Raw genomic sequence first — 57448 nt, 5'->3', positions numbered from 1 at the left:
GATCCATTACACTAATTAAAGATACAATTTTTTGCTCTTTATATGGAGGATCTATTAATATAAGATCGAATGACATTTCACGTTTTATTAACGCCTTTACTGCACGTTCAGCATCATTTCGATATACTTCAGCTTGTTCCTGTACTCTACAACTTTCTAAATTTTGATGAATTACTTTTATTGCTTTACTATCCCGATCAACAAAAATTACTTTATCGATCCCTCTGCTCAAAGCCTCAATTCCAAGACCACCACTACCACCAAATAAATCAAGGGCGATACCACCATCAAAATAAGGACCTATCATATTAAAAATAGATTCTTTTACTTTATCTGTCGTTGGACGTGTTGTATTACCAGGAACCGCTTTAAGTGGGTGTCCTTTACATTTTCCTGAAACTACTCTCATCTGTTGTCACTACCTTTATTTCAATCTATCGAGCGATTATAGAAAGCCATTCCCACTTCGGTAACAGTTAACAAACCACATTCACCTAACTATAGAAAAACTCGGCCTCAAATAACCTCTCGTTATTTTTATGTATTCATCTCATCATTCACTAATATGAACCCAATATGTATATTAGTTCCACTTTATCTTTTTTATCCTATCACAAAATAAAAAAAAGAAAAATAAAAAGCCCAACATAAAATTTAATTTCATTATGTATATCTTCATTTAGATTGGACATAAATAATTATAACAACATCACCTTCGATGTTGTTGCCAACCGCGGAGAAGACTTACGTTTCCCCATAAGTTCTTCCTCCGGTTTCTCCTCTCCCTTTGCCTTCTTACTAGTACATGCTAGTATAAGAAGGGCCCTGCTATGCAGGGTTTTTTTTTCTTTGTGTGCTTTTCATTTAAAAAGTGAAATGGTACAGTAAAAGAAAGAGGAGGAAAAGATATGATTCAACGCTTTATAGAACTTGGAGAAGGCTACTCTGATTTATATGAATTACTTGAAATTGCCAAAACAAATCAAGAACGTATAGCACATATGTTACAATTTGAAACGATAAAAAACGATAAAAAAGTGTGTTCGCTTGTTGTAATATTAAAACCAACTACTACTGGTGATTTCCAACCATTATACATATGTCGTGAAGGCATTCCTGTATTTGAAAATAAAAAAAGTAAACGTGTCATTTTATTTGAAGAAACGGCAGAACAACTCGGGAAAAAAGTGGCTACCTTTACTGTAAAACCATCTACAACTTTCCCAGAAAAAGAACTATTTTTTAATCATTTAATTGGTATTTTACGAATGAACAATTTCATTCCTCCGATGAAATAACACGTTATTTCAAGTGAAAAATCCCCGGCTAAATTTAGCAGGGGATTTTTTCTATTAGCTATAATCGTATTCTTTTGCTCGATCAGGACGGGAATTTTCAAATTCCGTTTTTAAATACGGGCGATACGACTGTTCTATCTTTTTCACAAAAGGAAGTTTGTTCAACTTATGCATCATATGCTCAATTTGTTCCATATCACAATATACTACAGCATATTTTAATCGTTTTGATATGTAATGTATGTTACCATATTTCCTTAAAATCTTGGCATGTTTCAATGAATGTAAATAAACAATCATACTTTGTCGTTGCCCGAACATAATCTTCTCCATCTTCTCCTTTTAAAAACATATATTTTATATTCTATGAAAACCAATCAGAAATTTATAACATTACAGGACAAACTCTGTATACGTTTTCTTCCAACTTCTAAAAAACGGGGCACATCACCCCGTTTTTTTACAACCACAACCTCCGCCAGTACCACAACCTCCACCACAGCCACCAGCATCAAAGAACGGATTTCCTGTTGGCACTTTAATGGAAGAAGACACTTCCGAACCGATTGCTACACTAACTTCGTCTAATAACTTCTGCAAAGCAGTTTCTGCTCTTTTAAAAGCTGCAACCTTATCATGTAAGTCCACAGAACGCTTTAATTCTCTCATTTTCATCGACACGGTAGTATAGTCAGGATGGTATTTTCCAAAACGCTGTACTTCCTCATACCTTTCTTTCATCGCTGTAAATTGCTGAATTAGCGTCTGAAGTTCCATATCTTCATGTAATTCTCTATAATACTTACGATAATCTTCTGCTATATCTGAACAGATAATCGCTTTTGCAAGCTGCTCTGCCTTATCTAATATTAATACGCTTTCTAGCGTCGCTACAATCATGAGAGACACCTCCGAGTATCCATCATACCACATTTAGATTAGAACTACTAATTGAAGTGACTTACTCAAAAGAAAGATATAACGTAACTATTTTTACACTATATCCGTACACACTTATACATTAATATGTTCCGCTATATTATATTTAAGAACATCCCATTTTCCACTATTTTGTTTCACATAACTAATACACGCATTTTTTAATGGTGTCTTAAATGTAATTTCATCTGGTTCAATGGCATGTAAAATCGCTTTTATCGCGTGTGAGTGAGCAACAATAATAATACGTTTGCCAAAATGAGTTGTCGCAACATCTTCTAAAGCAGCAAAGCAACGAGCTACAATCTCTTCATCTCGCTCCATACCTTCTACTTTTCCCTCAGCAATCAACTCTCTAACAGCCGCAACCGGCTTCCCTGAAGCTTCTCCAAAATTCCGTTCAACAAATCGCTCATCTAATAAAATCGATTGTAATCCAACTGCCGTTGCGATTTCATTAGCCGTTTCTTGCGCTCTAATTAACGGGCTACTTATAATGATATCCCACGTTTCTTCTTGTAAAGCAGCTGCACTTTGACTCGCTTGCTTCTTACCAACTTCATTAAGCGGAATATCTTCTCGCCCCTGAATAATTTCTTGAAAATTCCAATCAGTTTGTCCATGTCGTACTAAACAAATTTCCGTCATGCTGCAACTCCTTTTTAAATAATCAACTTCTATTGTAACAAAAGTTCTGCATGACGGACATATTTTTCACTTCCAATTAGGTTGCATTTTGTTGCTTCATATACTGAAACATATCAATCATGATCGAAGCAACGGCCAATTGATTTTGAAACTTTTCCACTTTATCTGGTATCGTTTTTTTGAAATGTTGCATCGCCGCTAACTCAAAAGCCTCTTTTTCTTCAGGATTTCGTGTTAATTTTCTATACCAGTACGGTTGCTCTCTAATATAGCGAGATAAATCCTCATCAGCCTTTATAAACTCCATAATTTCTGCTCTCATCATCTTTCCCCCTAATCCTTTTGAAAGAAAAACGGGTTATTTTCTGAAGTACTTTGCTCTTGCTGCGTACGGTTACCTTGAAATTGCTGAATAACTTGTTGCACGCTCCCAATTGCACTCGTCACATTGGCTAAATGGTTCTGCATTTGTTCCACGTCCAACTTTTTAAAAAAAGAAAGCATTTGCCCCATCACATCAGCAGTTTTTTCCTCTTCAGTTCGATTATCTTTTTCTTTTTTATTTTCTTTTACCGAAGAAAACGCAGGCGCTCCATCCGGTCTATAAGTTGCCCATATTGGATCTTCTTCACCGAGTAAGTACCATTCTTCATAAAATTGTTGCCATGTTTTATGACCACTTCTAACCTCATGAACCATTTTAGGGTGATGGTTTACAAATTCTTTAAACTGTTGAACCGATGGATGTAACGGTCCTTTTGTTGTTGGCATAATCCTCACCTCTCCATGTATATCTACTATATAGTAAGAAAAAAAAGGCGCATGGTTCGCCTATTTTTAGACGATTCATGCACCTTTTTTTCTGCTATTTGCATACGGTCAGATTCCCACCTACAATTCAGTGAATACGAAGTAACTAATTTGGTAATGTAACACCCCACCGCTTACAGTTTCGCTTTATTTTCGAATAAAGTTTTGTGTATAAAATTTATCGTATACACCAACACCTAATCCTGTAAATTGTTCATTTAATAAATTCTTTCTATGCCCCTCACTATTTAACCAACCTTGCACTGCCGCAATTCCATCACTATGTTGCGCCGCTATGTTCTCGCCAGCAAGTTGAAATCCTACTTTCCCGCGCTGCAAACGATCTCCTAGCGTACCTAATGTAGGTGAGTCATGAGAAAAATAATTATTGTCTTTCATATCTTTACTGTGACCAACAGCAACATCTGCTGTTTCCTGATCCCATGTTAATAACGGTAATTTATGACGACTTCGAATGATATTTGTTAAATCAAAAATTTGTTGCATATTCCCATTTTCTACTTGTTTTATTTTTTCTGGAGTCAATGGTTGTTCTGCTATTAATTCACCTGAATAAACGAGCTGATACGGTCTTTGGCGTAATAAAGTTTCATCATCCATATAACGAACACCAACAAGCTCATGTGTAAATTGATCAAAATACAATTGCGCCCATCCATCTTCTACAGGTATTAACGGTTGTTCCATGACTTCGGTATCAGATAGCTCAAATTGATAACTATTTTTCCCTCTTTTTAATGAAATTTCATGCGAAAGTGGACTTTTTTTATATACTTCTTCATATTTTTCATTTATATAATAAGGTGGAACCTTAACTTGTTCACCAGCTGCGTATGCTGTTACAACTTTACGTTCAGAAACTCCAAATTGAACATACTGAGTTAAATCCTGGTTGTATACCCACCATTCATATCCGTATGCAGATGGCTCTATTCGAGAGGGTTCTCCCCACTTCGCTAATAGGTTTTCAGAGTCTTCACCAATCATATTTAAAACAGTGTCTGAGGAGTCTTCCTTAATTTGCTTTTTCTTTTTCACAATTTTATTTTCTTGCTTTGATTGAGATGGGGTTAATATATATTGTGAAACGAGTAATTTCCCGTATAAATCAACAGCTAAAATTAAAAATGTAATCATTACGATACGCAATAATTTCTTCAAACGATATACCTCCTGAACAAAACATAAAATTGAGATATACACAAATCCTTTTCTTTCTTTTTGTGTGTACCGTACTCTTTTCACTATATCATATTTTTGTGAAAAAAGTCTGGATTATCCCTTTTCTCTCAATATGAATTGCACTTTCTTATTATTCATACTATTATAAAAATAATGATGTAACATTAAAAAAGGAGGTATTATATGCAATTTACAAATACGAAATTTAATGGAGCCGTCGTTGAATTAACTCTTTTAACTGAAATCATGGAAAACAACCACTTCGTACTTGCCGGACAGTGGGATTATGAACGAGTTACATACGATTATAAATTTGAAATATTAAAGGATGTTTATTATTTACGAGTGCAAGGAGTTGCTGTTGAAGGTGACATTGGCAGTAGACACGCTGAAGTAAAACTACTCCCCCCCTTATTAGGAAAACATTATTATCCTCACGGCGTTGAATATGGTGATGATGAGACTTTCCCAACGAATGTACTTCAAAAAAGCGAACAACTCCTACAAAATGTCGAAAAAGAGTTAAAAGAATTTCAAATTATTGATTAACAAAAACAAGCGCATCAATATGATGCGCTTGTTTTATTTCCCTTCCCTAAGAATGAATCGTTTTTTTTACTGGATATCCATAAATAGATCCATCTTTTACTTTAATCTCATCTTCCCAAGGAACCTTATATTTACCTTCAGCTAAATCTTTTACAAACGTATATGGATTTTCTTTCACCCCACCAGGAGTTGCTACATATCCTCTTGAACCTAGATTATATATATTATTTTCCAATCCCCATCCTAATCTAGCCTGATCTGCTAGTTCTGGATATACTTCAGCAGTAACAATCTCCCACGGATTTCGATGACCCTGTACTAAAGTAGTCCCATCAAAGTTACATACTTGTCCTTCACCAAAGTAATAAAATACACCATCATAACCCGCTAAGTTTACCGATAATGTATACATTAAATTTTGCCATGCATTTGAACGATTGGTTAGCATCCATTGTTCACTAACTTGTGTACTATATCCAGAAATACGAATTAAGACATTTGCACCTTTATAGGCTGCTTCACGAGCTACTTCAGGGAACATGCCATCATGACAAATACAAACAGCTAATTTACTTCCTCCAGGTCCATCACAAACAGGTAAGCCTAAATCTCCAGCTTTCCAAGGCTCGACTGGCACCCAAGGATTTAGCTTACGATACTTCAAAATCATTTCACCTTGTGGATCAATAATAACTGCTGTATTATATGGCTCTCCACCATCAGGATTTTTCTCCATTATTGAAAAAACACCATATACTTTAGATTCTTTACATGCCTCAGCAAATAAGTCTGTTTCTGGCCCAGGCACTGTGCATAAAAATTCTTCTGTAGTCCATTTTTTTGTATTGAGCCCTTGTGTACTATATTCAGGAAATACTATCAATTCTAAACCAGGGTAACCTGATTTGGTCGAATGAATTGTTTTTATGATTTGTTGAATTTGTTTATCAATGTCTGCACGCGATTCTACTACTGGTACTGGATATTGAATTAGTGCTGTCAAAAAACCACTAATCGGCTTTACCATACTTCCACTACTACCCATTTAAACTCCCCCTTAAAATAGTTCGTGTTTATTAAAGATAACAATATATATTTGCAACTCTCTAAAAAACTTGCACTACATATGGAATTATTACGCATGAAAGCTAGTAGTAAATTTCATCTCCACTTTTAGTACACGCCTACACTAACTTAACATAAAAAGTTAGAAAATTCAATCTTTTTAAGGTAACTAAGACTAAAAAGAAAAAGCGCATGGAATCCCATACACTTTTTTACTTAGTCTGTAAATACGGCGGCAATTGTTGCAACTGCTCCTTATCCTTTTCACGTTCTCTACGTGCCCATCTAAAGAATACATAGCCTATAATTGTACCGTACACTATTTCCTGGACAATTTTCATTATGATACCACCAGTTTGCTGGTCTTGTACGACTGGCATCCAGTGCAAAAATTCTGGTCCCGTTATATTTAAATCCGATAAAGTGCCCGCTGGTACACATAGTTCCATCGCTTTCATCCAAGCAGCCGGATCCGTATACGTTGCAAATAACGGCGCTGTCGCAAAAATGATTAACGCACAAGCAGGCGTTAATAATATACCGTTAGCAAACATATATCCAAGTTTCTTTATATCACTTAACGTTTGATATTCTGGTAATGGATTTAACATCGGCCACCACATCATGATTGCTGTAAAAAACAATATAGCGAGACAAATAGGATGAGCTATTTGACTTTGTTTTACTGTATCAAAAACAACTGGTAAATGATAAAAAGAAAACAGGCCGTTAAATACAAACAACGCAATAAGTGGTTTAGCAAATGCATTTAATATAATTTGAACGAACTTAAAAGAAGTAATGTAACGATATAACCAAATTGGTATACCAAGCAACAGTAACGGCGGAACTGCAATATACATGACTGCCATTTCAAACATATGAGCACTAAATATAATATGGCCAATTAAATCAATAGGCCCTCCCTTTACAAAATACAAAAGAACAATACCAGTCGTAAAATAAAAAATTTGCTTCTTACTTACCTTCGTCGCATTTTCAAATCGCATTCTATATGGCCCAATAATTAAGAAGTACCCAATAAGAATCGAAAGCATAAATAATAAAAAGATTGGACTCCATAAAGCCTGAAAACCAAATATCCACAAGTTACTCATTTTCACACCTGCCTTCGTAAGATTATCTCATAATATGAAGAGGGAGCTGTGACAACACAAGCTCCCTTATTTTTCACTTTTCAAATCCACACGATTGTCATAAAAGCTAAAATTGTAATTAACCCTATTAGCAGACCAGAGTAAAGAAAGAAACTTGCTGCTTCATGTCCTTTATGACTCATATGCATAAAATAATACAATTGAAAAATTACTTGTACCACTGCTAATAGTAAAATAAACGGTACAGAGAAAATCGGACTAAAAGTTTTTGGATACGCCACTGCTACAAATGCAACTAATGTTAAAAAAATCATTAATGCAAACGTAATAACTTGATGCCTCATTTCCTCCGCACTTTTTCTCTTCCGATAAACAAGATCAACTTTAGGATTATTCGTTTGCTTTATCGCCATTGTTTATCCCACCATTCCCATTAAATATACTACAGTGAAAATAAACACCCAAACTACGTCAATAAAGTGCCAATAAATCGATGCAACATAAAACTTCGGTGCATTGTATAAATTTAGACCTCTCTTCGCATTTCTAAAGATTAATGTTAAAATCCAACATAACCCAAACAATACGTGGAGTCCATGTGTACCAACAAGAGCATAAAACGCAGAGCCAAAGGCACTACTTCTCATAGTATGCTTAAATTCATGTGTATAATGATAAAACTCATATATCTCAAATCCTAAAAACCCTAAACCTAGCAATACTGTTACTAGTAACCAAAGCTGCATTTTCTTAAAGTTAAAGTTTTTCATGTGATACATCGCATATACACTCGTTAAGCTACTCGTTAATAAAAGCATCGTCATAATGAAAACGAGTGGCATTTGGAACATCTCTTGAGATGTTGGTCCACCATTTGTAGAATTCTTTAACGCTAAATATGTTCCGAATAAGGAAGCGAACAACACTGTTTCGCCTCCAAGAAATAACCAAAAACCGACAAACTTATTTTTCCCTTCAAGGGTTGCTTTTTCAGGCTCTGCTGGAAATGTTTCATTCGTTAATTTTTCATCTACATGCATTATGCCTTGCCCCCCTTATCCTCTAAATCTTCTTTATGAATATGATACCCATGATCATCAATTACTGAACGTAGGAACATTGTGCCAAATGTAATGATTAAACCAATAATTGCTACTAATAACCAGAACTTATCTTTTCCGCCCTGCATATACATCGCACCAAATGCCGCTATAAACAATCCGAAAGAAATGACAAATGGTGAAAACGAAGGATTTGGCATATGAATATCACCAACTGGTTCCGCTGCTGTCATTTCTTTATTACCTTCACGTTTTTCAATCCAAAACGGATCTAATCCGCGAACAAATGGTAATTGTTTAAAGTTATATTCTGGTGTCGGTGCTGGCATTGTCCATTCTAATGTACGTGCATCCCACGGATCACGACCAGCTTTTTCTTTTGATACTGTTGTTTTAATTACATTGAATAGAAGAACAATCGTTCCAAGAGCCATAAACACCGCTCCGATGGAACTAATCATATTCCCCATTTCCAACCCTTGCCCTTCAAGATATGTGTAGTAACGGCGTGGCATACCAATCAAGCCAAGGAAATGCTGAATAAAGAAAGTTAAATGGAAGCCGATAAAGAATAGCCAAAACGTTATCTTTCCTAATGTTTCATTTAATACTTTATTAAACATCAGTGGCCAATAATAATGAGCTCCTGCAAGTAAACCAAATACAACACCGCCAACGATTACATAATGAAAATGTGCTACTACGAAATAGTTATCATGAAATTGATAATCAGCTGGTGCAGATGCTAGCATAACCCCTGTAACTCCACCCATTACGAATGATGGAATGAAAGCTACTGCCCACATCATTGGTGTAGTAAAACGAATACTTCCGCCCCACATTGTAAAGAGCCAGTTGAATATTTTGATACCAGTCGGAACCGCAATCGCCATTGTTGCAACTGAGAAAATAGCATTAGCAACTGGACCAAGTCCAACAGTAAACATATGGTGCGCCCATACCATAAATCCTAAAAATCCAATTAATACAGTCGCAAACACCATCGATGAATAACCAAACAATCGTTTTTTCGAAAATGTTGCGAAGATTTCTGAGAATATTCCGAAAGCTGGGAGTATAAGAATGTATACTTCTGGATGACCGAAAATCCAGAATAAATGCTCCCATATAATTGTATTCCCGCCCAATGCCGGATTAAAGAAACTTGTTCCAAATAAACGATCTAACATTAAAAGTCCTAATCCTACAGTTAACGGCGGAAAAGCGAATAATATAAGCGAAGATGTTACAAATGTTGTCCATGTAAACATCGGCATACGCATATACGTCATTCCTGGAGCGCGCATATTAATAATGGTTACAAGGAAGTTAATTCCTCCAATTAATGTACCAATACCTGAGATTTGCAAGCCGAGTACATAGAAATCAACACCATGACCTTTAGAGGCTAAAGCTAAAGATGCATAAGATGTCCATCCTGCATCAGGTGCTCCACCTAAAAACCAACTTAAATTTAAAAATACTCCACCAAAGAAAAATAACCAAAATCCGAGTGAATTCAAAAACGGGAACGCTACATCACGTGCACCAATTTGAAGTGGTACAGCGGCGTTCATAAATGCAAACACGAGTGGCATAGCTGCGAGGAAAATCATTGTTGTACCGTGCATCGTTAATACTTGATTATAAGCATCCCCAACAAGAAAAGCGTTGTTAGGAATCGCTAATTGAAGGCGAATAAATAGAGCTTCTATTCCGCCTATTACAAAAAACAATCCACCTGCAATTAAATAGAGAATGGCAATCTTTTTATGGTCTACTGTCGTTAAATAATCCCATATGACAGCACCCATCCCCTGTTTTTTTGCTACAGAACTCACGTTTTCAACCTCCCCTTCGCGAATAGTCCCTCTTTACTTTTCAACTTTTAACGTTTGTAAGTATGCATTTAATGCATCAATTTGATCATCCGTTAAGTTGCCATATTTGCCAGTCATTTTGTTTCCTGGCTTCATATTTTCAGGATCTTTCAGCCATTTTTTTAAGTTTTCTTCATTGTTTTCGGCAATACCGGCAACCATATCGCGATCCGCAAAGTTTGCTAAGTTTGGTGCAATACGAGCGGAAGGTGGTCTACTATCATTAGATCCAACTGCGTGACAACCAATACAGCTTTTATTAAATATTTCTTGGCCCTCTTGCGCCTTTGTTGAAGCTACTTCTTTCTTCCCATCAATCTTCTTCATATCAGCAAGCCATTTTTTGTACTCGCTTTCATCTAAAGCTTTCACTTTAAATTGCATTAAAGAATGTGATGGGCCGCAAAATTCTGTACAAAAACCATTATAAGTGCCCGACTTATCTGCCTTTAACCACATTTTGTTCACATTGTCTGTATTTGTATCCATTTTCCCTGCTAAAGATGGAACCCAAAATGAGTGTTTAATATCGGCACCCTTCAAATTTAAATACACTTTCTTACCTGTGGGGATGACCAAATCTTGCGAAGTTACTATCTTTTCTGATTTATAAGAAAATTCCCACCAATAAAGATTCGCTGTTACATCAACAACGATAGTATCTTTATCAATATTCTTTTTCTCCATCGCACTTACATCAGCAAGTTTGAATGTATATGTAACTGTTGGAACAGCTAAGATTAGTAAAAGAATAATCGGAATAACTGTCCATATAATTTCTAGCTTGTGATTCCCTTCAACTTGCTCTGGAATATAATCTTCCTGACCTCTCTTTTGTCGGAAACGCACAATTACATATAAGAAAATAATAGTAACTACTAGTACTACTCCTACCATGATTGCACTTGCCAGTAGAAGTAAATCATATTGCATTTTTGCTACTTCTCCTTGCGGAATTAAAGTAGATTGAAAGGCTTTACCGCATCCCCCTAACAGTAAAGCCAGCAGTGAAACGAACGAAAGCAGTCGCCACTGTTTCTTCATACAAACAACCCCCACTTTCCTTGTGAATTAGATTGTACTTTATAGTTAAGTAAAGTAAATCTCAACGTAAAGAAATCCAATTATGTCGTTGTCTTAGAAGAATGTAACTACAATCATTGATACAAATAAGATTGTTAAATAATTTAGGGAATAAACAAACATTTGCACGGACCATTTGATGTCATCTTTCTTACGGAAGCCATAAAATCCTAAAACGATCCATCCGATGTTAAGCAGTGTTGCAATTACCATAAATGTTATCCCTAGTCCACTCATATAAAATGGTAGTGGTAATAAACATACTGTCCAAATCATAATTTGGCGTTTCGTAATTTCAAATCCATGAACTACAGGAAGCATTGGAATTCCTGCATTTCGATATTCATCAACACGTTTCATTGCTAATGCAAGGAAATGTGGGATTTGCCAAATAAACATAATTAAAAATAACATCCAAGCAATTGGATGGCCTAAAGATGGATCGATTGCTGCCCATCCAATTAAAGGAGGAACTGCACCAGATATACTCCCTACAACAGTATTTAGTGTATACTTTCTCTTTGTCCATAAACTATATAGAACAACATATGTGAAAGCACCAATAAATCCCATTAAGACTGCCATTGGTGTTGTTAATAATAAAAATACAAAACCAAGAAGTAATATGACTAGTCCAAATGTAAGTGCAAATCCTGGTTTATACTTTCCAGTAACCGTTGGACGGGTCTTTGTTCTTTCCATTAATGGATCGATGTCTCGATCAATGTAGTTGTTTAAACAACATACCCCTGCCATAACTAATCCAGAACCAACGATTGTAAAGAATAACTTATCCAGATTGTCCATTACACTTAATCCATTAAAGTGTAATGCCAACCAAAATCCTGTAAATACAGTAAGTGTATTTGAGTTTACAATCCCCATTTTAACGAGTGCTTTTAAATCTTGTAACCGAGTTGTTTCCGGTACACTTGTAACAGCGGACTCATCATGCAGCTCACTTGTTGCATGGTTCATCACTCTAACCCCCTCTTAAAACTTTCATCTTTCTTTTTGCGCATATTTCAAATGAAATAATTCGCTTCTATATAGCAATATTATTACAGTAGAAACATTGTTAACCCATTCTACTACTAATCTACGCCCATACTCCAATATATTAAATCATATTTCCCGAACATTTTGTGAAGAAAACATGAACTTTTTGTGTCGAATATAAAAAACTTCATTCTGACTTGTCCTTATCATAACATGATGTTACCTTCTATAATAAACTATTTTGTCCTATTTAACACGTATTCTCCCCATTTCTTTTCAAAATAGCCTATTTTTCACCCAAAATTTTCCTTGCGAACCCTGTTTTTACACCTATTTTCTCTCCCTTTCCTTCCCCCTCCATTTCTTTGCTATTTTATTATTTTTTATATATCATAGGAACTAGCGCGTTTTATTCTATACATAATGGAATGAAAATATTTCGCAATAACTTCATAGCAGAAAGATGGTGAAAGAGATTGCAACGCTTTATTAAATGGTTAGCAGTCATTACAAGCCTTGATTTATTAATAGTTTTATTAGGAGGCGCTTTAGTTACAAAAACAGGTTCTGGTCAAGGTTGTGGTAAATCATGGCCACTTTGTAACGGTGAATTTGTTCCATCTAATTTATCAATGGAAACTATTATTGAACTTAGCCACCGATTAACATCAGGATCAGCTGGAATTCTTGTCACTCTACTTTGTATTTTGTCCTGGAAATATTATAAACATGTGCGTGAAACAAAAACGTTAGCAATTTTATCCTTCGTATTTTTAGTTGCACAAGCATTAATGGGAGCAGCAGCAGTTGTTTGGGGACAAATGCCAGCTGTACTTGCTATCCATTTCGGTATTTCCTTAATTTCATTTGCTTCTGTCATCTTATTAACGTGTCTTATCTTTGAAATTGACCAAAAATTTGATGCACGTTCACTTATTATGGACAAAAAAATGAAATTTCATATTTATGGTGTAACAATTTACAGTTATATCGTCGTCTACACAGGTGCTTTAGTACGTCACGAACGAGCTAGCTTAGCCTGTCCAGACTTTCCTTTATGTAGCAAAAACAGACCTATGCCAACTCAACTACATGAATGGGTTCAAATGGGCCATAGAGTTGCAGCGATGTTAATTTTCGCCTGGATACTATACGCGATGATTCTCGCTATTCGCCATTACAAGCAGCAACCTGTAGTATATTGGGGATGGATTATTTCATTTATCCTTGTTACACTTCAAGCTGTAGTAGGAGTTTTAGTTGTATTTACAAACGCTAGTTTAGCGATGGCATTGTTACATTCTCTATTCATTTCTTGCTTGTTTGCCGTACTATGCTATTTAGTTATGCTAGGAACAAGAAGTAAAGTGAATGCAAAAGAAGCCAAATCAACTTCTAAACAAACAAAATAATTTAAAACTAAAATCCCTTGCCAATTCGGCAAGGGATTTTTTGCAATAAAAAAGAGCTGTATTTACACAGCTCTTTTTTATTTTAGTGATCTAATTCAATAAGTAAATCACCCGTTTGAATTGCATCACCATCGTTAACATATACTTTCTTCACTTTACCATTGAACGGCGCTTGAACTGTCGTTTCCATTTTCATCGCTTCTGTAATTGCCATAGAATCGCCTTTTTTCACTTCGTCGCCTTCTTTTACAACTACTTTAATTACCGTTCCTGGCATCGTTGCACTAATATGATTTGGATTCTCACGGTTTCCTTTCACACGTTGTGCAACTGTTGCTTTTACACTCTCGTCTTTCACGATAATTTCACGTGGTTGACCGTTAAATTCCAAGTAAAGAACACGGTTTCCATCCGGCTGAGGTTCTCCAATTGATACTAGTTTAACCATCAATGTTTTACCCTGTTCAATTTCTACATCAATTTCTTCACCTAGTCTCATACCATAGAAGAACGTCGGTGTATCAAGTACAGATACATTTCCATAAAGCTCAGCAACTTTTTCATAATCCATAAATACTTTTGGATATAAAGCATATGCTACTACATCAAAAATCGTTACTTCGCGTCCAAGTTTATGGAATAATTCTTCTTTTAACGCTTCGAAATCTACTGGCTCTAGTAATTCACCTGGTCTTACTGTTAATGGCTCTTTCCCTTTTAAAATAATCTTTTGTAATTCTTTCGGGAAACCACCGTACGGTTGACCTAAATCACCAGAGAACATTTCAACAACAGACCCTGGGAAGTCCATCGCATGTCCACGCTCTAAAACATCTTGTTCTGTCAGATGGTTTTGAACCATAAATAATGCCATATCACCAACAACTTTTGATGATGGTGTTACTTTTACAATATCTCCAAACATGTCATTCACACGGCGGTACATTACTTTCACTTCATCGAAGCGATCTCCTAAACCAACCGCCTTCGCTTGTTGCTGAAGATTACTATACTGCCCACCCGGCATTTCATGCATATATACCTCTGTATGAGGGGCATTCATACCACTTTCAAACGGTGCATAGTATTTGCGTACATCTTCCCAATAGTGAGATAGTTTTTCTAAAGAATCTATATTAACATCTGGTTGTCTTTCGTTTCCGCCTAACGCATAGTATAGCGTGTTCGCACTTGGTTGTGACGTTTGACCAGCCATAGAACTCACTGCTACATCGACGATATCAACACCTGCTTCAATTGCCTTCGTATACGTTAATATACCATTTCCACTCGTATCGTGCGTGTGCAGATGAATTGGAATCGACACTGTCTCTTTTAATGCAGAAACTAAATCATATGCTGCATTTGGTTTTAGTAAGCCCGCCATATCTTTAATACCTAAAATGTGAGCTCCTGATGCTTCTAACTCTTTTGCTAAATTTTTATAATAATTTAAATCATATTTACTACGCAGTGGATCATGAATATCCCCTGTGTAGCACATTGTTGCTTCTGCAATTTTACCAGTGTCTCGTACAGCGTCAATTGCAACTCTCATGCCTTCCACCCAGTTTAAACTATCAAAAATACGGAATACATCAATGCCTGCTTGAGCAGAACATTCCACAAATTTTTGAATTAAATTATCTGGATAGTTTTTGTATCCAACTGCGTTTGAAGAACGAAGTAACATTTGGAATAACACGTTCGGCATTTTTTCACGAAGATCTAGTAATCGTTCCCATGGATCTTCTTTTAAGAAACGATACGCAACGTCAAACGTTGCACCGCCCCACATTTCCGCTGAGAATAGGTTCGGTAACATTCTCGCTGTTGGCTCCGCAATTTGATGTAAATCTTTTGTACGAATACGAGTTGCAAGTAATGACTGGTGTGCATCACGGAATGTTGTATCCGTTAAAAGTACACGTTTTTGATCCTGTACCCATTTTACTAATCCGTCCGCTCCACGCTCGTCCAAAATTTGTTTCGTTCCATTTTGGATTGGCTCTGAATGTTTTAAACATGGAATACGAGCATCTGGGAATATTGGTTTTTCTTTTTTCCCTACTCCTGGGAAACCATTTACTGTTACTGTACCAATGTAATTTAACATTTTCGTTCCACGGTCTTTACGTTTCGGGAACAAGAACAATTCAGGTGACGCATCGATAAATGAAGTATCATATTCTCCTGATAAGAAGTTTTTATGCTTTACTACATTCTCTAGGAATGGAATATTTGTTTTAATACCACGAATACGGAATTCTTTTAAGTTACGTTCCATTTTTGCAGCAGCTTGCTCAAAAGTAAGTGCCCAAGTTGTAACTTTTACAAGTAAAGAATCGTAGTACGGTGTAATAACTGCACCTTGGAAGCTATTCCCTGTATCAAGACGCACACCAAAACCACCACCTGATCGATACGCCATAATTTTTCCTGTATCCGGCATAAAATTATTTAGCGGATCTTCAGTTGTTACACGAGATTGAATTGCAAATCCATGTACAACTACTTCCTCTTGCTTCGGAACACCTACCATTTTGCTATGTAATGAATGTCCATCCGCTATTAAAATTTGTGATTGAACAATATCTACTCCCGTAATCATTTCTGTAATCGTATGTTCTACTTGAACACGTGGATTTACTTCAATAAAGTAAAACTCATCATCTTTTACAAGGAATTCTACTGTTCCTGCATTTAAATAGTTTACATTTTTCGTTAACTTCACAGCAGCATCACAAATACGCTGACGCAGATCATCTGAAAGTGATACACTCGGTGCAATTTCTACAACTTTTTGATGACGACGTTGTACAGAACAGTCACGCTCGTATAAATGAACAACATTGCCTTCTTCATCTGCTAAAATTTGTACTTCTATATGTTTAGGTTTTTCAACGAATTTTTCGACGTAAACTTCATCATTACCAAAAGCTGCTTTCGCTTCTGATTTCGCTCGATTATATGATTCTCCTAATTCCTCACTAGTACGCACAATACGCATACCACGACCGCCACCCCCAAGGGATGCTTTAATAATAATCGGGTAATCATACTTTTCAGCAAATTTTTCGACTTCTTCTAATGAATTTACTGGACCATCACTACCAGGTATAACTGGAATTTGTGCTAGCTGCGCTTGTGTTCTTGCTTTCACTTTATCTCCAAACATATCTAAATGCTTACTTTTCGGACCGATAAAGATAATTCCTTCTTCTTCACAACGTTTAGCGAATTGAATATTTTCTGATAAGAAACCATATCCAGGGTGGATTGCATCTACATGATTACTTTTTGCAATCTCAATAATGCCTTCAATATCTAGATAAGCATCAATTGGTTTTTTTCCTTCCCCAACTAAATAGGACTCATCGGCTTTATAGCGATGATAAGAACCACTATCCTCTTTAGAATAGATTGCAACTGTTTTTAATCCAAGTTCCGAACAAGCTCGAAACACACGAATTGCAATCTCTCCACGGTTAGCTACCAATACTTTTTGAATACGTTGCAGCTTTGTCATGATTTTCCCCCTCTACTTTCCTACCACTCTAGAGATAAAATATATACACACCTTAAAAAGCGTGAAGTTCTTCACTTTCCACATTATATTATACTTAGAAAGCTTCACTTTATTTTTATCCATCATACCTTATTTTCTAACAAATGATAAGTTTTCTGTGCAATTTGTTTCACAAAAATAGTATAGCATACCTCTTCCTTTTCTAACAACTTAATTGTATATCACATTTAACTTAATGTGATATATCTTTTAACTGAAAGAGAAATTAGTACATCATATTTAAAACTACTTAAAAATAAAAAACACATCATGCTCTAAAGCACAATGTGTTTTTATTTTACAACTACAAGATGTGGTCCATTTTGTTCTCTTTCTTTCATTACACCATTCTGTTGTTTCTCTTGTCGTTTCACGTGACTAGCAATATTAAGTAGTATTCCCATTGCAAGTAGATTAGCTATTAAGGAACTTCCACCATAACTAATAAACGGTAAAGGCACTCCAGTAAGCGGTATTAATCCAGACATACCACCAACATTAACAAAAGTTTGTACTCCTATTAAACTTGCAATTCCGATTGCAATTAAACTTCCAAAAGGATCGTTACATTTTTGAGCAATCCTGAATGAACGAATAATAATAAGTAGCAAGCAAATTAAAATAATAGCTACACCAATAAAACCTAATTCTTCAGATATAATAGCCATAATAAAATCTGTTTGAGGTTCTGGTAAATAACCATATTTTTGCACACTATTTCCTAATCCTCGACCATTTAGCCCTCCTGAAGCAATTCCAATAAAAGAATTTACTAATTGGAATCCATCATTCTGAGGATCATTGAATGGATCAAGAAAAACTGAAAAACGTGCCTTTTGATATCCACTTAATTTATAATTAGCCAAAAAATATAGAGCTGGAATCCATACTATAGAAGTTAAAACAATTCGTTTAATCCATAAATTAATCCTTACTCCTGAACAAAGAAACATAATCCCTACTGTTCCTGCAATTAACAAATCGGTACCTAAATCATTTTGCTTTAAAATTAAAAACATTGCCATTCCAACAAAACCAAGTGTAAGTCCCGACCCTTTAAAAACAGGTGTATTTGTTTCTTGTCTCCTTGCAAAAAAGCGAGCTAATATAATAATAATCGATAATTTAACAAATTCAGCGGGCTGTATACCTAATATCCAACCTTTTGCACCATTTATTTCCTTACCAAAAATCAAGGCTGCTGCTAGTAAAGCAATACTCCCTAGCCCCATCGCCGATAAAATTATTCGTTTTCTCCAAAACTTATAAGGTAACGAAGCTACAATTACTAACAATACCGTTCCAATAGCTAAAGTTATTAATTGTTTTTTAAAAAAGTAATTTGCCGGCCAGTTATGCCTCGAAATCGCAACAATGGAACTAGAACTATATACCATTATTACTCCCAGCACACATAAGATAACAAGAGGAAGTAATAATGAATAATCCATTGATTTCCATACTTTTTTCATTTCATTTCCTCTTTCTGTTTCAATTTAATTATTGTTGTATTCCATATGTACATTGATTCTTCCTGCTTTATTATACAAATAAAAAGCTCAAACTAATTTAGTTTGAGCCCCCTTATTTGAACCCGTTATTGTTGTTTGTTTGTAAATGCTTCATGAAGTGCAGATAACTCACGTTCGAGCTCACCTAACATTGCTTTCCCTTGTTCTTCTGCAATAAGACCAAGGCGAACCGCAAAATCGACCTCGCGGGATAGTCCAAACATTTGTGTGTCTAACACTTCTTCATATAATGGACATTGCGGCATTGTAAGATGGTCCATTTGCACCTTAATAAGTCTTAAAATCTTCTCTGCATCCGCTTGTAGAAGGGCTAGTGCCTTTTCCTGATGATTTGCTACTGTCTCAGACGCCAAATTGATTCCCTCCGTTTCCGTCCTACTCTCCTCTATCCTATCTATTAATATTAGCGATAGTTTTAATAAATTGCAATAGAAACATTTTTTGTGACAACAGTGTCTAATACTATTATACTGAAAAGTGGGAGTATAACACAAATGGGGGAACAACAATGAGCGAAATTTTATTTATTAACGGAAAAGTACGTTTTCCAATCACTATTGATCCAACTGTTTGGATCTTTGATGATCGAAAAGTAGATTTGACAACTTACTTTGATGAAACTAGAGAAAACACGTCTGAACTAGAAACTTATTTAAAAAACACTTCAGAACATTGGGATCGCGAAATCCGTGATGGTGCCGCTTTTCCTCCAATACAACAAAGTGTGAAGAAATATAAAAAAGAACAGCTGATTACTGGAACATTTGGTATACCATTTCATCCATTTCTTGCTAACGCTGAAATTTTAGAGGACGCTACGCAAGTTGAAATTGAAACGGTAGATCATACAATGACACTTCCATTAGAAACTGTCAAAAATGCTATACTAGGCTTTTCAAAAGAAGGAAAACCATTAAAAGAAGACGGACCTGTTCATCTCTATTTCAATGATGGATCTAATCAACAAAATCCAATCCGTAACATCCGTAAATTTACAATTATTTAAAGAAAAGGAGTGAGCTTAAGCTCACTCCTTTTTACAATAAATCTGCTGCTAGTTGAGCTAAATTAGATCGCTCACCTTTAACAAACTTCACATGACCACTAATACGCTGTTCTTTAAACTTCTCTACAACATATGTTAAGCCATTATTATATTCATCTAAATATGGGTGATCAATTTGCTGAGGATCTCCCATCAATACAATCTTACTCTTTTCCCCTACCCTAGTTAATATCGTTTTCACTTCATGCTTTGTTAAATTTTGTGCTTCGTCAATGATAATGAACTGATCTGGAATACTTCTCCCGCGTATATAAGTAAGGGCTTCTACTTCAATCGAACCCATTCCAGCTAAAATAGCATCTAACTCTCCTGGCTTTTTCGTATTAAATAAATACTCTAGGTTATCAAAAATTGGCTGCATCCATGGTCTTAACTTTTCTTCTTTTTCTCCTGGTAAATAACCGATATCTTTTCCGACTGGAACAATTGGTCTTGCCACAAGTAATTTTTTATATAACCCTAAGTCTTCTGTTTGCATAAGTCCCGAAGCTAACGCAAGTAACGTTTTTCCTGTGCCGGCTTTCCCCGTTAACGTTACAAGCGGAATATCTTCACGAAGCAACAATTCTAATCCCATAATTTGCTGCACATTTCGTGGTCGTATCCCCCATACTTGTTCATTGTGAAAAATAAGTTTCTTTACCTTCTTACCTAAGTGATCCACAATGCCAAGAGCAGAACTAGAGCCCCCTAATGCATCTTTCATCACTACAAACTGATTTGGGTAAAAAGGATGATTCGCAATTTCAGATAGAGGCAATTCACCTTTCTCATAAAAATAATCCAATTGTTCTTTTGATATATATCCTTCTAAAAAACCAGAATATATATTTTCTACTTCAATTACGCGATCACTTAAATAATCTTCAGCCTTCAAACCAATTGCATCAGCTTTTACCCTTACGAGTACATCTTTACTTACTAAAATAACAGACTTCCCGTCCTCTTTTTCCTGTTCTTCTAAAGATAGATTTTTTGCTACAGCTAAAATTCGATTATCATTTGTTTTTTCTACAAAAATATCTTGTAGTTGAACAAATGAACGATGGTTCAATTCAATACGAAATGTTCCGCCGTTTTCTAGCGGGATACTTTCATGCAGCTTTCCTATTTCACGAAATTTATCTATTAACTTAGATACATAACGAGCGTTTCGTCCTACTTCATCCATATAACGTTTTTTCGAATCAACCTCTTCTAATACAACTGCTGGAATCACTACTTCATTGGTTTCAAATGAAAAAATAGATAAAGGATCCTGCAAAAGTACATTCGTATCTAACACATAAATTTTATCCAACCTGTTACCCCCTGACTCCACTTTTAAATTTGTAGAACAAGGGTTTCATCCATACAATATGGACGAACCATTGTTATAATTATATGTACCGTGTAAACGAGGTAGAATCGAAAATCATAGTCATTAAACCTTTTATTTATTCTTTATTCATTTCTATTCAATATATTACTTTTTATTATAATTATTAACGTTAAATCACAATAACCGATTACAAAAGTGAATAAACGAATTTCCTATTTAGCATCTTTATAATTCTCTTATCCCTACTAACACTTCATTATCCAGCTTTTTCGCTGCCCGAAGATCATATGTTTTTTCATATGTTGGTTCAATTGCAAGTTTCGCTCCATAAAACATAACATCACGCACTTCTTGCACATTTACTTCTATTACAGTTAATTTTAGAGAAATACCTTCCATTCTATCTGTCAAAATTTCACCTGCACCACTTATAGAAAATACGGATTCATTCGCCATTATAGTCAATACCACACCTGTATTATGCCGTATATTTTCCACAATACGTGAACGTTGATCTACTGCAAATCGAATACTAGTTTTACTCACTGCATACACCCAAGAAATAGCACTTACGTTAGGAACTTGCTTTTCGAAATCTGTCGTTGCTATCATAACAATACACTCTTTACGCAACGTTTGTACTAAATCCTCTGTTAAGGTAGGCTCTACTACATTCGCCATATTTTCACCTCCAAACATACTTGGTATATCCTTATCATAACTTATTTTTTGAATTGCGAAAATATTATTTTTTCCCACTATTATTCAAAAACATTATACTTCCATGATATACTTATACTGATAGAATTCGTATTGAGGTGACGAAATGAGAGTCAAATGTATGATTTGTGATAAAAAAGATATGTTAGATGATGAAAATCCTATGGCAAAAAAACTGCGTAATCGCCCTATTCATACATATATGTGCATGGAATGTTCGGAACGAATTGCAGAGCGTACAATGGAACGTCATGCAAGTGGTAATTTCCGATTATATCGTGATAAAAAAATCGAAGATGATTGGTAAAATGTAAATAAGTCCTTACTCATATAGATAAGGACTTATTTATATTTTTCTGGTTCACGATTCATCTGATCCAAAAAACAATCAATGGCTTCTAACGGAAACCTTGCAGATTTCCGTTCTCCATTCATTTCATATGTAATTAAATACATTTCCTCGTTCTTTTCGACTTCCACATTTCTTAATTTATGTTCTTCATATATCATATTTTGAAATAACAAATATGTTTCTTTTGCAGCACTATCATCTGGGCGTGCTTCCGCAACTGTTTTAATTGTTAACCAATTATATAGTGCATCTTGTACTGAACGCATGAAAACTCCCCTTCCTTATCCTGCTTTTTGTTGTTTCGCTTGACGCAAACGCAATCTATAAATTCCAAGTACAATTGCCGCTACAACAAGTCCTTCTCCAACAGGTAAAAACACAGCAAAAAAGGTTAATACTGTGCATCCAATTGCTAATGATATGTATATCACAATATTTTTTAGTACAGACAACTTTCTAGCAAACCCTAAATTATAAACGAGAGCACTTAATATAATAATCGTCCCATAAAGTAACCACATTCCTAACTCTGGATTTTCATCTACCTTACACAATTTTGCAAAAAAAGACATCCTTTCTAACACACTCTTCCCCCCTAGCAGTAAAATGCAATTTTCTTTATACACTTAATACAAGAGTAACTCGCAAAAAAAATACTGTCCACAAAAATGAGTAAATATTCTAAAAAATAAACAAAATAAAAAAACAACGCCCTTTATAAAGGGCGTTGTTTTTTTATTTTTACGCTTCAACAGATTTCTTTTTCTTAGCAGCTCTTTCGCGCTCACTCTTATCAAGAATCTTTTTACGTAGACGAATTGATTCTGGAGTTACTTCACAGAACTCGTCATCGTTTAAGTACTCTAATGATTCTTCTAAAGTCATTAGGCGTGGTTTCTTCATTGTTGAAGTTTGATCTTTCGTCGCAGAACGAATGTTAGTTTGTTGTTTCATTTTCACAACGTTAACTGTTAAGTCGTTCTCACGAGTGTGTTCTCCTACAATCATACCAGCATATACTTCTGTACCTGGTTCAACGAAGATTACACCACGGTCTTCAACTTGCATAATACCGTATTGTGATGCTTTTCCTGTTTCAAGTGAAACTAGAACACCTTGACGACGTCCACCAACTTGTCCAGCGTGTACTGGTTGGTAGCAATCGAATGTATGGTTTAAAATACCGTAACCACGAGTTAATGTTAAGAATTCTGTTGTGTAACCAATTAAACCACGTGCTGGAACCATGAAAGTAAGGCGAACTTGACCGTTTCCGTTATTCACCATATCTAACATTTCACCTTTACGTGCACCCATAGATTCCATAATAGAACCAGTGTATTCTTCAGGTACATCGATTTGTACACGCTCTACAGGCTCACATCTTACGCCATCAACTTCTTTAATGATTACTTCTGGCTTAGATACTTGTAATTCATAACCTTCACGACGCATGTTTTCAATTAAGATAGATAAATGTAGTTCCCCACGTCCAGATACGATCCACGCATCAGGAGAATCTGTATTATCTACACGTAAACTTACATCTGTTTCTAATTGTGAACGAAGACGCTCTTCAATTTTACGAGATGTAATGTATTTACCTTCACGACCTGCAAATGGGCTGTTATTTACAAGGAACGTCATTTGTAGTGTTGGCTCATCAATACGTAATAATGGTAACGCATCTTGATGTTCAACTGGACATACTGTTTCACCTACGTTAATGTCTTCCATACCAGAAACGGCTACTAAGTCCCCTGCTTTTGCTTCTTCAATTTCTTGACGTTTTAATCCCATGTAACCGAATAATTTCGTTACGCGGAATTGCTTCACGCTTCCGTCTACTTTCATTAAAGCAACTTGTTGTCCAACCTTCATTGTACCGCGGAATACGCGACCAACTCCAATACGTCCAACGTAGTCGTTGTAATCAAGAAGTGCTACTTGGAATTGAAGTGGCTCTTCGCTGTTATCAATTGGTGCTGGAATATGTTCGATAATTGTATCGAATAATGATTTCATATTCTCTTCTTGATTTGCTGGGTTTGAATCTAAGCTTGCTGTTCCGTTCATTGCTGATGCAAATACAACTGGGAACTCTAATTGATCTTCGTTTGCACCAAGCTCAATGAATAAGTCGATTACTTCATCAACTACTTCATCTGGACGAGCGAAGTCACGGTCAATTTTGTTTACAACTACGATTGGAGTTAAGTTTTGCTCAAGAGCTTTCTTTAAAACAAATCGTGTTTGTGGCATACAACCTTCATATGCATCAACAACAAGTAAAACACCATCAACCATTTTCATGATACGTTCTACTTCTCCACCGAAGTCAGCGTGACCAGGTGTATCTAAAATGTTAATTCTTTTATCTTCATAGTGAATCGCTGTATTTTTCGCTAAAATTGTAATACCGCGTTCTCTTTCTAGATCATTTGAATCCATTGCGCGTTCTTCAACGTGTTCGTTCGCACGGAAAGTCCCCGCTTGACGTAATAACTGGTCAACAAGTGTTGTTTTACCATGGTCAACGTGGGCAATAATTGCTATATTACGTAAATCTTGTCGTTTTTTCAACATGTCCAACTCCTAATGTCTTTTTAATCCTTCTCTATTATAAGAGCGAAGGGGATACAATAGCAATTAAAATAAAAGCAAGAATGAAAATATAGTTGTATTCTTACTTTTGTGAAAGTAAAATGAGATTGGAGGGTGAAGAAATGGAACACATTCAATATCGCTTTTTATTAACTGCAATTATCGGTGTTATTTTCTTAATCGGTATCGGCATTATGATTGCTGAAAATAGTCCAATCGGTATTATTATTTGCATTATCGGCACATTTGTTACAGTTGGATACGGTTTTGTAACAAAAAGAAAAATGCGCAAATCACAATAACGCTAAAAAGTAAGAAGCTTATACACAGCCTCTTACTTTTTTTGTTGCTCTCATATAAACGATAACACTTCTTCATACACTCCTGGTTTTGCAACTAACACACTGCTCTTCTCTATGATAGAAAGTGGCGCTCCAGAGAATGTCGTCACCTTACCTCCAACTTCTTCTACAATTATCTGTCCTCCGCCAAAATCCCATGGTGATAATCTCGGCGTTACATATGCATCTATTCTTCCTGTTGCAACGTATACCATCTCTAACGCTGCACAGCCATATGATCTTGTGCCTCTTGCTTTCTTAACAAGTGCCATCATACTTTCCATATTAAGCAATGGATTATCTGTAAGCCATATCGCATTTAAAGCTACAATACCTTGCTCTACAGTTCCTTTTTTCAGTGGAGGAATTGATATATCATTACAAAAAGCTCCAGATCCCTTGACTGCATGATATAGTTCATCATGCACTGGATCATATATAAGTCCAATCTTTCCGATACCGTTCTCATAAATCCCAATTGAAATCGCAAAATTTCTTTTTTGATGAACAAAGTTCATCGTGCCGTCAATTGGATCAATTAACCAAACAACCCCGTCAGAAGACGTTATCTCGTCTCCATAACCCTCTTCTCCTAAAATATTATGATTCGGGAATGTTTCTTTAATTTTCCCAATTAAAAACTGTTCTATCTCTCGGTCCATATTTGTAACTAAGTCAGCTGCATTTGATTTTGTTTCTATAATAAGTGCTTTTTTCATTGATGCCATTAAATGCTCTCCTGCATCCCGAATCCACCGTTTGGCGTGTGCATCAATGTCTTTCCATACTTCTTGCATGTTTAAACACTCCGATCTATACTGTTCACAGAAAAAACGAACCCTTTATAAGGTTCGCACCAACTAATTTTTTATACATATACTATTATTACGCTTCTAAACGAATCATTTCAAGTCTTAACACTTCTAACTTTTGTACACACTCTTCTTTTTTCTGTTTATCATCTTCCATCATCGCATCATATAAAGTTGCTAATTCATAATCTAGCTCCAAACGTAGCACCGGTATTCTCTTTTCAGCATCTGTTCTCTTTAACGCATTAATCACCTGTCTCATATTATTTGCCTCCTCCCAATATTCGTCTGCCCTCGGACTAGAATTAATTCAATTTTCTGATTTTTTGTTTTATACTATACTATGTTGGATAAATCATCTATGCAACAAAATTATATTTTTTTATTTAAATTTTTTTGTGCTGTTTTTTTTATGAATAGTACAAGCTATGCTAAAATAAAAGCAAAATAGGAGTTGGAGGAACAATCATGACAATACAAACATTCAAGTCAACTGATTTTGATGTCTTTACAGTTGATGGTCTCGAAGAACGAATGAGTGCAATTAAAACGAACATTCATCCTAAGCTAGAAGCTTTAGGGGAACAATTTGCAGAATACTTATCCAAACAAACTGATGAGAACTTTTTTTATCATGTTGCAAAACACGCACGCCGCAAAGTCAATCCACCAAACGATACTTGGGTTGCTTTTTCAACAAATAAACGAGGATATAAAATGCTACCGCATTTCCAAATCGGCTTATGGGGTACTCATGCCTTCATATACTTTGGTTTAATCTATGAGTGTCCACAAAAAGTTGAGACGGCTCATGCCTTCTTAGAACATTTAAATGATTTAAAAACAAATATTCCAAATGACTTCGTTTGGTCCATTGACCATACTAAACCAAGTGTGAAATTACATAAAACACTTGAAACCGAAGACTTACAAAAGATGATTGAACGATTAGCTACTGTAAAAAAAGCAGAATTATTAGTTGGTATTCATATATCACCAGAGGAGTTTTCAGCAATGACCAACGAACAATTCCTTGCTAAGATTGAATCTACGATGCAATCACTCCTTCCTTTATATGCACTTTGTAATCGATAGTAGAAAACGGACAATTTATATTGTCCGTTTTTAGTTGTTATCACATTATATCACTTCAGTTTTTATTTTTCAAAATATTTTTTACATTTTTACAAGCTTTTGTTCTTCGACTTCTTTTGCCCTTTGAATAGCACGATATATAGAGTATCCACTTACTTCTTCAAATTCTTTATCAATTTTCTTTTCTTCTGCTTTCGATGGAACAATCTCTTTAAAACGACGATATAAACCCATTAATTCTTCTCTTATAATCCCTTTTTCATAAGCTTTCTCAATCGCTTCATAAAACTTAACAATTGTAACCATTTCCTCATTTGACCAATCATAATCTAACGGATATTGATATTCCATTTCGCACCTCATTTATCATTTCTTCTTGTTTCATTATGCTATCTTAAAGAGAATATTTTATTCTTCATTATAGCCACTCTGCATTATACACTATTTATTCATTTTAATGGAATTGTCTTCCTCTATTCATTAATTGAGGCTAACTATTAAACATACTCACCTTAAAAACATTTTTTTCTATACATCTATAATTATTGGTGATATAATGCTTTTGTTTTATAGAAAGTAAAGTGAAGCTACCATCTCAAAAACGATTTTTTGAATGGCAGAAAAACAAGCCTTATTCTAAAAAGACTAAACTTTTTAGAGCAGGATTATATAAAACAAATTACACTAAATATTATGAAGAAGAAGGGGTGTATAGATTGTCCCAATACGAAACACCATTGTTTACCGCTTTAGTTGAGCACAGTAAGCGAAATCCAATTCAATTCCATATTCCTGGTCATAAAAAAGGACAGGGCATGGATCCTACATTTCGCGAATTTATTGGGCATAATGCATTAGCAATTGATTTAATTAATATTGCGCCACTCGATGATTTACATCATCCAAAAGGTATGATTAAAGAAGCACAGGATTTAGCAGCCGCTGCATTCGGTGCAGATCATACTTTCTTTTCTATTCAAGGTACAAGTGGTGCTATTATGACAATGGTGATGAGCGTTTGCGGTCCTGGTGACAAAATCCTAGTACCACGAAACGTGCATAAGTCAGTAATGTCAGCTATTATTTTCTCAGGCGCAAAACCGATTTTCATGCATCCTGAAATCGATCCGAAGCTCGGTATTTCTCATGGAATCACAATTCAATCTGTCAAAAAAGCACTTGAAGAGCACTCAGATGCAAAGGGCTTACTTGTTATTAACCCAACGTACTTTGGGTTTGCTGCAGACTTAGAACAGATTGTACAATTAGCACATTCTTATGACATCCCTGTACTAGTCGACGAGGCTCATGGTGTTCATATTCATTTTCACGATGAATTACCCATGTCAGCGATGCAAGCTGGTGCAGATATGGCAGCAACAAGTGTTCACAAATTAGGAGGCTCTTTAACTCAAAGTTCTATTCTTAATGTGAAAGAAGGCTTAGTGAATGTAAAGCATGTCCAATCTATTATTAGCATGCTTACGACTACATCAACTTCTTACATCTTGTTAGCATCCCTTGATGTTGCGAGAAAGCGTCTTGCTACAGAAGGAACAGCACTCATAGAACAAACAATACAATTAGCTGAACATGTTCGTGATGCTATAAATTCTATTGAGCATCTTTACTGTCCTGGAAAAGAAATGTTAGGTACAGATGCTACCTTTAACTATGATCCAACAAAGATAATTGTATCTGTAAAAGATTTAGGTATTACCGGCCACCAAGCTGAAGTATGGCTTAGAGAGCAATATAACATTGAAGTAGAACTCTCAGATCTATACAACATACTATGTCTTATCACTTTGGGAGATACAGAAAGTGATACAAATACACTTATTGCAGCTTTACACGATTTAGCAGCAACATTTAGAAATAGGGCAGATAAAGGTGTTCAAATACAAGTAGAGATTCCAGAAATTCCAGTGCTAGCACTTTCTCCTCGAGATGCTTTTTATTCGGAAACAGAAGTCATTCCATTTGAAAATGCAGCGGGTCGTATTATAGCTGATTTTGTTATGGTTTATCCGCCAGGGATTCCAATCTTTACTCCGGGGGAAATTATTACACAAGAAAACTTAGAGTATATTAGGAAAAACTTAGAAGCAGGTTTACCTGTACAAGGTCCTGAAGATATGACCTTACAAACATTACGTGTTATTAAAGAGTACAAGCCTATCAGTTGATAGGCTTTTTTTTTCACCTTTTTTCCTTTTCTTCATACGATACTTAAGAATGTAACGTATAGGTGGGGATACTATTATGATTGTAATAGGCCGTTCTATTGTACATCCTTATATTACAAATGAATATGAGCCATTTGCAGCAGAGAAACAACAAATTTTATCAATAATGGCAGGAAATCAAGAAGTTTATTCCTTCCGAACAGCTGATGAACTCAGCTTTGATCTCAATTTACGAGTTAATATTATTATCTCTGCACTAGAGCTTTTTCAAAGTGGATTTCAGTTTCGCACATTTCAACAATCCTTTTGCAACCCCCAGTATTGGAAAAGAACATCCCTTGGAGGATTCGAGCTTCTTCCAAACATACCATCTTCTATTGCCATACAAGATATTTTTAAAAATGGAAAACTATATGGAACTGAATGCGCAACCGCTATGATCATTATTTTTTATAAAGCTTTACTATCATTGTATGAGGAAGAAACTTTCAATCGTCTATTTGCAAATCTTTTACTTTATACATGGGACTACGATCAAGATCTAAGGCTCATAACAAAAAACGGTGGCGATCTTGTTCCAGGTGACCTCGTTTACTTTAAAAACCCACAAGTGAATCCAGCTACGATTGAGTGGCAAGGAGAAAACACAATCTATTTAGGAAATTTCTTTTTTTACGGACATGGCGTGGGTGTAAAAACAAAAGAAGAAATTATTTATTCATTAAATGAACGAAGAGTCCCTTACGCTTTTATTTCAGCTTTCTTGACTGATACTATTACCCGTATCGATAGCCGTATAATGAGCCAATATGCTTCTTCTAGTACACCACAGACATCCATAAGCTTTATTCCAATTAGAGATGATGCAATCGTTGCAACAGTTGGTCATACAACTACAATTTATTAAAAAAGCGCCTACACATGTAGGCGCTTTTTCTTATTATTAAGCTTTTGTATGTTCTTTATGGTCACATTCGCAATGAGATCCACATTTCCCGTATAGTACTGTTGATTTTTCATCTTCAAAATGTCCAATTGTTCCTTCACATACTTGGCATACGATTGTTCCCATTTTCATTTCCCCCTGAGTTTTAATAGTAATCTATTTATTTATCATTAAGCTTTCGCATTATCTTTTCTAGCACAGTCACAATTTGTTCCACATTTTCCGTAAAGTACCGTCGTTTTCTCATCTTCAAAATGTCCGATTGTTCCTTCACATACTTGGCATACGATTGTTCCCATTTTTCATTTCCCCCTAAGTTTATGGTCCTAAAAACTTTTAGCTGTCCATTTCCTATCAATTATTGGGCTTTTGTATGCTCTGTGTGATCACATCCGCAAGATCCACATTTCCCGTAAAGTACCGTTACTTTCTCATCTTCGAAGTGTGCAATTGTACCTTCACAATCTTGACATACGATTGTTCCCATTTTTCATTTCCCCCTAAGTTTATAATCCCAAAAACTTTTTTGTAACCGCTTAACTTTCTGTCTTTATTTTAATATGTTATACTTTTTACGTCAATAGGTTTTTAGTATAACACATTAAATATTTTTAATTTAAATTAGTATGCGATATTAAAATAAAAAACAGCCATATTTATAAGTACGACTGTTTCACATTAATTATTCTTCATATTCCGCATGTAAAGAAGTTGACGGAACTAGAAATTTGAAAAACTGAGCTAACTCCTTTGCTTCCTCTTCTGATCCTAATTTAAAAATCTCCTGTATATATTGAACATTCTCTACATCATCTCGTCCGAGTAAAGTAGACCTTCCTGTTTGCATACAAACAATGAGCGGCTTTCCAAAAAACATATTTGTATAAATAACACCAAAATCATAACGTGTATCATGTGTCATAAACCCTAAAAATCGTACCTTCACACTTTCATGCTCATCATACAATTTTTCAAACATTAGTTTCCACCTTTCTACATCACGTTTCATTAATAGTATATTAAACAAAACATGTAATACTCCTTTTAATTGTCAAAAAATTCAGTAGGATGTAGAATGATAGTATTCTACTAAGCTAGGGGGAACTTATATGCAACACGCCTTTATTACGCTTGTACCGAAATCCAACCAACAATCAGTTTCAATAGATGATATAAAACAACTTTTTCATTATTATAAAACAGTTACTTCTAAAACTGGTGCCCAAATTAATTACACGTATACAAATACCGCTTTTCCTTATGAAATTTTAGATATATCTACAACAACATTAAAACTTCAATCCACTCACGACCGGTATGACTCAATTTATATTGGTGTTGGTATAGAAAATGAACAATCTTTCATCCAAGTTTCTTTACCACCTAATGCAACATTTGGTGACAAAGGGAAAGCAAATGAATTTTGCCGTTTTTTAGCGAAGAAATTAGAAGGAGAGTTACAATTATTTAATGGAAGAACAATGTATTTTTATAAACGCTAATTTAAAAAATAGATAATATGATTAAAAATAATATACAATTCGAACATGTAAGAAATAAAGCTTGCTTTCTTACGTGCAATACAAAATATGCTATTACATAGGCTAAATATAGAAATACGAAAAAAAGAATAACTTTATAATGAAACTTATCACCATTCGATAATGTTAATACAGTGGAAAAGCCACTCCATAGTAGTAAATGATAAAATATAACATGTAATATTTTCATGGAACCTTCTCCTTTGACATGCTCTATTTTATTAATATATGGGGTTAAGTTTGAATCAATTACATATTATAGGATGATATATATTACCTTTGAAGTAAGTTAAGCCTGAATCATTTGTTAAAGTATTATATATTCATTCGACAAGTACGTTTAAAGACCTTGCAAGTCATTTGATGAAAATAAAAATAGCCCTTCTCTTATTGTAAGAGAAGGGCTATTTACATTACTTAAATTATTTTACAATGTGAATTGGCATTCCAAGAGCAACTTCAGCTGCCTCCATTGTGATTTCACCTAATGTTGGGTGAGCATGGATTGTTTGAGCGATATCTTCAGCTGTCATTCCAGCTTCGATAGCTAAACCAATCTCAGAAATAATATCAGAAGCACCTGCACCTGCAACTTGAGCACCTACAAGAAGACCATCTTCTTTACGTGTTACAAGTTGTAGGAAACCGTCAGTGCTGTTTAATGATAATGCACGACCGTTAGCAGCGAATGGGAACTTAGATACAGTTACAGTCATTCCAGCTTCTTCAGCTTGTTTTTTAGTGTAACCAACAGATGCTAGTTCTGGATCAGTGAAGCATACTGCAGGAATTCCGATGTAATCGATAGCTGATGCATGGCCACTAATTGCTTCTACAGCTACTTTACCTTCGTAAGAAGCTTTGTGAGCTAATGGTGGTCCAGGAACGATATCACCGATTGCATAGATGTTTGGTACATTTGTACGACATTGCTCATCGATTTCGATGATGCCGCGGTCAGTCATTTTAACTCCAACTTGCTCAAGACCGATTTCTTGAGTGTTTGGACGACGACCTACAGTTACTAATACGTAGTCTGCTTCTACAGTTTGGATTTCACCTTTAACTTCAAAGCTAACTTTTACGCCAGTTTCTGTTTCTTCAACGCCTTTAGCCATAGCTTTTGTATGGATATTTACGTTACCTTTTTTCTGTAGAGCACGTTTAACAACAGAGCTCATAGCTTTTTCGAAACCAGCTAAGATTTCGTCGCCAGCTTCTACTACAGTAACTTCTGTACCGAAGTTAGCATATGCAGTACCTAATTCCATACCGATGTAACCGCCGCCGATTACAACAAGTTTTTTAGGAATTTCAGGTAAGCTTAAAGCACCTGTAGAGTTGATAACACGTTTAGAGTATTTGAATCCTGGAATTTCGATTGGTGTAGAACCAGTTGCAAGAACAGCATTTTTAAACGTATAAGTTTGAGCTGCATCTTCAGTCATAACGCGTAATGTATTAGCATCTACGAAGTAAGCTTCACCGCGAATGATTTCAACTTTGTTACCTTTAAGAAGGCCTTCAACACCGCCAGTTAATTTCTTAACTACGCCGTTTTTCCATTCTTGAACTTTTGTAAAGTCAACTTTTACGTTTTCTGCAGTAATACCCATGTCATCAGAATGCATTGCATTCTCATAACGATGACCTGCATTGATTAACGCTTTTGAAGGAATACATCCAACGTTTAAGCATACGCCACCAAGGTTAGCTTTTTCAATGATTGCTACCTTTTGACCTAATTGTGCTGCACGAATTGCCGCAACGTATCCACCAGGACCTGCACCAACAACGACTGTATCTAATTCAATTGGGAAATCTCCTACTACCATTGTTATTACGCCTCCATTACTAATAATTGTGGGTCATTCAATAGACGTTTAATTTGGTTTAACGCTTTTTGAGCAGTTGCACCGTCAATTAAACGATGGTCAAAGCTTAGAGATAATGCTAATACTGGAGCTGCAACGATCTCACCGTTTTTCACAACTGGTTTTTCAGCGATACGGCCGATACCAAGGATTGCTACTTCTGGGTGGTTGATAACTGGAGTGAACCATTGTCCACCTGCAGAACCAATGTTTGTAATTGTGCAAGAAGCACCTTTCATTTCAGCTGGAGCTAGACGACCTTCACGTGCTTTACCAGCAAGATCATTGATCTCGTTAGAGATTGTGAAGATAGACTTACGATCTGTATCTTTAACAACTGGTACTAATAGACCTTTGTCTGTATCAGCTGCGATACCGATGTTGAAGTAATGTTTATGAACTACTTCTTGAGATGCATCGTCTAAAGAAGTGTTTAACATTGGGTATTCACGTAATGCAGATGTTAAAGCTTTAACAACGTACGGAAGGTAAGTTAATTTAATACCTTTGTCAGCTGCTACTGCTTTGAACTTCTTACGGTGAGCAACAAGTTCTGTTACATCTACTTCATCCATTAATGTTACGTGAGGAGCTGTGTGTTTAGAGTTAACCATTGCTTTCGCAATCGCTTTACGGATACCACTCATTTTCTCACGAGTTTCTGGATATTCACCAGCTGGGATTGGTTGTGCTTTTGGTGCTTCTTCTTTCGCTGCTGCTGGAGTAGCTTCTACTGCTGCTGGAGCCTCAGTTGCTGCTACAGTTTGTCCACCATTTGCAAATGCATCGATGTCAGCTTTTACGATACGGCCATTCTTACCAGTACCAGCTACTTTATGAATGTCTACACCTTTTTCACGAGCGTATTTACGAACAGATGGCATAGCAATTACGCGCTCATTTACTACTTCTGCAGTTGCTGCTGGAGTAGCTTCCGCTGCTGGAGCTTCTACTGCTGCTTCTTCAGCTTTTGGAGCTTCATCATGATCGTCACCTTTAAATTTAAGGTTTTCGTATCCAGGAGCATCAAATTTAATTAATGTATCTCCTACGATTGCAACTGTTCCTTCTTCTACAAGTACTTCAAGTACTTTACCTTTAACAGGAGAAGGGATTTCTACTACTGCTTTATCATTTTGTACTTCAAGAAGTACATCGTCTTCGTTTACTTCATCGCCTGGTTTAATAAACCATTTTACGATTTCACCTTCGTGGATACCTTCACCGATATCTGGTAGTTTAAATTCAAATGCCACGGAATTCAGCCCCCTGATTCATTTCATTATTATGGAATATGTACAAAAGAAACCAGCATGTGCTGATTTCTTTTGCACATGAAAAGCTAAAAATTAGAAGTTCATTACTTTGTTTACAGCTTCAACAATATCTTTGTGGTTTGGTAACCATACGCTCTCTGCTTGAGAGAATGGGAATACTGTATCAGCAGCTGCAACACGTACAACTGGAGCTTCTAAGTTTAAGATTGCACGGTCGTTAATTTCCGCTACAACGTTAGCTGCAATACCAGCTTGTTTTTGAGCTTCTTGAACTACAACTACGCGACCTGTTTTTTCAACAGAAGCGATGATTGTTTCGATATCTAATGGTTGAACTGTACGTAAGTCAACAACCTCTAAAGAGATACCTTCTTTTTCAAGTTCTTCAGCAGCTTTTAATGCAGCGTGAACCATAGCACCGTAAGCGATAACAGATACATCTGTACCTTCACGTTTGATATCAGCTTTACCTAAATCAATTGTGTAATCACCTTCTGGTACCTCTTGACGGAATGAACGGTACAATTTCATATGCTCTAAGTAGATAACTGGATCGTTGTCACGAATCGCAGAGATTAAAAGACCTTTAGCATCGTATGGAGTAGATGGAATAACAACTTTTAGACCAGGTTGTTGAGCCACTAATCCTTCTAAGCTATCAGCATGTAGTTCAGGAGTATGAACACCACCACCGAATGGAGAACGAACTGTTACTGGAGCAGTCCAACGTCCACCAGAACGGTAACGCATACGAGCTAATTGACCAGAAATTGAATCCATTACTTCATAAACGAAACCGAAGAATTGGATTTCTGGAACTGGACGGAATCCTTCAAGTGCAAGACCAACTGCAAGTCCACCAATACCAGACTCTGCAAGTGGAGTATCCATTACACGATCTTCACCAAATTCAGCTTGTAAACCTTCAGTAGCACGGAATACACCGCCGTTTACACCAACGTCTTCACCAAATACAAGTACGTTAGGGTCATTTTTCATTTCAACGCGTAAAGCATCAGTGATTGCTTGAATCATTGTCATTTGAGCCATGGCTTACTTCGACTCCTTTTCTTTGTAGATTTCATATTGTTCAGCTAAGTTGTAAGGCATTTTTTCGTACATGATTTCCATTAAATCAGTTACTTTTTGTTTTGGAGCTTGGTCAGCCTTAGCAATTGCTTGTTTGATATCTTCTTTTGCTTCTTCGATTACTGTCTCTTCAACTTCTTGAGACCATAGGCCTTTAGCTTCTAAGAACTTACGGAAGCGTACGATTGGGTCTTTTTGTTCCCATTCGTTTTCGATATCTTTTGTACGGTAACGAGTTGGGTCATCACCAGCCATTGTATGTGGACCGTAACGGAATGTTAAAGTCTCGATTAAAGTAGGGCCTTCGCCATTTACTGCGCGCTCACGAGCAAAAGCAGTTGCTGCGTATACAGCTAATGGATCCATACCGTCTACTTGAATTCCGTAAATACCTGCTGCTACTGCTTTTTGTGCTACAGTTTTAGCTGCAGATTGCTTTTCTACTGGAGTAGAGATTGCATAACGGTTGTTTTGAACAACGAAGATTGCTGGAGCTTTGAATGCACCTGCAAAGTTCATACCTTCGTAGAAGTCACCTTGTGAAGCACCACCGTCACCAGTATAAGTAATTGCAACAGATTTTTTACCACGTAGTTTCATACCTAACGCAACACCAGCAGTTTGGATGATTTGCGCACCGATAATGATCTGTGGAGCTAATGCATTTACATTCTCAGGCATTTGGTTACCCATGAAGTGTCCACGAGAGAATAAGAATGCTTGGTATAATGGTAATCCGTGCCATACTAATTGTGGTACATCACGGTATCCTGGTAAGATGAAGTCTTCTGCTTCAAGTGCGAAATGACTTGCTAATTGAGAAGCTTCTTGTCCAGCTGTAGGTGCGTAGAAACCTAAACGTCCTTGACGGTTTAAAGAAATAGAACGTTGATCTAATACGCGAGTATACACCATACGACGCATTAATTCTTTTAATTGATCATCAGATAATTCAGGCATAGCTGCTTCATTCACAACTTCACCGTTTTCATTTAAAATTTGTAATGTTTCAAATTGAGCTGCGATAGCTTTCATTTGCTCATCAACATTAAATAGGGTCTTTTTTGTTTTAGTACCCATTCCGTTCACCTCTTCCTCTCTTGAACCATATTCTGAAACGCTTTCACTGGCTATTTTCCAGTTTAAAAAGCGCAACGATGTAAACCAACATGTTTGTATGTCGGTTGAGAATAATTTTGTGTACCTAACAATCTGTACTAATGTTTTTTCAGAAACATATTAATACAATCTTGATCACGTTTTTTAGTTTACAACTATTCTAATTACGATGTCAATTACTTTGAATACGTTTTTTTATAAATAATATGCAGGTTTCTACTACACAAACGTGTTTTTATTTTTTACATCTGTATTAGTAAGCATTGACCTACTGTTATATTATTCCCTTTTTCACTTATTTTTTCTCTTAGAATAATATGTAAACGATTTAATTCTCTTTAGTTTTTCTCTCTTCGTAACAAAAATATACAAACTACTCTTCCTTTTTTAGGTAAATACCTATACATTTCTACCCTCTCTTCCATACATTATAGTAACCGCAGTATTAGCGGGAAATGATAAAGGAGGTCATCTCATGTACGGATACTCATATTGCTATCCAACTTGTTCATATCCTTCCTACGGTTATGGCGGTTCTTGTGGCGGGTCTGGACGCGGCTTCGCCTTAATCGTTGTGTTGTTTATTCTTTTAATTATCGTTGGTGCTGCTTGCATTCGCTAATGTAAAACGAAACAACTATGGAAAGAAAAAGACGGCTTTGCCGTCTTTTTCTTTTTATCACATACATAACTACTCTATAATAGAACAATTTCCAAAATGCCTTCCCTTTCTTGCCGATGACTTTTTCCATCTCCTTTGGTAGACTAAAGAGGAAAGGAGAGATTACATATGCTTACAATGAAAGATGTTATTCGCGAAGGAGATCCTATTTTGCGCAACGTTGCAGAAGAGGTGTCATTACCGGCAAGCGAAGAAGATACAACTACCTTAAAAGAAATGATTGAATTCGTAATAAATAGCCAAGATCCTGAAATGGCTGAAAAATATAGTTTACGCCCTGGAATCGGATTAGCGGCTCCGCAAATCGGTGTTTCAAAAAAAATGATTGCAGTTCATGTAACCGATGCGGATGGTACATTATATAGCCATGCATTATTCAATCCAAAAATCATTAGCCATTCTGTTGAACGTACATATTTACAGGGTGGTGAAGGCTGTCTGTCTGTAGACCGCGAAGTACCTGGTTATGTTCCTCGTTATACAAGAATTACAGTAAAAGCAACTTCTATTAACGGAGAAGAAGTAAAATTACGTTTAAAAGGTTTACCAGCAATCGTATTCCAACACGAGATTGATCATTTAAATGGCGTTATGTTCTATGACCATATCAATAAAGAAAATCCTTTTGCCGCTCCTGATGATTCCAAACCTCTAGAGCGATAATAATAAAAAGGCGGAAGTTAATCTTCCGCCTTTTTATTATGAAATGGGTTCCATATTCACTTATAGCAATCCAGCCCACTTTAGTCCATGATATATACCGTCTTCATTAACATCCTTTGTCACATGATTTGCAAGTTTTTTCAAGTCTTCATGGCCATTTCCCATCACAATACCTGTGCCAACGGCTTCGATCATTTCTAAATCATTTAAGCCATCTCCAAATGCATACACTTGATCACGATTAAAACCTAACTTTTCAATGTATTTCTCAATTCCTTTTGCCTTAGAACCACCATTCGGAATGATATCCATTGAATATGCATGCCAACGAATAAAATGAAAATCTGGATAATGATTAATAAACTTTTCCTCTTCATTTACTTCACAAAAAAGTAGTGTTTGATAAATATTACGTTCCTCATAAAAATTAGGCTCATATGCTGGATGCTCAAAGTTTAAGCTTCCAAAGCCTTCTTTCACATAATCATGATATTCCACTGATGCTCTCATATCTTGATGGTCAAGATATACAAGTGGATATCCTTCTTGTTTTGCAAACTGAGTAAACCTATGTAAAGCATCTGGATGTAACGGATTATTAAATATTACCTCATCTTCAAAGACAACATATTGTCCATTAAAACTAACATAATTATGTATATTAAGTTCCCTGCGAATATCTTCGAACATAAATGGCGCGCGCCCTGTCGCAATTGCTACATGTACACCTTTTTCTTGTAACTGTTTTACTGCATCTCGTGTAGATTGCGGAATTTTTTTATCATGATCTAATAATGTTCCATCAATATCAAAAAAGACAATTTTATCATTCATTTGTCAAAATCCTTTCTGGGACTCTATATTCCTATTTTGAATATCACTTTTCAAATTCTAAAAAAAAGTATAACATATTAAACATCTGTGAAGAAAGCGTTCCCTTTCTGACCTTATTTGTAAACTTTGCATATATATATTAGTAAAACATGTAGATACTTGTTCGGATGAATTTTCTTTTCCATTCTTCCTCATACTATACCTATAACTAACGGCTACTGATCGTTACTATAGAATAACTTTCACTGTATGGGAAAGGACAAGATTCACCATTCACTTTTGTCCTATCTCTTATATCAGAGATAGAGTTTTCACTAGTAATAGGCATGTTTAAAATAAGGAAAGGAAGGAGTAATCATGCTGAAGAAGCTGAAGAAAAAGCTCAAGCGTTATTTAAACGGTCTAGTCCGTAAAAAGACAATCGCTTAAATTGTGCCCATTTCGGGCTTTTTCTTCATTCTCATTCGAAAAAACATGAAAATCGTGACTGTTTGCTTTATAATAAGTAACAGATAATGCAAAACATAGACAAGGAGAGGTTTTCCAAATGATTTTTAAAGTATTTTATCAAGAAAAATTAACTGAGGTTCCAGTACGTGAAAATACAAAAGTTTTATATTTAGAGGCTACGTCTGAAAAGGATGTTCGTACAAAGTTAAATAAGTTCGCATATAATATCGAGTTTGTTCAGTCTGTTACTGGCGCTCATCTTGAATATGAAAAAGAAAACGCTGATTTAACATTAGCGGAAATCGTATAGCGATATGAAATTTCTAAAAAACGACCAAGTTGCTGTATTTGCTCTCGGTGGGCTTGGTGAAATCGGTAAAAATACATACGCTGTTCAATTTCAAGATGAAATTATTATAATTGATGCTGGAATTAAATTTCCAGAGGACGAACTTCTCGGAATCGATTATGTAATACCAGACTACACTTATTTTGTGCGAAACGAAGATAAAATTAAAGGGTTATTCATTACACATGGTCACGAAGATCATATCGGCGGAATCCCTTACCTATTACGTCAAGTGAACATTCCAATTTACGGCGGAAAATTAGCAATTGCACTCATCAAAAATAAATTAGAAGAACACGGCTTACTTCGTAAAGCAAAACTTTACGAGATTCAAGAAGATGACGTTATTAAATTCAAAAAAACGTCTGTATCCTTCTTCCGTACAACTCACAGTATTCCAGATTCGTACGGCGTTGTTGTGAAAACACCTCAAGGTCAAGTTGTTCATACTGGTGACTTCAAATTTGACTTCACACCAGTTGGTGAACCAGCTGATTTAACAAAAATGGCTGAAATCGGTAAAGATGGCGTACTATGTCTATTATCTGATAGTACGAACAGTGAAGTTCCAAACTTTACTATGTCTGAGCGTCGCGTTGGTGATAGCATTCAAGACATTTTCCGTAAAGTAGAAGGACGGATTATATTTGCAACCTTTGCATCAAATATCCACCGCTTACAACAAGTTGTTGAAGCTGCTGTTGAAAACAACCGTAAAGTAGCTGTGTTTGGTCGAAGTATGGAAGCAGCGATTGAAATTGGACAAAACCTTGGTTATATTCGTTGCCCGAAAGATACATTCATAGATGCATCTCAACTAAACCGCTTACCAGCTAATAAAGTTGTTATTTTATGTACAGGTAGTCAAGGTGAACCGATGGCAGCACTTTCACGTATTGCAAATGGTACACACCGCCAAATTCAAATTATTCCTGGAGATACAGTTGTTTTCTCTTCTTCACCAATTCCAGGAAATACAATTAGCGTAAGTCGTACAATTAACATGTTGTACCGCGCTGGCGCTGATGTAATTCACGGGAAACTTTCAAATATCCATACAAGTGGACACGGTGGACAAGAAGAACAAAAGTTAATGTTACGTCTAATTAAACCGAAGTACTTCATGCCAATTCATGGTGAATATCGTATGCAGCGTATGCACATGAACATAGCAAATGATTGTGGCATCCCTGAAGAAAATTGCTTCATTATGGATAATGGCGATGTTCTTGCTTTACGTTCGGATGAAGCTAGCGTAGCTGGAAAAATCCCATCTGGTTCGGTCTACATTGATGGAAACGGTATTGGAGATATTGGCAATATCGTATTACGCGATCGTCGTATCCTTTCTGAAGAAGGACTTGTAATTGTAGTTGTAAGCATTGATATGAAAGAATTTAAAGTTGCAGCAGGACCTGATATCATCTCACGCGGTTTCGTTTACATGCGTGAAAGCAGCGATTTAATCAATGATGCACAAACATTAATTACAACTCATTTAGAAAAAGTAATGGAGCGTAAAACAACACAATGGTCTGAAATTAAAAATGAAATTACAGACACATTAGCCCCATTCCTATATGAGAAAACGAAACGTCGTCCAATGATTTTACCAATCATTATGGAAATATAAGAAAAAGGACAATGCCATGAAGGTATTGTCCTTTTCTTTTCTCTTATCTTAAAAAGTGTTTAAATCGATCCACTTCATCGTCATGACCAATGACAATTAATATATCTCCTGCTTGAATATTCTCCGTAGCTCGAGGGGATACGATAACTTCTTTACCTCGTTTAATTGCTACAATATTCAATCCAAACTTCGCACGAATATCTAATTCAATTAAAGAGTGCCCATCAATTTTTTTATTCGCAATAATCTCTACAATACTATGCTCATCTGAAAGCTCAAGGTAGTCTAGCACATTGCTTGATGCAATATTATTAGCAATCCTTTTTCCCATATCACGTTCTGGATGCACAATATGATCTGCACCTATTTTACTTAACACTTTTTCATGATAATCATTTTGAGCTTTTACAGTAATATTTTTTACACCCAACTCTTTCAAAATCAAAGTCGTTAAAATACTTGAATTTAAATTATCTCCAATAGCAACGACTACGTGATCAAAATTTCGAATACCAAGGCTTTTTAATACCATCTCATCTGTTGAATCTGCAATTACAGCATGCGAAGCTATATTTGCAAATTCATTAATTTTATCCTCATCTGAATCGATTGCCATTACTTCCATGCCTAATTGAGCTAGTTCTCGGCAAATACTTCCACCAAAGCGACCAAGTCCAATGACAGCAAATTCTTTTTCTTTCTCACCCACAAGAATTCCTCCAATAACTTCAAGTACTATTTATTTTCAGTGTAACACACTTTATATGCGTCACAAAAACTATGATTAGCTCTTATTTTTGTTTTTGTATATAAAAATATTGTTGCAAGTAAAAAGCGATACCAACAAGTAGCATAGCAAATACAAATATATTTCCAAAAGAACTAAATGTTTCAAAAACGAATAATAATGTTTCTTGACCAAAAAAGGCAAATAGAAGCTGTGTGAATGCAAATAACAACGCCCATATGTAATGATGTTGATGGAATAAATAATGCGTTGCACCTAAAAAAGCAATAAACGAAAAGATAAAGATCCACCAATTTTCTAAAAATAGTTGCCAATTAGAAAATTGATATCCATTTACTAATATCGCAATAAGCGCGATAACTGCCATCGTCGGCACACTCCAAAATAATGCCCGTCCTCTAAAGAAACGAGTGCCTTTAACATCTCCTTTTTCATGTGCAATATATGTTAGTACTACTGTGCTTATATACAAAACAGAAAGAATTGTTAAAACGATAATAAGCCAAAAATGTAATTGATAATATTCATGCTCTATATTTGTCACGATTGCAGCTAACATGCACGGAATTAACATTCCCGTCCAACCATCTACTTTTCTTTCATTCCAAAAGACCGTATTACCAATCCTTATTCCTAACAACATAAAAATAATGATACCCAATACAAATAACGTAGTTTTATTCCCTACTAAACTCGTTGAGAAAGCAATTAATCCAATAAATAAAAAGAGCACAAACCCATTCATAATTTCTAGTACAGGTGATAAATATCTCTTCACCCATTTGTATGTTTCGTCATATTCATTATTATCTACTAGACGATAGGCATAAAAACTTATCCCAAAATAAACCGCCGCAATAATAACATACGCATATAAGACGAAACATAAAATCGCACTGCTAATTTGCACGTAATTCCCCACCCTTTTTTCTATGTTTCACATTGATTTTACACACTTTTCATACTAAAAGTAAACATATATAAGTTAGTCAAATAATTAATAATGAGCAGTGGCTAAACCCCCTGCTCATTATTAAAACAGTACAATTAACTTTAATTCTTCCATTTGTATGTAAATGTCTAAAATCAATCTATACGAGCGTTACTTACACCTCAGAACAAAAAGTTTTTTGGAACCTTCAAGAGAGCGGAAGTTTTATTTTCTATTCCCTTTCCACTTTACATATTGGCTTAAAAATGTGATTGCCTTTTCAATCACTTCTTCGTCTGGTTTTAATTTTGCATGATGTAAACCATATTCTGAATTTACTCCAAGCCAAAACATAAATCCAGGGATTTCTCGAAGCATATAACCAAAATCTTCACCCGTCATTGCCTCAGTACATGTAATAACATTCATATCAGTTTGTTTATGTACAAATTCCATAAACTCTCTCGTTAACTCTTCATGGTTATATACTTGATGATACATTGCTCCGTAATCTATAATCGCCTCACACTGGAAAGAAGCTTCGATACCTGCAACAATTGACTCAATTCTGCTTTTCACACGCTTCATTGATTCCACTGATAATGTTCGAATCGTTCCTTCTAAACGAGATTTTTCTGCAATAATATTTTGAACCGTACCACCTGTAATTTTCCCGATTGTAATTACTGCACTATCAAGAGGATTTACATTGCGACTAATAACGGATTGAAGCTGTGTAACAAGGTGACTCGCTGCAACAATCATGTCATTTGCAGTATGCGGATAGGCAGCATGGCCACCTTTCCCTTTTAAATCAATATATAATTCTGAAGTATTGGCAAATAACAGTCCTTCTTTCGTTGCAATTGTCCCCACAGCGTATTCTGGTGCAATATGAAGACCAAGAATTATATTTGGTTTCCATTCTTTTAACTCTTCACTTTCTAACATAGGAAGAGCACCGCCTGGTCCTTCTTCTGCTGGCTGGAATAGAAATACAAGGTCATCATCTATTCTTTCGCTCACAGCTTTCGTTAGAAGGCCTAAACCGATTGTTGTATGTACATCATGGCCACATGCATGCATCATTCCTTCATGAATAGAAGCAAACTCGTATCCAGTTTCCTCTGTAATTGGTAAACCGTCTATATCTGCACGATAACCTATTATTTTTTGGGGGTTTTTTCCATTCACTTTAACGATTACACCCGTTTTCCATGTCTTCACTTCCACAAATTCATGAGAAAGTGTTCCTATATAATCTAAAATATACTGTTGTGTTTTCCATTCCTTAAATCCGATTTCTGGAATTCTATGTAAATCTCTACGAATTTGGATAAATTTGCTTACTGTCATTTTTGCACCTCTATCTATAAAAAGCGTAAGAGCCCATTTACGCTCTTACGCTTTTTTTACTTTTTATTTCTCTGGGTTTAATTGACGAAGCTCTTGTTTAATTTCTGTTTTTGCTTTTGTCTTCTCATCAATTTCTTTAATTACACGTGCTGGAGTACCTGCAACAACTGTGTATGGAGGCACATCTTCTGTTACAACAGCTCCTGCTGCTACGACTGCACCTTTCCCTACTGTAACACCCTCTAAAACAACCACGTTTGCACCGATTACTACATCATCTTCAACGATAACTGGTTTTGCAGAAGGTGGCTCAATAACACCTGCAAGTACAGCACCTGCACCTACGTGACAGTTTTTACCGACTGTTGCACGTCCACCAAGTACTGCGTTCATGTCGATCATAGAACCTTCACCAATTACAGCACCAATGTTAATTGTTGCATTCATCATAATTACAGCGTTGTCACCAATTTCAACATGGTCACGAATAATAGCACCTGGCTCGATGCGAGCTTTAATACCTTTTAAATCAAGCATCGGGATTGCAGAATTACGACGATCGTTTTCTACAACGTAGTCAACGATGTGCTTATTATTCTCATCAAGAATTGTCTTAATTTCAGACCATTCTCCGAATAATACACCTGACTTTTTATTCACAAATGCTTGTACTGTTTCAGGGAATGTTACTTCTTTTAAATCCCCTTTTATGTATACCTTTACAGGAGTTTTCTTTTCACTTTTTTGAATAAACGAAATAATTTCGTTAGCGTCCATCATTTTCATTCTTGTTGCCTCCTAAATCCATTTATAATGTTACTCTACCAAACGAAAGAGCGAGTAGCAAGATAATAATCTTATTTTTCCCTTTGAATTTCTTCTATAATTTCTAAAAATGCTTGTACTTGCTTCAACTGCCTTGCCGAGTCACTTGTTAACAACCATGTTTCTCTCGTCAGTTGAACAGGTGTTTTATACATATTTTCCTGTACTTCCTTTAAAACAGTAGAAGGTAAAAGGGCATAACCTATACCATTTAAAACAAGTTGTTTACATGTTTCAATTTGGTCAACTACAATCGTTCGCTTAGGCGGATTAGAAAATAAACCATACCACCAATTTTGTATTTGTCCATAATAAGTCGAATCACTTTTAAATTGAATGAACGGCCTATTTGTTTCTTTTAACATCGAAATATCTTTTATTTCTTTATCAACTAAATACAGTTCATCTTCAAATAATTGTTGCTTCTGACCTTTATATTCTTGTGTTCCCCTCAGTATAGCAACATGAACGTCTCCTTCATAAAACTGCTTTTGCACTTCACTACTCCATCCAGTAAACAGCGATATCTTGACAGAAGGATATTTATGCACAAACTTTTTCAAAACAGGAGGGAGCCAATATTGACCAATAACTGATGCAACAGCTATTTTTAACGTTCCATGAGTTTCCGTTCTGAAAACAGCTAGCTCACTTTTTATATCTTCTTCCCTTTGCAACATTTCTTTAGCATAATTTGCAACTTTTTCCCCTTCAGGTGTAATTGTCAATCCTTTTTGTGAGCGAATAAAAAACTTCATTCCCCATTGTTTCTCCATAGATTGTAATCGTTGACTCAGCGCAGGTTGGGAAACAAATAAACGTTCCGCCGCTTTTCTCATATTTGATTCCTGAGCTAACACAACCATCATTTGAAAATCATCAATTTGCAACTTTCTCCCTCTTTCCTTAGCTTCCATACACCTTATTTCAATAAGCTTTTCATCCTTAATTTACCCGAATGCTTTCATTCAGAAAATACAATTGTCCAGTGCAAACTTTCCTTATGTTTTATGTCTTTTTAAATATAATACATACACAAGTGATATGCACGAAAAAAAAGTGACTTCTTCGTTTCTATGAAGTCACTTTTCTTACGTTATCGATTATGTTGCCTTACTTTCTTATTCAACAATTTTAAAATAGCCCGACGTGTTAAAATCCCCTCAAAATAGCCTTCTTCATTAACAGCGCAAATAAAAGGATGATCAATTGTCATTTCTAAAGCTTTTGCAAATGAATCGTCTAATTTAAGAACAGGTATATCTTCTTTCATCACCTGCTCTACTTTCATATCATCGAGTCTTTCAAACTCAATACGTTCTAATCCTAACATACCATCTAATATCATGGCAGTACTAATCAAACCATGTAGTTTATACATTGGATCTAAGACAGGTATCGCCGAATATCCAGATTTCACAAGAACGAGTAAAGCATGTTCTAAACTATTTCCAATTTGGACATGAGCTACTTTTTCCGATGAAATCATTAAATCCTTCACAAGAATTTGTTGAAATTCGTCTTTCGGAATACTAATCATATTACATCCCCCATTTTCCCTTTTTCCTGCTTATGTTCACAACTCTATTCACATTTTATGACAGCGTTTTCATATTATTATTTTGTCCTAAATTTATTTCAATAAAAATACAATCACACAGCTATTTTAGCATACAGCACAAAAAAAAGACTACCATTCCGGTAGCGCTTAATACCCTTTATTTTTTAATCTGTAAAATAACCTTGTGATTTTTTTATATTGCATCACATCTGTCTGTTTCAAACCATTCTCAATATCTGTAAGTTCCACAGCTAAAATTTCACTTGCGTAATTTTGCTGAAATAAAATATCTAGTAGTAAACTTTCTTCTTCCTTCGTTAAAACAACTTCCCTTTGCATATACCCCTCTCCTTACACTCGCATCGTTACTCTTATTATATAAAAAATTCAACCTATTTAATAGATGTAATATTCAGTTTTTATTAAAAGATATGTAGCAATCGTATACATACAAAAAAATCATTTCGTATATCGATTTGCATAGCTAAACGCCGCATAAGCATCTGGCTTAATTTTTGCAGTTAATCCCATCGCTCGAATTTTTTCTGTCATATCTAAAATAAATTCTTTTGTTAAACCATCATTCCCAATGTCTAAATGAATTTCCATTATGAATCCAGCCCCATCTTGAGCATAAGGATGCAATAACTCCCATATTGTTTGTATATGAGTAGGCGTAAATAGACATGCGATTTCTTGACTAAACTGCGTTTCTAAATATATTTTCTCACGTAAGGTTGCCGGCTTATCTTTTACTGATCTATGGTGTAAACAGCCCCAGGCACCTTTTCCAACACGATGAATATGGATTGCTGTAATAAACCTCGTATCCTTTTGATGCGCTTGTGAGTCTGTCCCAATGGATAATCGATATAAATTTCGCGGATCCTTTTCAATGAAACTACAAATACGGTTAAAGACCATATCAAAATTTAAATGTCTCTCTGAAACATTGTAAAATTTATGTGCACCGTCCACAGAGTCACGTCCTTTCAATTAGACAGACTTTTCGTATTCTCATTGTATGGGACAAAAACTAAAATTATAACTTCCTATCCTTTATTCGTTTCAATATTTCGAATTACAAAGTGACAAACTTGGCACGTATAAATTACATTTTGATTAGATTGAGCCGTTAATACATGAATAATCTCAGCAGAACTTTGACAATTAGGACAAATCACAACTGGTAAACGTTCCATACGATAACCTCCTAGTTATATTTCTCCCGCTATTTGCAGAACCCAGCGATTGTGAGAAGTTTAGCTTCACATATTCACCCGGTTGACGGGACTCATTTTCCACATGGATAAGCAAACTTGCACGGATTAAAATTTCATTTTAATACCATTGTAGGAAAAATAAAAAACTTCTATACATTCCACTAGAAAGTAATAGAACTAAAAAAGGTACTGCCACATGGCAGTACCTTTTTTATATGTATCAAGAAATGATATCGTAAATCTCAATTGCAACCATGTCGATATTATCGAATTGATACACTTGAGGTTTTTCACCTTGTTGATACACTTCTAACTCATACATTTCACTTTTATCGAAAAATTTCACGCTACATTTGCGCTCACCGTTCACTTCAAAATAGCGTTGTGCTACTTCACCGCTTTCAGCTTGTTCTTGTAGACTAACAAGTCGAGTTAAAATTCCTTGGAGTAGAGACATGAAATCTCTCCTTTCTCTGATCTTCCTACCAATAGGTTTTACAGCTATACTCATTCTATCCGTCATAACAGAAAAAATGTTCCACACTCTAGGATAAAGGTTATTGGCCAGAAACTCAACTAAAAATTTGTCGAAATGCGAAGGAAAAAACAGAAAGAACATATTTCCCCTTCTTTATTGCGGTTTTTATACTGGAAGAATATAATAAAAAACAGAAAAAAGGAGGAATAACAATGAAAAAAATTGAGGTTTATACACAACCCGATTGTCCGCCCTGTGTTATTGTGAAAGAATTTTTGAAGCATAATAACGTTGCATATGAAGAATTTGACGTAAAAAAAGACGCTGCTGCTCGCAATCGTCTTTTATACGACTATGATTCTTATTCAACTCCAACAGTCGTAATTGATGGCGAAGTAGTTGCAGGGTTTCAAATTGAAAAGTTACAACAACTACTCAATATAGAATAGGAATAGGTAAATACCTATTCCTATCCTTATCCCGCTATTTGTAGGTAGTAAAACTCCTACCCTAAATTTAGCTACAGCAAAGAAGTTAGATGGAAGAGTAATCCCTCCCACTGATTAAAAGTTTCACTTTATAATTGTTGCAACCTTTTTATTTCAGTTAAAAGTTCCTGACTTTCATGATATCCTGCTAGCTTCCATTTATCTTGATCCCTTTTCAATGTTACAATTTGATACTGTCCACTTTTTGTCCGCTCATATACATATAAATTTTTATGTTCTTCATCATACGACATTTTTGTTTCTGAATTAAAAGAAAACGGTGCTTCTTTTGCCGGAAGTAAATATTCACCACTTTGTTTATCACTTCTGCTATTTTCATCTGTAAATACTTGAAGGAAATTATCTGTAAAATACGGTGATAACGTCTCTATCATCTTATTCATCGGCAAATGCTTCCCACGAATTGAAAACTGGGTTTCATAGCCTTTTTGTATCGTTGTAAATACTTCTTTCCGATCGACTTCCACTTCCTCTTTTCCTAAAACAGTCGTAACACTATAACCAACTAGAAAGGCAACACATACAAATAGAACAAGCCATATTCCATATTTCCTCATTTTTTCACCTTCCTTTTAAAAGAACTTGTCTTTGTAGTATTCATTGTAACAATGATTATGCAAAGAAAGGACAGATTTCGTTCGTAAAATCTTTACAACGATAGACAGCATTTTCATCACCATTTTCACTATTACCAATTTATGATAAAAACAAACAAAAAATGCACGAATCTCTTCGTGCATTAAAATAAAACATCTTCTTCATATAAATATTCATAAGATAAATCTATAAATAAAAAGTTGTCATCATCAATCGGGAAAGAAAATGTTCGTACCATTTCTCCCGTTTCAATATCTGCATATAAATCTGAAAGCCTCGCCTTATTCTCAAAACGCATTTTCATGATATTCTCGAGAAAATACGGGCGCCAACTCCAGTTCTTCATATAATAATCCGGCATCACAATCCATTCTCCATCTTTTTTCATAACATTTCCTGATTGTTGGAAACCATCTTCATTACAAATAAATATACGAAAACTACACTGTGATACACTTTGACTAAATTGTAATAACCAATCATTTATATCTTCATTCTTTTTTTGTTTTGATAAAACATCGCCAATGCGATCGCGTAACATCTCTGTTAAATTATAAATTTTTTGTAACTTCTTCTTTTCATGCTGAATAAACTGATGACATTCATTACCTAGTCGCTCTTTCAAAACATTCGTTTCAATAAAATCAGGTAAACATTCTTTCAAATAATTACCTTGATAATATCTTCCGCCGTTCTTCCAAGCATATTGCAGTTGATAAAAAGCATCTATTTCTTCATATAACAAAGTTGCACCAATTCTTCTAGCAAGTAATGATAAAGAATATAAAATATCTTGATAAGATTGTAAAAGTGCTGTTTGCCTTAAGTTCGTTAAATCTACTTTTAAAATATCAGGTGCTAACACGCTAATACGCTCTAAATTACTTGTGCCCGTTCCGACTTTATTAATCGAAATTTGAATACCATATGTACGATAATACATAAGCAAATGATTAAATTGCTCTATATCTTCTTTACATTCATGCTCTGTAATCTCTAAAACAATTTGTTTTAAATTTAAACCTTGTTCTTCATACCTCAATAAAAGTTGAAGCAAGCTTTCATCATCATCATTCATTAATACATTAGCATTCCGATGTATAAATAATAATAATTTTTGATCGCTTTCTAAATAACGATTTAAAGCTTTTTCTACTATAATATTATCCGCTTCCAGTTGAAATTCACTTGGAATCGAATCATCGTGAAAGAAAGAAGCTAAACTTTGTATGCCCTCTTCTGTTTGAATACGTCCTACTACTTCGTATCCAATTACAGTATGCTCATCAGCACTAAAAATAGCTTGATAATAAGGAAGGACTTTATCCAAGTTACTCATTACATCTAATGCATCTATCAACGTGCTTCCCTCCCTTTACTTTTCAAAAATTATAACATGATATTTACGGAAAAATAATAAAAAATCCCTTCAGTTTTCCTGAAGGGATTAGAGGGGTAAAATGCTAAGGGGAATTAGCAATTCTACTATGAAGAAAAAAGAGGTCTTAAATATAACGTATATATGACCTCTTGTAAACACTTTTCTTTCATATGTCACAATTCCGTCACATTTAGCCATAAAAAAATGAATCAAATATTCATTTTTTTATCCCTTTTAAAATGGATATTGATGTAAATGTTGTCCTCCATCCATTGTCATGCAAGTTCCATTTATGTACGCAGCTTCATCTGAACATAAATAATAAGCTAGACCAGCGATTTCTTCTGGCGTACCCAGCCTTCCAAGCGGAACACTTTGTATCGTACGTTTAGCCATTTCTTCTGAAATCCATAATTTATCAGCACCGCCCGTACGTTCAATTGGTCCTGGCGCGATAGCGTTAACTCGTATTCCATATTTACGTCCCCACTCAACAGCGAGCGTCTTCGTCATCGCTAATACTCCTGCCTTCGCTGCAGCCGAATGAATAACTCCTGGACCAGCATCCCATGCATATGTTGCTACCATGTTAATGATATTCCCTTTTATACCTTTTTCAATCCAATATTTTCCGACAGCATGACTACAGTAAAACGTACCGTTTAATACAATATTAATGACTGAATTCCAGCCATTCACAGATAAATCTTCTGCTGGACAAATAAAGTTTCCAGCTGCATTATTTATTAAAACATCAATTCTACCAAACTTCTCATCAATCTGTTCAATCATTTTCTGAATGTCATCCGTATTTCTTACATCCATTTGTACAGGTAATACTTGCCCTGGAAATTGTTCAATTTCCAACTTTGTTTCCTCTAGTTTTTCCTTTGTACGTCCTGTAATAACAACTCGTGCCCCTTCTTTTGCAAAACGAGTCGCCATTCCTTTTCCCATTCCACTCGATCCACCTGTTATAATAACTACCTTTTCTTTCACATACATCCCCTCCAAAAAATGAATACACATTCATTTTATCACTTTATTTAATAGAAATCTTTATATTTTTAAACTTTTCTGATATTTTAGCGTAAAGAACTTTCTTTTTATTCATTTTTTTTCGTAATCTATACTACTTTTTATTATGTAAAGTATATTTTAAATAAACTGAAAGGAGATTTGAGTAGCCTATAAATGGAATGAAAACATTGAGGTATACTCATATTTTTATGAAGCACATTACAAGAAGAAATTTTTTAAAAATTGGTATGCGCACTTGTCTCTATTCATTTATAACCAGTAGCATCGGATACTACTATGCTAAATATATAGAGCCCCATTTCATTTCTTTTACACAGCACACATTAAAATCACAACTCATCCCAAAAAGTTTTCATGGTATGAAAATTCTTCAATTCAGCGATTTACATCTCGGATACTATTTCTCGCTTCAACATTTATCTAAAGTTGTTTCTAAAATTAATGCTGTAAATCCAGATATTGTCCTTTTTACCGGAGATCTCATTGATAATTATCAAACGTATACTGACACTCCTTTCGTTGCATCCATTTTAAAAAATATACAAGCCCCCTTTGGTAAATTCGCTATTTATGGTAACCATGATCACGGTGGATATGGAACTGAATACTATGAGCACATCATGCGTGAATCAGGATTTGAGCTATTGCTCAATAGTGAAAAAAGAATTCGCTTAATGGATAATAGTGAAATTTCTATTTTCGGTCTCGATGATATACTATTAGGCAAACCAAAAATAGAGAAAACATTAGAGCATGCACGGCAAAGTACTTATAACATTGTTCTTGTTCACGAACCAGATATCGCGCCCAAAGTTTCTAGATATCCAATCAACTTGCAACTTTCTGGTCATAGTCACGGCGGACAAGTACAAATTCCTTTTTTAGGAGCTATTATTACACCTTCACTCGCCAAAGACTATATTGAAGGCTTCTATACAATTCAGGATTTAACTCTCTATGTCAATCGAGGCCTGGGAAGAACACGTGTCCCATTTCGTTTTATGTCAAAACCTGAAATCACAATTTTCACACTCCAACATTCGTAATAATTCGCCTATTTTCTTACATATCCTTTCTTGTACGCGCTCATCCACGTTTTGTTTACCATATGATAAAAGTGAGTCCAATAAAGGAGGTATGTTCATGTATCCATATTATCAACCAATTCCAGTCCGTTCAGCACCTATTGGTCCAGTAGGCGACTCACGCTTCTTCCCGTTTTTTGGCGTTCCCTTTCTAGCTGGAATTGCTGGTGGATTGCTCGGCGGAGCATTAGCTTTCGGCCCTCGACCATTTTATCCACCTTATCCACCACCTTTCCCGCCGCCAGCACCTTATCCTTGTTACGGTGGACCATGTCAGCAACCATACTATTACTAAGTTAAAATAACGATTCTTTCAACGAGCCATCTCATTACACGCTTATAATAAAACTATTGTTTCTACTCATCCTTCCATTTTTGGAGCATATGAGTAGAAAAAAGTAAAAACCTCTTATTGACATAAGAGGTTTTTACTTTTTTCATTATTCAGCGTCTGTATTTTGATATGCCATCTTAAACAACTTCACTTGGCTATCAATTTCTTCTGTACTACTATTAATAACATAATAGTAATCACCATCTTTATTTTGTTCACGTGTTTTCACATTATCAGCTAATGTAAGCTGTAAAATCGCCTTAATTCGTGCCTTCATTTCAATATCTAATATCGGGAAAGATATTTCCACTCGCTTCTCCATATTTCGCGTCATCAAATCAGCTGAAGATAAATATATTTTCTCCTCCCCATTATGATGGAAATAATAAATACGGCTATGCTCTAAGTATCTTCCAACAACACTAACTACACGAATATTTTCACTTACATTTGGAATGCCAGGTCTTAAACAACATGTCCCTCGAACAATGAGCTCTACCTTTACTCCAGCTTGTGATGCTTCGTACATTTTTTTAATTAATGGTTTATCTGTTAATGAATTCATCTTAGCGATAATATATCCATTTCCATATTGCCTATGATAACGGATTTCTTCATCTATTAAATCTATAAATTGCTCTCTTATATCAAATGGAGCAACCGATAAATGATGAAAATGTGGCTTTGTTGTATAACCACTTAAATAATTAAAGAAATTGGTTGCATCAACCCCAAAGTCTTTTCTTGATGTAATATATCCAAAATCAGTATATAACTTCGCTGTTGCATCATTATAGTTTCCAGTTCCGAGATGTACGAACCTTTCGATTTTTCCGTTTTTTCTTCTTACAACTAATGTAATTTTACTATGTGTTTTCAAGTGACTTACACCGTAAATAACATGACAGCCTGCCTGTTCCAATTCTTTAGCCCAATGAACATTGTTTTCTTCATCAAATCTTGCCTTTAATTCAACTAATACTGTCACTTGTTTTCCCTTTTCAGCCGCTATCTTTAACGCCTGAATAATCGGTGAATCACCACTTACACGATATAACGTTTGTTTAATCGCAAGTACATTCGGATCGTCCGCCGCATCACGGACAAAATCAACTACCGGCTGAAATGATTCAAAAGGATGATGTAATAAAATATCATGCTCAATTGCTTTTTCAAATACATCTTCTTCATCACCTAAATCTTGAGGTGGTTGCGGAATAAGAGCCGGATATACAAGATGTTCATATAAAGGAGCTAATTTTTTATATAAAGAAAACAAACATGTTAAATCTAATGGACCATCCATTATATATACATCTTCATCTTTTACTTCCAGAACCTCATATAATAACGCTAGTACTCTTTCATCAATGTGTTCTTTCCCAACTTCTAAACGAACAGCAGCCCCCCACTTACGCTTTTTTAATTCTTTTTCAATTACCTTTAATAAATCTCTCGCACCTTCTTCATGAATCGTTAAATCTGCATTGCGTGTAATACGGAAACGAGTAACAGATGATACTGTATATCCCGTAAATAATTTATGAGTAAAGCTACTAATTACGTCTTCTAATAAAATAAATTTATGCTTTTGCCCTTCGCTCGGTAAAATTATGAAGCGCTCAAGTAATGAAGGAACTTGCACAATTCCTAACTTCGTCCTGTTTTCTTCTTCCGCTTGCTTCTCATCATATAAAAGAGTAGCCAAATTCAAACTTTTGTTTAATAACATTGGAAATGGGCGATATGCATCAATAGCTACAGGAGTTAACACTGGAAAAATTTGCTCATCAAAATACTCTTCTATAAATTCTCGTTGCTCTTTCGTCAAATCATTGAATGTTAAACGTTCAATTCCCTCTAACTCAAGCGCTGGTAATACATAATTTTTAAATGTATCATATTGTACTGTCATTAGTGCATGGGCTTTTATCGCAATTTTATTTAATTGCTTTTTTGGTGTTAAGCCAGCTTTATTTTCTGGCTGATTAAATCCAGCACTCACTTGATCCTTTAATCCCGCTACACGTACCATAAAAAATTCATCTAAATTCGAACTAAAAATACTAATAAATTTCAATCTTTCCAAAAGTGGATTATTTGCATCTTGCGCTTCTTGTAAGACACGTTCATTAAATGCTAACCAACTTAACTCTCGATTATTGTAATAAGCTGTATCATTTAAATTTACTGCATTCCCCTTCAATAATTCCATTCTCTTCACACTTCCCCTTGAAACTTTTTCACTATAATTTAGTTACTTTTATTTTAGCAAATTACAATATTATAAAGTGTAAATTTTTTGTAAAGACATCCGTACAACCTAATGTTTTAGTTCAAATAACAAGTTAATATTCGTTTTTAATACTCTTTCTAACTGTTTTTTTTGTTTTTCAGCCTGCACTTTTTCCGCTAATGCCGATTTTTCACATAAAGCTTTAAATGTTAATCCTTCTTCGTTTTCTGTTATAGATATGGTATCAATAAGCGATCGTTGCCTTACATTTAAAGTAGCTGAAAATTGTAAAACAGCTCCTAACAGGCGGATTTTTTTTTGTTCGCTTTTATCAAACCAACCTTCAAATGGAGATAAATGTTGTTTAAATAACATTTTTGATTTATACGATGCAATAAGCGCTAGCCTTACTCGATCTTTATGCATCATGCCATCAATTGTCTTATTCGCTAATAAATAAAACGTATGTAAACGACTTGCTTCTTCGTCTATATATTTGCCTATATTAAATACTTTCGCTGCTTGATGGAACACTTCCCAGTCTTTTACTGACATAGAAATAAGCCCTATTTCCTCAAGTTGTTTGCAAATTAGTCTTCCATGTTTAATAAGCTGAATAACAAATTCCATGTCCATTTCGTATTCATGTGATAGTAAATGCAGACTTTCTTCAACTACGTTCGGATAATATGAAATCCCCAAATCTTTTGTCAACTCTTCATAGAAAACACCTTCTCTTAACCCTTTTCTACTTAATACAAATGCCGTTGCCTCTATAACATTAACAAGTGTATGAAATACTTCAACCGCTGGAATAATCGTATCTGCTCGATCTTTTGCCAACCCTTCCAATTTCTGAAGTTCTATGTACGACAATTTTTCCAATTCATCTTTTACACTTTCAATATCTTCTTCTTTCATCTTGTATAAATGTAATCCTGCTATAGGATAGCATATTAAATTTTGATGGATTTTCACTAAGTTCCTAGCACTACCACCAATTGCAATAAGAGGCAATTTC

Annotated in this window: 67 protein-coding genes (2 of these 67 cut by a window edge); 17 read left to right on the top strand and 50 right to left on the bottom strand. The window is 35.3% G+C overall.

What is annotated here, in order from left to right; genetic code table 11:
- A protein-coding gene (rsmD, locus tag AU379_RS04695; protein ID WP_001266981.1) for a 16S rRNA (guanine(966)-N(2))-methyltransferase RsmD crosses the window boundary here: on the bottom strand, positions 1-409 show its 5' portion. It extends 158 nt beyond the left edge of the window; only the first 409 of its 567 coding nucleotides appear in the window; its start codon is at positions 407-409; the stop codon falls past the left edge of the window.
- Between the two features lie 499 nt (positions 410-908).
- On the opposite strand from rsmD, the gene AU379_RS04690 reads away from it, so the two are divergent.
- Complete coding sequence (locus tag AU379_RS04690) at positions 909-1298, top strand: hypothetical protein (protein WP_000616017.1); 390 nt, start codon at positions 909-911, stop codon at positions 1296-1298.
- A gap of 54 nt (positions 1299-1352) precedes the next feature.
- Here AU379_RS04690 and AU379_RS04685 read toward each other — a convergent pair whose 3' ends face one another.
- The 6 genes from AU379_RS04685 to AU379_RS04660 all read right to left on the bottom strand — a co-directional run bounded on the left by AU379_RS04685 (position 1353) and on the right by AU379_RS04660 (position 4877).
- The gene (locus AU379_RS04685; RefSeq protein WP_002082261.1) at positions 1353-1619 is read right to left on the bottom strand and encodes a YlbG family protein; all 267 of its coding nucleotides are present in this window, start codon (positions 1617-1619) and stop codon (positions 1353-1355) included.
- A gap of 126 nt (positions 1620-1745) precedes the next feature.
- Positions 1746-2198, bottom strand: a complete 453-nt coding sequence (locus AU379_RS04680; RefSeq protein WP_000634366.1) for a YlbF family regulator — start codon at positions 2196-2198, stop codon at positions 1746-1748.
- Between the two features lie 114 nt (positions 2199-2312).
- Positions 2313-2885, bottom strand: coding sequence for a histidine phosphatase family protein (locus AU379_RS04675; RefSeq protein ID WP_000134947.1), 573 nt, complete (start codon positions 2883-2885; stop codon positions 2313-2315).
- A gap of 76 nt (positions 2886-2961) precedes the next feature.
- Complete coding sequence (locus AU379_RS04670) at positions 2962-3207, bottom strand: YlbE-like family protein (RefSeq protein ID WP_001200990.1); 246 nt, start codon at positions 3205-3207, stop codon at positions 2962-2964.
- An 11-nt stretch (positions 3208-3218) separates the two neighbouring features.
- Positions 3219-3656 (bottom strand): YlbD family protein, encoded by a 438-nt coding sequence (locus AU379_RS04665; protein ID WP_001143346.1) that lies wholly within the window; start codon positions 3654-3656, stop codon positions 3219-3221.
- 186 nt (positions 3657-3842) lie between these two features.
- On the bottom strand, positions 3843-4877 hold the full coding sequence (locus AU379_RS04660) for a CAP domain-containing protein (RefSeq protein ID WP_000735378.1): 1035 nt from the start codon (positions 4875-4877) through the stop codon (positions 3843-3845).
- Between the two features lie 204 nt (positions 4878-5081).
- Here AU379_RS04660 and AU379_RS04655 point away from each other — a divergent pair, with 204 nt between their 5' ends.
- Entirely contained in the window at positions 5082-5447 is a 366-nt protein-coding gene (locus AU379_RS04655; RefSeq protein ID WP_001160947.1) for a YugN family protein, read from the top strand.
- 46 nt (positions 5448-5493) lie between these two features.
- Here AU379_RS04655 and AU379_RS04650 read toward each other — a convergent pair whose 3' ends face one another.
- The 7 genes from AU379_RS04650 to ctaB all read right to left on the bottom strand — a co-directional run bounded on the left by AU379_RS04650 (position 5494) and on the right by ctaB (position 12632).
- On the bottom strand, positions 5494-6492 hold the full coding sequence (locus AU379_RS04650) for a formamidase (protein ID WP_000535802.1): 999 nt from the start codon (positions 6490-6492) through the stop codon (positions 5494-5496).
- A 232-nt stretch (positions 6493-6724) separates the two neighbouring features.
- Positions 6725-7630, bottom strand: a complete 906-nt coding sequence (gene ctaG, locus AU379_RS04645; protein WP_000069028.1) for a cytochrome c oxidase assembly factor CtaG — start codon at positions 7628-7630, stop codon at positions 6725-6727.
- Positions 7631-7710: 80 nt separating this feature from the next.
- Positions 7711-8043 carry a cytochrome c oxidase subunit IVB gene (gene ctaF, locus AU379_RS04640; protein ID WP_000985706.1) on the bottom strand — a complete coding sequence of 111 codons (333 nt, stop codon included), beginning with the start codon at positions 8041-8043 and terminating at the stop codon, positions 7711-7713.
- Between the two features lie 3 nt (positions 8044-8046).
- Positions 8047-8670, bottom strand: a complete 624-nt coding sequence (gene ctaE / locus AU379_RS04635) for a cytochrome c oxidase subunit III (protein WP_000557861.1) — start codon at positions 8668-8670, stop codon at positions 8047-8049.
- Positions 8670-10505: a cytochrome c oxidase subunit I gene (ctaD, locus tag AU379_RS04630; RefSeq protein WP_153578907.1), complete on the bottom strand. Its 1836-nt coding sequence runs from the start codon at positions 10503-10505 to the stop codon at positions 8670-8672. Before ctaD ends, ctaE begins: the two co-directional genes overlap by 1 nt.
- A gap of 60 nt (positions 10506-10565) precedes the next feature.
- Complete coding sequence (coxB, locus tag AU379_RS04625) at positions 10566-11615, bottom strand: cytochrome c oxidase subunit II (protein WP_000745276.1); 1050 nt, start codon at positions 11613-11615, stop codon at positions 10566-10568.
- Between the two features lie 93 nt (positions 11616-11708).
- Positions 11709-12632 carry a protoheme IX farnesyltransferase gene (gene ctaB, locus AU379_RS04620; RefSeq protein WP_001015058.1) on the bottom strand — a complete coding sequence of 308 codons (924 nt, stop codon included), beginning with the start codon at positions 12630-12632 and terminating at the stop codon, positions 11709-11711.
- 497 nt (positions 12633-13129) lie between these two features.
- Between ctaB and ctaA the strand changes: the two genes are divergently transcribed.
- Entirely contained in the window at positions 13130-14065 is a 936-nt protein-coding gene (gene ctaA / locus AU379_RS04615) for a heme A synthase (protein ID WP_001188746.1), read from the top strand.
- A gap of 82 nt (positions 14066-14147) precedes the next feature.
- Here the strand turns inward: ctaA and pyc are convergent, their stop codons facing one another.
- The 3 genes from pyc to AU379_RS04600 form a co-directional block, all read right to left on the bottom strand.
- Entirely contained in the window at positions 14148-17594 is a 3447-nt protein-coding gene (gene pyc, locus AU379_RS04610; protein WP_000164087.1) for a pyruvate carboxylase, read from the bottom strand.
- Positions 17595-17926: 332 nt separating this feature from the next.
- On the bottom strand, positions 17927-19105 hold the full coding sequence (locus AU379_RS04605; protein ID WP_000758413.1) for an FtsW/RodA/SpoVE family cell cycle protein: 1179 nt from the start codon (positions 19103-19105) through the stop codon (positions 17927-17929).
- A 125-nt stretch (positions 19106-19230) separates the two neighbouring features.
- Positions 19231-19518 (bottom strand): YlaN family protein, encoded by a 288-nt coding sequence (locus AU379_RS04600; RefSeq protein WP_000135694.1) that lies wholly within the window; start codon positions 19516-19518, stop codon positions 19231-19233.
- Positions 19519-19673: 155 nt separating this feature from the next.
- On the opposite strand from AU379_RS04600, the gene AU379_RS04595 reads away from it, so the two are divergent.
- Positions 19674-20171, top strand: a complete 498-nt coding sequence (locus tag AU379_RS04595) for a hypothetical protein (RefSeq protein ID WP_001289809.1) — start codon at positions 19674-19676, stop codon at positions 20169-20171.
- A gap of 31 nt (positions 20172-20202) precedes the next feature.
- Here AU379_RS04595 and AU379_RS04590 read toward each other — a convergent pair whose 3' ends face one another.
- Together AU379_RS04590 and AU379_RS04585 are read right to left on the bottom strand one after the other, a co-directional pair.
- Entirely contained in the window at positions 20203-21531 is a 1329-nt protein-coding gene (locus tag AU379_RS04590) for a PhoH family protein (protein ID WP_000358083.1), read from the bottom strand.
- A 246-nt stretch (positions 21532-21777) separates the two neighbouring features.
- Complete coding sequence (locus AU379_RS04585; protein ID WP_000024597.1) at positions 21778-22233, bottom strand: pyridoxamine 5'-phosphate oxidase family protein; 456 nt, start codon at positions 22231-22233, stop codon at positions 21778-21780.
- 145 nt (positions 22234-22378) lie between these two features.
- On the opposite strand from AU379_RS04585, the gene AU379_RS04580 reads away from it, so the two are divergent.
- Positions 22379-22579 carry a YlaI family protein gene (locus AU379_RS04580; protein ID WP_002082250.1) on the top strand — a complete coding sequence of 67 codons (201 nt, stop codon included), beginning with the start codon at positions 22379-22381 and terminating at the stop codon, positions 22577-22579.
- Positions 22580-22614: 35 nt separating this feature from the next.
- Here the strand turns inward: AU379_RS04580 and AU379_RS04575 are convergent, their stop codons facing one another.
- The 3 genes from AU379_RS04575 to typA form a co-directional block, all read right to left on the bottom strand.
- Complete coding sequence (locus tag AU379_RS04575; RefSeq protein WP_001258147.1) at positions 22615-22890, bottom strand: hypothetical protein; 276 nt, start codon at positions 22888-22890, stop codon at positions 22615-22617.
- Positions 22891-22905: 15 nt separating this feature from the next.
- Positions 22906-23208, bottom strand: coding sequence for a YlaH-like family protein (locus AU379_RS04570; protein ID WP_000893662.1), 303 nt, complete (start codon positions 23206-23208; stop codon positions 22906-22908).
- A gap of 157 nt (positions 23209-23365) precedes the next feature.
- A complete protein-coding gene (gene typA, locus AU379_RS04565; RefSeq protein WP_000914762.1) occupies positions 23366-25210 on the bottom strand; it encodes a translational GTPase TypA in 1845 nt (614 codons plus the stop codon).
- A gap of 140 nt (positions 25211-25350) precedes the next feature.
- Between typA and AU379_RS04560 the strand changes: the two genes are divergently transcribed.
- Positions 25351-25530, top strand: a complete 180-nt coding sequence (locus AU379_RS04560) for a DUF5325 family protein (protein WP_000400127.1) — start codon at positions 25351-25353, stop codon at positions 25528-25530.
- A 50-nt stretch (positions 25531-25580) separates the two neighbouring features.
- Here AU379_RS04560 and AU379_RS04555 read toward each other — a convergent pair whose 3' ends face one another.
- Complete coding sequence (locus tag AU379_RS04555) at positions 25581-26366, bottom strand: inositol monophosphatase family protein (RefSeq protein ID WP_001158703.1); 786 nt, start codon at positions 26364-26366, stop codon at positions 25581-25583.
- An 88-nt stretch (positions 26367-26454) separates the two neighbouring features.
- The gene (locus AU379_RS04550) at positions 26455-26643 is read right to left on the bottom strand and encodes a hypothetical protein (RefSeq protein WP_001250164.1); all 189 of its coding nucleotides are present in this window, start codon (positions 26641-26643) and stop codon (positions 26455-26457) included.
- A 206-nt stretch (positions 26644-26849) separates the two neighbouring features.
- Between AU379_RS04550 and AU379_RS04545 the strand changes: the two genes are divergently transcribed.
- Positions 26850-27476 (top strand): DUF1054 domain-containing protein, encoded by a 627-nt coding sequence (locus tag AU379_RS04545; protein WP_000155317.1) that lies wholly within the window; start codon positions 26850-26852, stop codon positions 27474-27476.
- Positions 27477-27557: 81 nt separating this feature from the next.
- Here AU379_RS04545 and AU379_RS04540 read toward each other — a convergent pair whose 3' ends face one another.
- Positions 27558-27827, bottom strand: coding sequence for a UPF0223 family protein (locus tag AU379_RS04540; RefSeq protein ID WP_000456549.1), 270 nt, complete (start codon positions 27825-27827; stop codon positions 27558-27560).
- A gap of 365 nt (positions 27828-28192) precedes the next feature.
- Between AU379_RS04540 and speA the strand changes: the two genes are divergently transcribed.
- On the top strand, positions 28193-29665 hold the full coding sequence (gene speA, locus AU379_RS04535; RefSeq protein ID WP_000084897.1) for an arginine decarboxylase: 1473 nt from the start codon (positions 28193-28195) through the stop codon (positions 29663-29665).
- A 76-nt stretch (positions 29666-29741) separates the two neighbouring features.
- Positions 29742-30572, top strand: coding sequence for a protein-glutamine gamma-glutamyltransferase (locus AU379_RS04530; protein WP_000635342.1), 831 nt, complete (start codon positions 29742-29744; stop codon positions 30570-30572).
- A gap of 36 nt (positions 30573-30608) precedes the next feature.
- Here AU379_RS04530 and AU379_RS04525 read toward each other — a convergent pair whose 3' ends face one another.
- The 4 genes from AU379_RS04525 to AU379_RS04510 form a co-directional block, all read right to left on the bottom strand.
- Positions 30609-30737: a GapA-binding peptide SR1P gene (locus tag AU379_RS04525; RefSeq protein WP_000536796.1), complete on the bottom strand. Its 129-nt coding sequence runs from the start codon at positions 30735-30737 to the stop codon at positions 30609-30611.
- 44 nt (positions 30738-30781) lie between these two features.
- The gene (locus tag AU379_RS04520) at positions 30782-30910 is read right to left on the bottom strand and encodes a GapA-binding peptide SR1P (protein ID WP_000536803.1); all 129 of its coding nucleotides are present in this window, start codon (positions 30908-30910) and stop codon (positions 30782-30784) included.
- A gap of 59 nt (positions 30911-30969) precedes the next feature.
- Complete coding sequence (locus AU379_RS04515) at positions 30970-31098, bottom strand: GapA-binding peptide SR1P (RefSeq protein ID WP_000536778.1); 129 nt, start codon at positions 31096-31098, stop codon at positions 30970-30972.
- 195 nt (positions 31099-31293) lie between these two features.
- The gene (locus tag AU379_RS04510) at positions 31294-31590 is read right to left on the bottom strand and encodes a DUF3055 domain-containing protein (RefSeq protein WP_000462038.1); all 297 of its coding nucleotides are present in this window, start codon (positions 31588-31590) and stop codon (positions 31294-31296) included.
- A gap of 130 nt (positions 31591-31720) precedes the next feature.
- On the opposite strand from AU379_RS04510, the gene AU379_RS04505 reads away from it, so the two are divergent.
- The gene (locus AU379_RS04505; protein ID WP_030027712.1) at positions 31721-32113 is read left to right on the top strand and encodes a DUF1885 family protein; all 393 of its coding nucleotides are present in this window, start codon (positions 31721-31723) and stop codon (positions 32111-32113) included.
- A gap of 1 nt (position 32114) precedes the next feature.
- Here the strand turns inward: AU379_RS04505 and AU379_RS04500 are convergent, their stop codons facing one another.
- The 5 genes from AU379_RS04500 to pdhA all read right to left on the bottom strand — a co-directional run bounded on the left by AU379_RS04500 (position 32115) and on the right by pdhA (position 37472).
- Complete coding sequence (locus AU379_RS04500; protein ID WP_000697469.1) at positions 32115-32342, bottom strand: hypothetical protein; 228 nt, start codon at positions 32340-32342, stop codon at positions 32115-32117.
- A gap of 232 nt (positions 32343-32574) precedes the next feature.
- On the bottom strand, positions 32575-33987 hold the full coding sequence (gene lpdA / locus AU379_RS04495; RefSeq protein WP_000260104.1) for a dihydrolipoyl dehydrogenase: 1413 nt from the start codon (positions 33985-33987) through the stop codon (positions 32575-32577).
- A gap of 5 nt (positions 33988-33992) precedes the next feature.
- Positions 33993-35282: a pyruvate dehydrogenase complex dihydrolipoyllysine-residue acetyltransferase gene (gene pdhC / locus AU379_RS04490; protein ID WP_000863419.1), complete on the bottom strand. Its 1290-nt coding sequence runs from the start codon at positions 35280-35282 to the stop codon at positions 33993-33995.
- A gap of 93 nt (positions 35283-35375) precedes the next feature.
- Positions 35376-36353: a pyruvate dehydrogenase complex E1 component subunit beta gene (pdhB, locus tag AU379_RS04485; protein WP_000068168.1), complete on the bottom strand. Its 978-nt coding sequence runs from the start codon at positions 36351-36353 to the stop codon at positions 35376-35378.
- Between the two features lie 3 nt (positions 36354-36356).
- Positions 36357-37472 (bottom strand): pyruvate dehydrogenase E1 component subunit alpha, encoded by a 1116-nt coding sequence (pdhA, locus tag AU379_RS04480; protein WP_000536895.1) that lies wholly within the window; start codon positions 37470-37472, stop codon positions 36357-36359.
- Between the two features lie 514 nt (positions 37473-37986).
- Here pdhA and AU379_RS04475 point away from each other — a divergent pair.
- Both AU379_RS04475 and def read left to right on the top strand, forming a co-directional pair.
- Positions 37987-38133, top strand: a complete 147-nt coding sequence (locus AU379_RS04475; RefSeq protein ID WP_000274562.1) for a YjcZ family sporulation protein — start codon at positions 37987-37989, stop codon at positions 38131-38133.
- A 168-nt stretch (positions 38134-38301) separates the two neighbouring features.
- Positions 38302-38856, top strand: coding sequence for a peptide deformylase (gene def / locus AU379_RS04470; protein ID WP_000957048.1), 555 nt, complete (start codon positions 38302-38304; stop codon positions 38854-38856).
- A gap of 60 nt (positions 38857-38916) precedes the next feature.
- Here the strand turns inward: def and AU379_RS04465 are convergent, their stop codons facing one another.
- Entirely contained in the window at positions 38917-39690 is a 774-nt protein-coding gene (locus AU379_RS04465) for a Cof-type HAD-IIB family hydrolase (RefSeq protein ID WP_000998279.1), read from the bottom strand.
- 547 nt (positions 39691-40237) lie between these two features.
- Between AU379_RS04465 and AU379_RS04460 the strand changes: the two genes are divergently transcribed.
- Positions 40238-40450, top strand: a complete 213-nt coding sequence (locus tag AU379_RS04460; protein ID WP_000576435.1) for a DNA-dependent RNA polymerase subunit epsilon — start codon at positions 40238-40240, stop codon at positions 40448-40450.
- Positions 40451-40454: 4 nt separating this feature from the next.
- Positions 40455-42122 carry a ribonuclease J1 gene (gene rnjA, locus AU379_RS04455; RefSeq protein ID WP_000670377.1) on the top strand — a complete coding sequence of 556 codons (1668 nt, stop codon included), beginning with the start codon at positions 40455-40457 and terminating at the stop codon, positions 42120-42122.
- 43 nt (positions 42123-42165) lie between these two features.
- Here rnjA and AU379_RS04450 read toward each other — a convergent pair whose 3' ends face one another.
- The 10 genes from AU379_RS04450 to AU379_RS04405 all read right to left on the bottom strand — a co-directional run bounded on the left by AU379_RS04450 (position 42166) and on the right by AU379_RS04405 (position 49223).
- Entirely contained in the window at positions 42166-42831 is a 666-nt protein-coding gene (locus tag AU379_RS04450) for a TrkA family potassium uptake protein (RefSeq protein WP_000504032.1), read from the bottom strand.
- 82 nt (positions 42832-42913) lie between these two features.
- Positions 42914-43780 (bottom strand): cytochrome c oxidase assembly protein, encoded by an 867-nt coding sequence (locus AU379_RS04445; protein ID WP_001167321.1) that lies wholly within the window; start codon positions 43778-43780, stop codon positions 42914-42916.
- Positions 43781-44026: 246 nt separating this feature from the next.
- A complete protein-coding gene (locus AU379_RS04440; protein ID WP_000218664.1) occupies positions 44027-45157 on the bottom strand; it encodes an N-acetyldiaminopimelate deacetylase in 1131 nt (376 codons plus the stop codon).
- 63 nt (positions 45158-45220) lie between these two features.
- Entirely contained in the window at positions 45221-45943 is a 723-nt protein-coding gene (gene dapD / locus AU379_RS04435) for a 2,3,4,5-tetrahydropyridine-2,6-dicarboxylate N-acetyltransferase (protein ID WP_000783241.1), read from the bottom strand.
- A gap of 71 nt (positions 45944-46014) precedes the next feature.
- Positions 46015-46899, bottom strand: a complete 885-nt coding sequence (locus tag AU379_RS04430; RefSeq protein ID WP_001987174.1) for a LysR family transcriptional regulator — start codon at positions 46897-46899, stop codon at positions 46015-46017.
- Positions 46900-47078: 179 nt separating this feature from the next.
- Positions 47079-47522, bottom strand: coding sequence for a cyclic-di-AMP-binding protein CbpB (gene cbpB / locus AU379_RS04425; RefSeq protein ID WP_000623579.1), 444 nt, complete (start codon positions 47520-47522; stop codon positions 47079-47081).
- A 168-nt stretch (positions 47523-47690) separates the two neighbouring features.
- Positions 47691-47882, bottom strand: a complete 192-nt coding sequence (gene abbA, locus AU379_RS04420; protein ID WP_001188692.1) for an antirepressor AbbA — start codon at positions 47880-47882, stop codon at positions 47691-47693.
- A 120-nt stretch (positions 47883-48002) separates the two neighbouring features.
- Positions 48003-48521 carry a ribonuclease H-like YkuK family protein gene (locus tag AU379_RS04415; protein WP_000348489.1) on the bottom strand — a complete coding sequence of 173 codons (519 nt, stop codon included), beginning with the start codon at positions 48519-48521 and terminating at the stop codon, positions 48003-48005.
- A gap of 74 nt (positions 48522-48595) precedes the next feature.
- Complete coding sequence (locus AU379_RS30465) at positions 48596-48745, bottom strand: hypothetical protein (protein ID WP_000440540.1); 150 nt, start codon at positions 48743-48745, stop codon at positions 48596-48598.
- Between the two features lie 241 nt (positions 48746-48986).
- The gene (locus tag AU379_RS04405; protein ID WP_000055151.1) at positions 48987-49223 is read right to left on the bottom strand and encodes a YkuJ family protein; all 237 of its coding nucleotides are present in this window, start codon (positions 49221-49223) and stop codon (positions 48987-48989) included.
- 233 nt (positions 49224-49456) lie between these two features.
- On the opposite strand from AU379_RS04405, the gene AU379_RS04400 reads away from it, so the two are divergent.
- Positions 49457-49693: a glutaredoxin family protein gene (locus tag AU379_RS04400; RefSeq protein WP_000717875.1), complete on the top strand. Its 237-nt coding sequence runs from the start codon at positions 49457-49459 to the stop codon at positions 49691-49693.
- A 128-nt stretch (positions 49694-49821) separates the two neighbouring features.
- On the opposite strand, the gene AU379_RS04395 is transcribed toward AU379_RS04400, so the two are convergent.
- The 3 genes from AU379_RS04395 to fadH all read right to left on the bottom strand — a co-directional run bounded on the left by AU379_RS04395 (position 49822) and on the right by fadH (position 52730).
- Positions 49822-50310 carry a DUF3993 domain-containing protein gene (locus AU379_RS04395; protein ID WP_001233804.1) on the bottom strand — a complete coding sequence of 163 codons (489 nt, stop codon included), beginning with the start codon at positions 50308-50310 and terminating at the stop codon, positions 49822-49824.
- A gap of 182 nt (positions 50311-50492) precedes the next feature.
- Positions 50493-51710 carry an EAL-associated domain-containing protein gene (locus AU379_RS04390; RefSeq protein ID WP_000564306.1) on the bottom strand — a complete coding sequence of 406 codons (1218 nt, stop codon included), beginning with the start codon at positions 51708-51710 and terminating at the stop codon, positions 50493-50495.
- Between the two features lie 255 nt (positions 51711-51965).
- A complete protein-coding gene (fadH, locus tag AU379_RS04385) occupies positions 51966-52730 on the bottom strand; it encodes a 2,4-dienoyl-CoA reductase (protein WP_000660913.1) in 765 nt (254 codons plus the stop codon).
- A 230-nt stretch (positions 52731-52960) separates the two neighbouring features.
- Here fadH and AU379_RS04380 point away from each other — a divergent pair, with 230 nt between their 5' ends.
- The gene (locus AU379_RS04380; RefSeq protein WP_030027732.1) at positions 52961-53818 is read left to right on the top strand and encodes a metallophosphoesterase; all 858 of its coding nucleotides are present in this window, start codon (positions 52961-52963) and stop codon (positions 53816-53818) included.
- Between the two features lie 97 nt (positions 53819-53915).
- Positions 53916-54152: a hypothetical protein gene (locus AU379_RS04375; protein ID WP_000283738.1), complete on the top strand. Its 237-nt coding sequence runs from the start codon at positions 53916-53918 to the stop codon at positions 54150-54152.
- 145 nt (positions 54153-54297) lie between these two features.
- On the opposite strand, the gene AU379_RS04370 is transcribed toward AU379_RS04375, so the two are convergent.
- Complete coding sequence (locus AU379_RS04370) at positions 54298-56406, bottom strand: polyphosphate kinase (RefSeq protein ID WP_000421677.1); 2109 nt, start codon at positions 56404-56406, stop codon at positions 54298-54300.
- A gap of 108 nt (positions 56407-56514) precedes the next feature.
- Positions 56515-57448, bottom strand: the 3' portion of a protein-coding gene (locus AU379_RS04365) for a Ppx/GppA family phosphatase (RefSeq protein WP_061138975.1). It continues 641 nt past the right edge of the window; the window shows 934 of its 1575 coding nt (coding positions 642-1575); its start codon lies beyond the right edge, outside the window — the gene reads right to left on this strand; the stop codon is at positions 56515-56517.

The sequence above is a fragment of the Bacillus sp. JH7 genome, from assembly GCF_001563515.1.
GTDB classification, from domain to species: Bacteria; Bacillota; Bacilli; order Bacillales; family Bacillaceae_G; genus Bacillus_A; species Bacillus_A cereus.
The sequence above is the reverse complement of the archived record's forward strand: the minus strand, read 5'-3'. Positions and strand labels throughout refer to the sequence as shown.

What these genes read in the sequence shown, in the direction of transcription:
- AU379_RS04690 (WP_000616017.1), top strand. Translation starts at nt 909, where the DNA reads ATGATTCAACGCTTTATAGAACTTGGAGAAGGCTACTCTGATTTATAT.
- AU379_RS04685 (WP_002082261.1), bottom strand. Translation starts at nt 1,619, where the DNA reads ATGTTCGGGCAACGACAAAGTATGATTGTTTATTTACATTCATTGAAA.
- AU379_RS04680 (WP_000634366.1), bottom strand. Translation starts at nt 2,198, where the DNA reads ATGATTGTAGCGACGCTAGAAAGCGTATTAATATTAGATAAGGCAGAG.
- AU379_RS04675 (WP_000134947.1), bottom strand. Translation starts at nt 2,885, where the DNA reads ATGACGGAAATTTGTTTAGTACGACATGGACAAACTGATTGGAATTTT.
- AU379_RS04670 (WP_001200990.1), bottom strand. Translation starts at nt 3,207, where the DNA reads ATGAGAGCAGAAATTATGGAGTTTATAAAGGCTGATGAGGATTTATCT.
- AU379_RS04665 (WP_001143346.1), bottom strand. Translation starts at nt 3,656, where the DNA reads ATGCCAACAACAAAAGGACCGTTACATCCATCGGTTCAACAGTTTAAA.
- AU379_RS04655 (WP_001160947.1), top strand. Translation starts at nt 5,082, where the DNA reads ATGCAATTTACAAATACGAAATTTAATGGAGCCGTCGTTGAATTAACT.
- AU379_RS04650 (WP_000535802.1), bottom strand. Translation starts at nt 6,492, where the DNA reads ATGGGTAGTAGTGGAAGTATGGTAAAGCCGATTAGTGGTTTTTTGACA.
- ctaG (WP_000069028.1), bottom strand. Translation starts at nt 7,630, where the DNA reads ATGAGTAACTTGTGGATATTTGGTTTTCAGGCTTTATGGAGTCCAATC.
- ctaF (WP_000985706.1), bottom strand. Translation starts at nt 8,043, where the DNA reads ATGGCGATAAAGCAAACGAATAATCCTAAAGTTGATCTTGTTTATCGG.
- ctaE (WP_000557861.1), bottom strand. Translation starts at nt 8,670, where the DNA reads ATGCATGTAGATGAAAAATTAACGAATGAAACATTTCCAGCAGAGCCT.
- ctaD (WP_153578907.1), bottom strand. Translation starts at nt 10,505, where the DNA reads ATGGGTGCTGTCATATGGGATTATTTAACGACAGTAGACCATAAAAAG.
- coxB (WP_000745276.1), bottom strand. Translation starts at nt 11,615, where the DNA reads ATGAAGAAACAGTGGCGACTGCTTTCGTTCGTTTCACTGCTGGCTTTA.
- ctaB (WP_001015058.1), bottom strand. Translation starts at nt 12,632, where the DNA reads ATGAACCATGCAACAAGTGAGCTGCATGATGAGTCCGCTGTTACAAGT.
- pyc (WP_000164087.1), bottom strand. Translation starts at nt 17,594, where the DNA reads ATGACAAAGCTGCAACGTATTCAAAAAGTATTGGTAGCTAACCGTGGA.
- AU379_RS04605 (WP_000758413.1), bottom strand. Translation starts at nt 19,105, where the DNA reads ATGAAAAAAGTATGGAAATCAATGGATTATTCATTATTACTTCCTCTT.
- AU379_RS04595 (WP_001289809.1), top strand. Translation starts at nt 19,674, where the DNA reads ATGAGCGAAATTTTATTTATTAACGGAAAAGTACGTTTTCCAATCACT.
- AU379_RS04585 (WP_000024597.1), bottom strand. Translation starts at nt 22,233, where the DNA reads ATGGCGAATGTAGTAGAGCCTACCTTAACAGAGGATTTAGTACAAACG.
- AU379_RS04580 (WP_002082250.1), top strand. Translation starts at nt 22,379, where the DNA reads ATGAGAGTCAAATGTATGATTTGTGATAAAAAAGATATGTTAGATGAT.
- AU379_RS04575 (WP_001258147.1), bottom strand. Translation starts at nt 22,890, where the DNA reads ATGCGTTCAGTACAAGATGCACTATATAATTGGTTAACAATTAAAACA.
- typA (WP_000914762.1), bottom strand. Translation starts at nt 25,210, where the DNA reads ATGTTGAAAAAACGACAAGATTTACGTAATATAGCAATTATTGCCCAC.
- AU379_RS04560 (WP_000400127.1), top strand. Translation starts at nt 25,351, where the DNA reads ATGGAACACATTCAATATCGCTTTTTATTAACTGCAATTATCGGTGTT.
- AU379_RS04555 (WP_001158703.1), bottom strand. Translation starts at nt 26,366, where the DNA reads ATGCAAGAAGTATGGAAAGACATTGATGCACACGCCAAACGGTGGATT.
- AU379_RS04550 (WP_001250164.1), bottom strand. Translation starts at nt 26,643, where the DNA reads ATGAGACAGGTGATTAATGCGTTAAAGAGAACAGATGCTGAAAAGAGA.
- AU379_RS04545 (WP_000155317.1), top strand. Translation starts at nt 26,850, where the DNA reads ATGACAATACAAACATTCAAGTCAACTGATTTTGATGTCTTTACAGTT.
- AU379_RS04540 (WP_000456549.1), bottom strand. Translation starts at nt 27,827, where the DNA reads ATGGAATATCAATATCCGTTAGATTATGATTGGTCAAATGAGGAAATG.
- AU379_RS04530 (WP_000635342.1), top strand. Translation starts at nt 29,742, where the DNA reads ATGATTGTAATAGGCCGTTCTATTGTACATCCTTATATTACAAATGAA.
- AU379_RS04525 (WP_000536796.1), bottom strand. Translation starts at nt 30,737, where the DNA reads ATGGGAACAATCGTATGCCAAGTATGTGAAGGAACAATTGGACATTTT.
- AU379_RS04520 (WP_000536803.1), bottom strand. Translation starts at nt 30,910, where the DNA reads ATGGGAACAATCGTATGCCAAGTATGTGAAGGAACAATCGGACATTTT.
- AU379_RS04515 (WP_000536778.1), bottom strand. Translation starts at nt 31,098, where the DNA reads ATGGGAACAATCGTATGTCAAGATTGTGAAGGTACAATTGCACACTTC.
- AU379_RS04510 (WP_000462038.1), bottom strand. Translation starts at nt 31,590, where the DNA reads ATGTTTGAAAAATTGTATGATGAGCATGAAAGTGTGAAGGTACGATTT.
- AU379_RS04505 (WP_030027712.1), top strand. Translation starts at nt 31,721, where the DNA reads ATGCAACACGCCTTTATTACGCTTGTACCGAAATCCAACCAACAATCA.
- AU379_RS04500 (WP_000697469.1), bottom strand. Translation starts at nt 32,342, where the DNA reads ATGAAAATATTACATGTTATATTTTATCATTTACTACTATGGAGTGGC.
- lpdA (WP_000260104.1), bottom strand. Translation starts at nt 33,987, where the DNA reads ATGGTAGTAGGAGATTTCCCAATTGAATTAGATACAGTCGTTGTTGGT.
- pdhB (WP_000068168.1), bottom strand. Translation starts at nt 36,353, where the DNA reads ATGGCTCAAATGACAATGATTCAAGCAATCACTGATGCTTTACGCGTT.
- pdhA (WP_000536895.1), bottom strand. Translation starts at nt 37,472, where the DNA reads ATGGGTACTAAAACAAAAAAGACCCTATTTAATGTTGATGAGCAAATG.
- AU379_RS04475 (WP_000274562.1), top strand. Translation starts at nt 37,987, where the DNA reads ATGTACGGATACTCATATTGCTATCCAACTTGTTCATATCCTTCCTAC.
- def (WP_000957048.1), top strand. Translation starts at nt 38,302, where the DNA reads ATGCTTACAATGAAAGATGTTATTCGCGAAGGAGATCCTATTTTGCGC.
- AU379_RS04465 (WP_000998279.1), bottom strand. Translation starts at nt 39,690, where the DNA reads ATGAATGATAAAATTGTCTTTTTTGATATTGATGGAACATTATTAGAT.
- AU379_RS04460 (WP_000576435.1), top strand. Translation starts at nt 40,238, where the DNA reads ATGATTTTTAAAGTATTTTATCAAGAAAAATTAACTGAGGTTCCAGTA.
- rnjA (WP_000670377.1), top strand. Translation starts at nt 40,455, where the DNA reads ATGAAATTTCTAAAAAACGACCAAGTTGCTGTATTTGCTCTCGGTGGG.
- AU379_RS04440 (WP_000218664.1), bottom strand. Translation starts at nt 45,157, where the DNA reads ATGACAGTAAGCAAATTTATCCAAATTCGTAGAGATTTACATAGAATT.
- dapD (WP_000783241.1), bottom strand. Translation starts at nt 45,943, where the DNA reads ATGAAAATGATGGACGCTAACGAAATTATTTCGTTTATTCAAAAAAGT.
- AU379_RS04430 (WP_001987174.1), bottom strand. Translation starts at nt 46,899, where the DNA reads ATGGAAGCTAAGGAAAGAGGGAGAAAGTTGCAAATTGATGATTTTCAA.
- cbpB (WP_000623579.1), bottom strand. Translation starts at nt 47,522, where the DNA reads ATGATTAGTATTCCGAAAGACGAATTTCAACAAATTCTTGTGAAGGAT.
- abbA (WP_001188692.1), bottom strand. Translation starts at nt 47,882, where the DNA reads ATGCAAAGGGAAGTTGTTTTAACGAAGGAAGAAGAAAGTTTACTACTA.
- AU379_RS30465 (WP_000440540.1), bottom strand. Translation starts at nt 48,745, where the DNA reads ATGGAACGTTTACCAGTTGTGATTTGTCCTAATTGTCAAAGTTCTGCT.
- AU379_RS04405 (WP_000055151.1), bottom strand. Translation starts at nt 49,223, where the DNA reads ATGTCTCTACTCCAAGGAATTTTAACTCGACTTGTTAGTCTACAAGAA.
- AU379_RS04400 (WP_000717875.1), top strand. Translation starts at nt 49,457, where the DNA reads ATGAAAAAAATTGAGGTTTATACACAACCCGATTGTCCGCCCTGTGTT.
- AU379_RS04395 (WP_001233804.1), bottom strand. Translation starts at nt 50,310, where the DNA reads ATGAGGAAATATGGAATATGGCTTGTTCTATTTGTATGTGTTGCCTTT.
- AU379_RS04380 (WP_030027732.1), top strand. Translation starts at nt 52,961, where the DNA reads ATGAAGCACATTACAAGAAGAAATTTTTTAAAAATTGGTATGCGCACT.
- AU379_RS04375 (WP_000283738.1), top strand. Translation starts at nt 53,916, where the DNA reads ATGTATCCATATTATCAACCAATTCCAGTCCGTTCAGCACCTATTGGT.
- AU379_RS04370 (WP_000421677.1), bottom strand. Translation starts at nt 56,406, where the DNA reads ATGGAATTATTGAAGGGGAATGCAGTAAATTTAAATGATACAGCTTAT.